The organism is Virgibacillus sp. NKC19-3 (assembly GCF_019837165.1).
In the GTDB taxonomy this organism is placed as follows: domain Bacteria; phylum Bacillota; class Bacilli; order Bacillales; family Amphibacillaceae; genus Virgibacillus_L; species Virgibacillus_L saliphilus.
In genome coordinates, this window is record NZ_JAGYHC010000001.1 from 1,383,472 (window position 1) to 1,441,142 (window position 57,671).

Annotated in this window: 41 protein-coding genes and 4 pseudogenes (2 of these 45 only partly in view); 39 read left to right on the forward strand and 6 right to left on the reverse strand. The window is 40.1% G+C overall.

Annotation, left to right across the window (positions count from 1 at the left end):
* Positions 1–119 (forward strand): annotated as a pseudogene (locus KFZ56_RS06880) (MDR family MFS transporter); it begins 1,320 nt to the left of the window's first position.
* Between the two features lie 194 nt (positions 120–313).
* Positions 314–1,243, forward strand: a complete 930-nt coding sequence (locus KFZ56_RS06885; RefSeq protein ID WP_222641113.1) for an MBL fold metallo-hydrolase — start codon at positions 314–316, stop codon at positions 1,241–1,243.
* 54 nt (positions 1,244–1,297) lie between these two features.
* Here the strand turns inward: KFZ56_RS06885 and KFZ56_RS06890 are convergent, their stop codons facing one another.
* From KFZ56_RS06890 to KFZ56_RS06900, 3 genes are all read right to left on the reverse strand, one after another.
* Positions 1,298–2,050 carry an SDR family NAD(P)-dependent oxidoreductase gene (locus tag KFZ56_RS06890; RefSeq protein WP_222641115.1) on the reverse strand — a complete coding sequence of 251 codons (753 nt, stop codon included), beginning with the start codon at positions 2,048–2,050 and terminating at the stop codon, positions 1,298–1,300.
* Positions 2,051–2,113: 63 nt separating this feature from the next.
* Positions 2,114–2,656 (reverse strand): beta-class carbonic anhydrase, encoded by a 543-nt coding sequence (locus KFZ56_RS06895; protein WP_222643920.1) that lies wholly within the window; start codon positions 2,654–2,656, stop codon positions 2,114–2,116.
* A gap of 189 nt (positions 2,657–2,845) precedes the next feature.
* Positions 2,846–3,697 carry a C40 family peptidase gene (locus KFZ56_RS06900; protein ID WP_222641116.1) on the reverse strand — a complete coding sequence of 284 codons (852 nt, stop codon included), beginning with the start codon at positions 3,695–3,697 and terminating at the stop codon, positions 2,846–2,848.
* A 307-nt stretch (positions 3,698–4,004) separates the two neighbouring features.
* On the opposite strand from KFZ56_RS06900, the gene KFZ56_RS06905 reads away from it, so the two are divergent.
* Positions 4,005–4,214 (forward strand): hypothetical protein, encoded by a 210-nt coding sequence (locus KFZ56_RS06905; RefSeq protein ID WP_222641118.1) that lies wholly within the window; start codon positions 4,005–4,007, stop codon positions 4,212–4,214.
* A 219-nt stretch (positions 4,215–4,433) separates the two neighbouring features.
* Here the strand turns inward: KFZ56_RS06905 and KFZ56_RS06910 are convergent, their stop codons facing one another.
* Positions 4,434–9,590, reverse strand: coding sequence for a 5'-nucleotidase C-terminal domain-containing protein (locus KFZ56_RS06910; RefSeq protein WP_222641119.1), 5,157 nt, complete (start codon positions 9,588–9,590; stop codon positions 4,434–4,436).
* A gap of 897 nt (positions 9,591–10,487) precedes the next feature.
* Between KFZ56_RS06910 and KFZ56_RS06915 the strand changes: the two genes are divergently transcribed.
* The 10 genes and pseudogenes from KFZ56_RS06915 (at position 10,488) to KFZ56_RS06960 (ending at position 20,004) form a co-directional block, all read left to right on the forward strand.
* Positions 10,488–11,330, forward strand: coding sequence for an ABC transporter ATP-binding protein (locus tag KFZ56_RS06915; protein WP_222641120.1), 843 nt, complete (start codon positions 10,488–10,490; stop codon positions 11,328–11,330).
* A pseudogene (locus KFZ56_RS06920) lies at positions 11,263–12,014 on the forward strand (ABC transporter permease). Before KFZ56_RS06915 ends, KFZ56_RS06920 begins: the two are co-directional and overlap by 68 nt.
* Before the next feature lie 262 nt (positions 12,015–12,276).
* Positions 12,277–13,287 (forward strand): aliphatic sulfonate ABC transporter substrate-binding protein, encoded by a 1,011-nt coding sequence (locus KFZ56_RS06925; RefSeq protein ID WP_222641122.1) that lies wholly within the window; start codon positions 12,277–12,279, stop codon positions 13,285–13,287.
* A 293-nt stretch (positions 13,288–13,580) separates the two neighbouring features.
* On the forward strand, positions 13,581–14,378 hold the full coding sequence (locus tag KFZ56_RS06930) for a SurA N-terminal domain-containing protein (protein ID WP_222641123.1): 798 nt from the start codon (positions 13,581–13,583) through the stop codon (positions 14,376–14,378).
* A gap of 202 nt (positions 14,379–14,580) precedes the next feature.
* Positions 14,581–15,012, forward strand: a complete 432-nt coding sequence (locus KFZ56_RS06935) for a universal stress protein (RefSeq protein ID WP_222641125.1) — start codon at positions 14,581–14,583, stop codon at positions 15,010–15,012.
* Between the two features lie 294 nt (positions 15,013–15,306).
* Positions 15,307–16,536 (forward strand): 3D domain-containing protein, encoded by a 1,230-nt coding sequence (locus tag KFZ56_RS19800; RefSeq protein WP_222641126.1) that lies wholly within the window; start codon positions 15,307–15,309, stop codon positions 16,534–16,536.
* Between the two features lie 392 nt (positions 16,537–16,928).
* A pseudogene (locus KFZ56_RS20020) lies at positions 16,929–17,053 on the forward strand (transposase); the annotation flags it as partial.
* A gap of 88 nt (positions 17,054–17,141) precedes the next feature.
* The gene (gene tnpB, locus KFZ56_RS06950) at positions 17,142–18,275 is read left to right on the forward strand and encodes an IS200/IS605 family element RNA-guided endonuclease TnpB (protein ID WP_222641128.1); all 1,134 of its coding nucleotides are present in this window, start codon (positions 17,142–17,144) and stop codon (positions 18,273–18,275) included.
* Positions 18,276–18,478: 203 nt separating this feature from the next.
* The gene (locus tag KFZ56_RS06955; RefSeq protein WP_222641129.1) at positions 18,479–19,132 is read left to right on the forward strand and encodes a carboxymuconolactone decarboxylase family protein; all 654 of its coding nucleotides are present in this window, start codon (positions 18,479–18,481) and stop codon (positions 19,130–19,132) included.
* Positions 19,133–19,218: 86 nt separating this feature from the next.
* A complete protein-coding gene (locus tag KFZ56_RS06960) occupies positions 19,219–20,004 on the forward strand; it encodes an HAD family hydrolase (protein ID WP_222641130.1) in 786 nt (261 codons plus the stop codon).
* A 39-nt stretch (positions 20,005–20,043) separates the two neighbouring features.
* On the opposite strand, the gene serA is transcribed toward KFZ56_RS06960, so the two are convergent.
* The gene (gene serA / locus KFZ56_RS06965) at positions 20,044–21,630 is read right to left on the reverse strand and encodes a phosphoglycerate dehydrogenase (protein WP_222641132.1); all 1,587 of its coding nucleotides are present in this window, start codon (positions 21,628–21,630) and stop codon (positions 20,044–20,046) included.
* 398 nt (positions 21,631–22,028) lie between these two features.
* Between serA and proB the strand changes: the two genes are divergently transcribed.
* Positions 22,029–23,126, forward strand: coding sequence for a glutamate 5-kinase (gene proB / locus KFZ56_RS06970; RefSeq protein WP_222641133.1), 1,098 nt, complete (start codon positions 22,029–22,031; stop codon positions 23,124–23,126).
* A gap of 1 nt (position 23,127) precedes the next feature.
* Positions 23,128–24,375 (forward strand): glutamate-5-semialdehyde dehydrogenase, encoded by a 1,248-nt coding sequence (locus KFZ56_RS06975; protein ID WP_222641134.1) that lies wholly within the window; start codon positions 23,128–23,130, stop codon positions 24,373–24,375.
* A 54-nt stretch (positions 24,376–24,429) separates the two neighbouring features.
* On the opposite strand, the gene KFZ56_RS06980 is transcribed toward KFZ56_RS06975, so the two are convergent.
* Positions 24,430–25,200, reverse strand: a complete 771-nt coding sequence (locus KFZ56_RS06980; protein WP_222641136.1) for an NRDE family protein — start codon at positions 25,198–25,200, stop codon at positions 24,430–24,432.
* A gap of 444 nt (positions 25,201–25,644) precedes the next feature.
* Between KFZ56_RS06980 and KFZ56_RS06985 the strand changes: the two genes are divergently transcribed.
* The 24 genes and pseudogenes from KFZ56_RS06985 to KFZ56_RS07100 form a co-directional block, all read left to right on the forward strand.
* The gene (locus tag KFZ56_RS06985; protein ID WP_222641137.1) at positions 25,645–26,523 is read left to right on the forward strand and encodes a fumarylacetoacetate hydrolase family protein; all 879 of its coding nucleotides are present in this window, start codon (positions 25,645–25,647) and stop codon (positions 26,521–26,523) included.
* A gap of 87 nt (positions 26,524–26,610) precedes the next feature.
* A complete protein-coding gene (locus KFZ56_RS06990; protein ID WP_222641138.1) occupies positions 26,611–27,402 on the forward strand; it encodes an SDR family oxidoreductase in 792 nt (263 codons plus the stop codon).
* 1,217 nt (positions 27,403–28,619) lie between these two features.
* Positions 28,620–29,693, forward strand: a complete 1,074-nt coding sequence (locus KFZ56_RS06995; protein WP_222641140.1) for a ThuA domain-containing protein — start codon at positions 28,620–28,622, stop codon at positions 29,691–29,693.
* Positions 29,694–29,936: 243 nt separating this feature from the next.
* The gene (locus KFZ56_RS07000; protein WP_222641141.1) at positions 29,937–32,510 is read left to right on the forward strand and encodes a PQQ-dependent sugar dehydrogenase; all 2,574 of its coding nucleotides are present in this window, start codon (positions 29,937–29,939) and stop codon (positions 32,508–32,510) included.
* A 65-nt stretch (positions 32,511–32,575) separates the two neighbouring features.
* The gene (locus KFZ56_RS07005; RefSeq protein WP_222641143.1) at positions 32,576–33,163 is read left to right on the forward strand and encodes a CalY family protein; all 588 of its coding nucleotides are present in this window, start codon (positions 32,576–32,578) and stop codon (positions 33,161–33,163) included.
* A 198-nt stretch (positions 33,164–33,361) separates the two neighbouring features.
* Positions 33,362–34,222: a sugar phosphate isomerase/epimerase family protein gene (locus KFZ56_RS07010; protein WP_222641144.1), complete on the forward strand. Its 861-nt coding sequence runs from the start codon at positions 33,362–33,364 to the stop codon at positions 34,220–34,222.
* Positions 34,219–35,037: a TatD family hydrolase gene (locus KFZ56_RS07015; RefSeq protein WP_255584898.1), complete on the forward strand. Its 819-nt coding sequence runs from the start codon at positions 34,219–34,221 to the stop codon at positions 35,035–35,037. Before KFZ56_RS07010 ends, KFZ56_RS07015 begins: the two co-directional genes overlap by 4 nt.
* Positions 35,034–35,873, forward strand: coding sequence for a sugar phosphate isomerase/epimerase family protein (locus KFZ56_RS07020; protein WP_222641145.1), 840 nt, complete (start codon positions 35,034–35,036; stop codon positions 35,871–35,873). The genes KFZ56_RS07015 and KFZ56_RS07020 overlap by 4 nt, the downstream gene beginning before the upstream one ends.
* Positions 35,870–36,754: a UbiA-like protein EboC gene (gene eboC, locus KFZ56_RS07025; protein WP_222641147.1), complete on the forward strand. Its 885-nt coding sequence runs from the start codon at positions 35,870–35,872 to the stop codon at positions 36,752–36,754. The genes KFZ56_RS07020 and eboC overlap by 4 nt, the downstream gene beginning before the upstream one ends.
* Before the next feature lie 27 nt (positions 36,755–36,781).
* Positions 36,782–38,134 (forward strand): alkaline phosphatase family protein, encoded by a 1,353-nt coding sequence (locus KFZ56_RS07030; RefSeq protein WP_255584899.1) that lies wholly within the window; start codon positions 36,782–36,784, stop codon positions 38,132–38,134.
* A gap of 27 nt (positions 38,135–38,161) precedes the next feature.
* Entirely contained in the window at positions 38,162–39,343 is a 1,182-nt protein-coding gene (locus tag KFZ56_RS07035; RefSeq protein ID WP_222641150.1) for an inositol-3-phosphate synthase, read from the forward strand.
* 511 nt (positions 39,344–39,854) lie between these two features.
* Positions 39,855–40,325 carry a thioredoxin domain-containing protein gene (locus KFZ56_RS07040; RefSeq protein ID WP_222641152.1) on the forward strand — a complete coding sequence of 157 codons (471 nt, stop codon included), beginning with the start codon at positions 39,855–39,857 and terminating at the stop codon, positions 40,323–40,325.
* 160 nt (positions 40,326–40,485) lie between these two features.
* Entirely contained in the window at positions 40,486–41,469 is a 984-nt protein-coding gene (locus tag KFZ56_RS07045; protein ID WP_222641154.1) for a LacI family DNA-binding transcriptional regulator, read from the forward strand.
* A 123-nt stretch (positions 41,470–41,592) separates the two neighbouring features.
* Positions 41,593–42,564, forward strand: a complete 972-nt coding sequence (locus KFZ56_RS07050; protein ID WP_222641156.1) for a substrate-binding domain-containing protein — start codon at positions 41,593–41,595, stop codon at positions 42,562–42,564.
* Positions 42,565–42,935: 371 nt separating this feature from the next.
* Positions 42,936–44,525, forward strand: a complete 1,590-nt coding sequence (locus KFZ56_RS07055) for a sugar ABC transporter ATP-binding protein (protein WP_222641158.1) — start codon at positions 42,936–42,938, stop codon at positions 44,523–44,525.
* Positions 44,526–44,642: 117 nt separating this feature from the next.
* Positions 44,643–45,614, forward strand: coding sequence for an ABC transporter permease (locus tag KFZ56_RS07060; protein ID WP_222641159.1), 972 nt, complete (start codon positions 44,643–44,645; stop codon positions 45,612–45,614).
* Positions 45,615–45,677: 63 nt separating this feature from the next.
* Positions 45,678–46,877 (forward strand): Gfo/Idh/MocA family protein, encoded by a 1,200-nt coding sequence (locus KFZ56_RS07065; RefSeq protein WP_255584900.1) that lies wholly within the window; start codon positions 45,678–45,680, stop codon positions 46,875–46,877.
* A 20-nt stretch (positions 46,878–46,897) separates the two neighbouring features.
* Complete coding sequence (locus tag KFZ56_RS07070; RefSeq protein ID WP_222641160.1) at positions 46,898–47,869, forward strand: sugar phosphate isomerase/epimerase family protein; 972 nt, start codon at positions 46,898–46,900, stop codon at positions 47,867–47,869.
* Between the two features lie 956 nt (positions 47,870–48,825).
* Positions 48,826–52,131: a 3-keto-alpha-glucoside-1,2-lyase-like domain-containing protein gene (locus tag KFZ56_RS07075; RefSeq protein WP_255584902.1), complete on the forward strand. Its 3,306-nt coding sequence runs from the start codon at positions 48,826–48,828 to the stop codon at positions 52,129–52,131.
* 388 nt (positions 52,132–52,519) lie between these two features.
* A pseudogene (locus KFZ56_RS07080) lies at positions 52,520–52,905 on the forward strand (ABC transporter permease subunit); the annotation flags it as partial.
* A 37-nt stretch (positions 52,906–52,942) separates the two neighbouring features.
* A complete protein-coding gene (gene xylA, locus KFZ56_RS07085) occupies positions 52,943–54,268 on the forward strand; it encodes a xylose isomerase (RefSeq protein WP_222641161.1) in 1,326 nt (441 codons plus the stop codon).
* A gap of 22 nt (positions 54,269–54,290) precedes the next feature.
* A complete protein-coding gene (xylB, locus tag KFZ56_RS07090) occupies positions 54,291–55,790 on the forward strand; it encodes a xylulokinase (protein WP_222641162.1) in 1,500 nt (499 codons plus the stop codon).
* Between the two features lie 816 nt (positions 55,791–56,606).
* A complete protein-coding gene (locus tag KFZ56_RS07095) occupies positions 56,607–57,473 on the forward strand; it encodes an MBL fold metallo-hydrolase (RefSeq protein WP_222641163.1) in 867 nt (288 codons plus the stop codon).
* A 124-nt stretch (positions 57,474–57,597) separates the two neighbouring features.
* Positions 57,598–57,671: the start of an IclR family transcriptional regulator gene (locus KFZ56_RS07100; protein WP_222641164.1), read on the forward strand. Its footprint extends 691 nt past the window's final position; 74 of the gene's 765 nt are visible here — the first part of the coding sequence; the start codon lies at positions 57,598–57,600; its stop codon lies beyond the right edge, outside the window.

A 57,671-nucleotide genomic window follows, 5' to 3' on the forward strand; every position in this document is an offset into this window, starting at 1 on the left:
ATGTTTCCTTTATTGTTGCAGGTATTACCGCTATCATCGGTCTTGTATTATCTTTGTTTATTAAAAACACTCGACCAGGGGCAGACTCCACCCAAATCAAATCAAGTTGGAGCAAGTAGTAAAAAACGTCACCAACAATGTGACCGTTTTTTACTATTATTCGACAAATGTGGGAACTTGTTCGGTTTTCCTTCGTGAACAGAAAAGTACTTTTCGCTCTCATGCTCTGCATCTCTCAAGTAATCCCTCTTGCATTTCAAACAGTGAACGGTAAAATATAACATAGCGATATGTTTAAAAAGGGGAACGTTTTGTGTTAGAAAAAATGAGAGACAACATTTATAAACTAACTATTCATTTCGCTTCCGGTATGCAGGAAGTGAACTGTTATTTTATAAAAGGAAAACAAGGTTATACAGTGATCGACACAGGTATCTATTCCAAAGAGGCATTTGCATTGTGGAGACGCGTGTTGGATGCTGGAATCAAAGTGGAAAAGGTAGTATTAACACATACCCATCAGGATCATATTGGTTTAGCCAAGTGGTTTCAGGAAAACGTTGGGGTACCTGTGTATACATCAAACCTTGGCTACAAAGAAATGCAGAAGAACAGAGAATTCAATGTCCGGAGTAAGATAAAAAGCTTGGTGATGAAGCATGGGGGATATGAGCTTCCTGCAAATAACAAGGATGATGCGTTTATTTATCATTTTGAGCCGGATGGATTTTTTGAAAACGATCAGAAAATCCAATTGGGAGACGATTTATATGAAGTGATATGGACGCCAGGGCATGCGCCGGATCACTTTTGCTTTTATAACCACTCGAATAAAGTGATGATTATAGGTGACCATCTATTAAAGAAGATTTCTCCAGTTATTGGCTTATGGACAGGGGAGGAGGCCAATCCGATTTCCGATTACTATCATTCCTTGGATCTGATGATGAAATATCCAACAGATATCGCATTGCCGGGTCATGGTGACTCGATTGATGATTTAGACAAGCGTGTTGCTGAAACAAGGAGTAGACATGATGCTCGACTTAAGCAGGTCTTGGAGTATGCAAAAAACGAACGTAAAACAGCTCATCAGGTGTGCGAGGAAATATATGGAAATTCGGAAAGTGCGTTATATGTGAGCCAACTGATGGCGACTATAACAAGATTGCTTTATTTGGAATCCGTAGGGAAAATAAGTCGGGAAGAAGCAGAAGGTGTCGTGATGTTTCGAGCAAATTGAACGAAATGGCCACCAGTGAAAGGGGATTGGAATTTTTCACTGGTGGTAGATTTTTTAAATAGCTGTTACTCCACCATCTACTGGTAAATCAACACCGGTAATGTGAGAGGCGGCATCTGAAGCTAAGAATAAAACTGCCTCCGCAACTTCTTCCGGTTGCCCTAATTTATTTAGAGGTGTTTGGGATAAGAACCAGCCTTTGTATTCATTGCTTTCCATATAGTCTTTGCTCATTGGTGTAACAATATATCCAGGGTGAACCGTATTTACCCGGATATTTTCTTTTCCATAATCTGCTGCAAGGGATTTTGTAAACATGCGAATGCCGCCTTTGGATGCTGTGTATGCACCAGCGCCGGAACTGCCTGTCAATCCGGCTATGGAAGAAATATTGACAACGGATCCACCCGCGTTGTCCCGAAAATGTGGTAATGCCAATTGGATTCCTAAAAAAGTGCCTTTTAGATTTATGTCCATTATGTTATCCCACTGTTCTTCTGTTAAATCATCCATAGACATTGGTTGCGTGATGCCTGCATTGTTTATCAATATGTCCAGCTTTTTAAAGGTGTCTATGGTTTGCTTATAAACATTTTTCCATTCGTCTTTGGAAGCAACATTGTGTTTGATAGCGATTGCCTCTCCACCATTGGACTTGATTTCATCAACAACTGTATTAATGGTATTTTCATTAATATCTGTTGCAACCACCTTTGCTCCTTCTTTTGCGAAAAGAATTGCTTCCTCTCGTCCCATTCCGCTACCAGCACCAGTAATAATGGCAACCTTATTCTCTAAGCGACTCATCGAAAACGCCTCCTTGTAGTAGTTGTGATTAAGCTTACACTTACACTATTTTTATTGCTACAATCATGCTTCGTTTTTCGTAACTACATCGACTTTTCCTGTTTCCGGATCAATAACAAATCCGTGTACGTTAATTTCTTCTGGTAATAGTGGGTGATTACGAATGATTGAAACACTTTGCATGACAGAATCTTCGACAGAATCAAACCCACGAAATTCCTCATGCAAATGGATCCCGCTATGCGTGAGTGTATGAATGGTTTCTTCTGTAATTCCGCGTTCAGTCATCCCTTTTGTTAACGCATCTGTATCAACATGTGACATGCCGCAATGATGATGTCCGATGACGAGGACTTCCTCTGCTTTTAAGGTAAAGATAGCAACAAGAATACTTTTCATAATACTATCAAATGGATTCCGGATGATTGCACCCGCATTTTTAACCATCTTCACATCCCCATTTTGGATATTTAAAGCTTTTGGTAATAATTCAACTAAACGTGAATCCATACAGGTAAATACAACCATTCGCTTATTTGGATACGTATCTGTCTCATAGGGCTTGTAGTTTTCTCCAGCGACAAATTTTTTATTGTATTCCAGCATTTCTTCTACGTGCACCTAGTTCAGCTCCTTTTAGATTATTTCATTCATAAAAACTATAACAGTTTTTAACTATTTTCGGTAGTCAGATGACTGTGATGAAAGGATAGTTTTGTTGGAGCAACGGATGAATTAGTCAATATAAAAAATAGAAGGAACAGCTTTAAAGCCGTTCCTTCTATAGATGTTTATTTAGTCAAAAGATTTTGCTCCAATGTAACGGTCTTGCCAGTAATCATAGCTCATGGTTGTTACTTCAACACCAGTACTTTCAGTACCAGCATGGATCATTTCGTTGTTACCAATATAGATCCCGCTATGAGAGACGCCACCTTGATACGTATCGGCAAAAAATACAACATCGCCAACACTTGGATTATCCACGTGTGTACCATTATTTGCCCACATAGCCGCATGCGTTCTATCTAAATCTATGCCTGCTTGTCCAAATGCATAATTGATAAAGCCGCTGCTATCAAATCCTGCAGGAGTTGTTCCTCCGAATGAGTAGGGGCTGCCAACTAAGTCTTGTGCAATTGAAACAACATCAGAACCGGAATAATCAGATTCGGAATCGTCGAAATCCCCCTGTGGAGATACATTTACTTCCTCTTCGTTAGATACTTCTTCGATTGTTAAACTATCATTGGTTGAAGTATTATTTAATGACAATGCCTCTGAAGTCTCTGATCCTACTATTCCATCAACTAAAAGTCCTCTATCTTCCTGGAAATCTTTTACTGCTCCGTCTGTGTTTGGACCAAAAATCCCATCCTCATTTAGATTATAGCCCTTGTCATTTAACGTTGATTGCACTTCACTAACAGATTCTCCACGATCTCCCGTAGAAACTAAACCAATGCTAACTTCGGTAGTTTCCTGATTATCTACTTGTTCATTTACGGGTGCATTATTTTGACTTGTTTCTTCATCCGGACCGCCGTACGCAAAAACACTTCCTGAAAGAATTGGTGTAAAAACAAGAGAAGTTACTAAAGCTGTCGAAACAATATACTTTCTTACAGAGTGATTACTCTTTACCATTATGTATCCTCCTATTAGATGTTTATTTACTTTTTCTATTGTAACAAATAAAATAGGTTGTTAGATTATAGGAAGGTTACAAATAAGTAACAAATCATTACAAAATGTGACAAAATATGATATTGCTATTTGTCGATATATTTTAATTTTTAATAGGGAGCGTTCACAATAATACTTCACAGTTAGAAATAGTCGAACTTGATAACTGTTAATAATAAGGTATTTTTTGTAAAAGCAAATTCCCATTCATGAAAAAAATTCTTTTGCGCAACATAATAACAGAAAACAAGAAGGAAGGTTTTTTTACATGAAGGAAAATAATCAAATCAATGACAAATACACGGTTGCTGGAACGGATATTGAGGCAATTAAAGAACAAAGTCGGCGTTCTGGATTGTCATATAATGAAGCAAAGGAATTTATTGCTAAAACAACAGGAGGGCACGGTACGAGCATCTATAGCGATACGGATGCAGAAGCAGTTAAAAGGAACAATCAGCAATCCGAGGATAACTAGTAAAAAAAGAGTGTTGGCTGATCGGGGAACTGCTGTGATAGGAAGTATAGGAGCAATCCATCATCACCAATTATTCAATCGTTTTGCACCGAGTATTACGAAGGTGCAAAACGATCGAACGCCGAAGCCTCAAAACTAGAAACAGGCCCATGTAAAAAGGGCCTGTTTCTAGTTTATAGCTATAAACTTACATATTTTCTGATGAATGATATACATCTACTACTTACTAGAATATCGCCGTCTGTAAAGAAGTATCATACTACCTGTTAGCAATAGTATACTACCAATCAACAGATACGTATACATGTTTGTTGCTGTATCAGGCAAGGATGCACCATCACCACTAGGATCGGTACTATCCCCACCAGAGCCTGGACTAAAGCCATCATCACTAGGATCGGTGCCGTCTCCATCAGAACCTGGCCCAAAGCCATCATCACTAGGATCGGTGCCGTCTCCATCAGAACCTGGCCCAAAGCCACCATCACTAGGATCGGTGCCGTCCCCATCAGAACCTGGCCCAAAGCCATCATCACCAGGAGTAGTGCCGTTTCCATCGCCTCCAGGTACAGTGCCATCCCCACCGGATCCTGGCCCGGAGTCATTATCTCCAGGTGTAGTACCATCATCAGGTCCTGAACCGTCATCATCTCCACCGGGTTTAGTGCCATCCCCATTTGAACCTGAATTATCATCATCTCCAGCATCGCCGTTTCCGTCACCCGGATCTTCCGGCAATCCTGTAAATTCTTCACCCAGCAAATCAACAATCCGTTCTTCTCGTTCAGGGTCGACGACTCCATCCAGATGTTCTTCTTCAACCATGTAATCCCTCAATTGCTCCCAGTCAATTTCTCCGATATCTCTTACTCGGCCATCATTATATACGTTTTCAAACGTTTCTAATCCATCACCGCCTTGTCCGGTAAATTCGTTCGTCGTAATTAAATACTCCTCATCAAGCTGTATTTCTTCCAATTCACCGTTATTCTCCACATACATCTGAACGATGCGATCTCCTGGTTGAGCTTCACTATCATAAAAGAACTTCATACCAGAGACGTGTAGGAAGCCACCATTTTCAGCAGGAGCCTGACGAACACTTTCCTCTAGAATATCTTTGATCTCTTGCCCGGTGACTGTTGCGATGACCGGATCATTACTGAAAGGGAGAACATTGATGACTTCACCCGTCGTAATTTCTCCTGCATCAATCGGTGCACGAATACCGCCGCCATTTTGGAAAGCAATAACTGTATCAGGGAATTTTTCCTGTGTTTTGGCAAGCATAGCATCTGTCACTAGGTTTCCAAGCTCTGTTTCATTGGCTCTGACACTGTCATCCCCAGGTTCATCCTGACGTGGATTGGTCAAATCTTTTTCAGCCACTGCCCCGATTTCTTCATTCATGACGTTATTAACTTGTTCTTGATACGGTTTTAGTGCCTCCGTAGCTTCAGGATCTGCTTCAAAGCTATCCACTTCGAGCAATTCACCATCATAAGCGGTGATTACACCATTCTCATCAAACGTCACATCAAGTGTGCCGAGATATTCGGCGTATTCTCCTGCCTGAACAATAATAGTTGGATCCGCATCCTCTCCGTCCGCATCCTCTGTCACTACTTCAGGGATACGTGTAGGCTCTTCCAATACAGAATGAGAGTGACCGCCTACAATCACATCAATCCCATCAACCTCTTCAGCAAGGCGTAAATCATTACCTATTTCCGGTGCACTGTCATAGCCAAGGTGAGTTAGAGCGATAATTTTATCAATTCCCTCATCTTCAAAATCCTGCACCGCTTGTTCGGCTGTTTCAATGAAGTCATCAAACGTAACCTCAGCCGGACTGGCAATACTCGCTGTATCCTCCGTATCCAAACCGAAAATCCCGACCTGTTCACCATCAATTTCTTTGATAATACTGTCGTGAATTTCACCGTCTTGTGGATCATCAACTAAGGATTGATTGGTTTCAAGCCCACTCATGAAAGGATCCTGTGAAAAATCAATATTCGTACCTAAAAACGGAAAGTTGGCATTTCCAACGAACTCCGATAGTGACGCATGACCATCTTCCTCATCACCTAAATCAAATTCGTGGTTACCGAAAACCATCGCATCGATATCCATTAAGTTCAGCAATTCTAAATCTGCTTGTCCCCTGAATTCATTGAAATACAAGGTACCGGAAAAAACATCACCGGCATGGAGAAGTAAGGAATCCGGGTTGTTCTCTCTGAATTCTTTGATTGCTGTCATCATTTTCGGTAGTGGCTCAACACGTGCATGGGTATCGTTCATATGCATCAATGACAGCTCAAAATTATCTTCCGTTTCTTCATCTTCTTCAGCAGCTTCCAGATCAATTTGCGTCAATATCGGGTCATGATCGCTCGCACGCCCATGCATATCCGTGAAGTCAGCATTGACATGCAATACATCAATCTCTGTCGCATCTATTAGATGATCTGACACGAGAACGTGATCAAGCACCTGGGAGTTTCCCTGAAAAAGATAGGAGTAGCGTTCTTCTTCAGGAACGGACATCATTGCATTGGTGAGTTCATCCCCTTCAAGAATATCCAGTGGCGCCGAAAATTCAAAATCATTCATATCCCCTAAGACGACAATATTTTCGTCCGGATTCTCCGTTTTGATATCAGTAACAAATTCATTAATGATGTTTGCCATTTCACGACGTTGCGGTTCGCTGCTCAACTCAGGTGGCTGATTTTGTCCAAACGCGCCATCATCCCCGTTTTTGGAATTAAGGTGGTTGGCTACTACAACAATACTCTCACCATTAAAATCGAACTGAGCTGCAAGTGGCTTTCGTGTGTTCTGAAATGCATCTTCATTTGGAGCTACACGCCCCGGATTCAATGTCAATTTACCTTCATCATAATCCGTTGCTTCTGTAGCTGTTCCATGTTCACCGTCTGTCAGTGATACTCGATCTGGATTGTAAAGAAAACCAACACGAATATTGCCGTTCGGCGCACCGCCATCTTGATTGTATTCGGGATCAATATTGGCATAATCGTAACTAGGGCCACCTTGTTTTCTGATTTCATCAATTAATCTTTTATAACTTTCAGAGGCATCCGCATCATCAGGACCTTGTTCTTGTCCATTATTATCCATCACTTCAACAATGCCCACAATATCCGGATTTTCCATATCACTTACAAAAGCACGGGCTATATTTTCCGCTTTTTGTTGCGAAGTTTCGCTTTCATTGGCTGAAAAGTTTTCCACGTTGTAAGTTGCCACCGTTAGTTTGTCATTATCTTTCGTGATCGTCGTTTGTTCTTGCTCTGTATCTCCTTCTTCAAAAGCAGATTCGACTTCCTCCAAGTCAGCGTAGACTTTGTAGTTTCCGAACCCGTAATTTACGACACCTTCAACAGGATCTGTGATTTGGTCACCTGTTTGGACGGCAAAATCTCTCGCTTCACCATTAGGATGTAGTTTAAATTGAATCGTTTGCGCGTTTGGTCCTTCTTCCGTTAAGCGAACACCGCCATTCGTTGTCGTATTTTCCGGTGTGAATTCTTCTGTTGCCACAACCAGATCGCCATGCTCTTGAGGTGCTACTGCCCGTGATGGTGCAACTTCTACACGCATCCCTTCCATACTTTCCCAATAATCAATTGCATCATTACTTGGTTCAAAACTGTCAAAGCCATCATCGCTAATGATATTTTCAGGAATATCACTTGATGTTAAGCGAACAGGGGATGGGAGTTCCACATTGCTTTCTGTCACTTCAACAATACCGTCCTGGTCATCACGTGCATTAATCTGCGTAACGGATAAATCTGTTTCAGTCCTATCATCATAGCCGTCAATATGATATTCATCGACTTCTCCAGTTACATGAACAAGATCACCGACATCGACATTATCCGTATTGCCTGTGTAGACAACGATACCTTCAGATGTTTTGCTATTTCCATCATAATCCGCTTCAGGTGTCTGCATATGAAAATAATGTGAACCTCTGATGTCATATTTATAGGTGACAATTCCTTCAACATTTTGTACTGTGTTGCCATTCATCGGTGATTCGTGTACTTCACCCTGAATATCGTGAATCATGACAGCTTCTTTGGGATCATAGACCGAATAACTAAATTCCGCTATGTTACTTGATGGTAAACCTTCCTTTTCAGCTACCGCTTTAATCGTTACGTCCTCATCAACTGTTATTGCTTCTCTGTAAATCTCACCATGTTCCGATGGGTCACTACCGTCTGTTGTGTAATAGATATCTGCGTCACTAGTCGCTGTTTCCAGTGTAACGTCTGAACTTGATGGAATAGAGCCCGACTCAGGACTGGCTACAGGCTGCTGGATGGCAGATGCATCACCGACAATATCCGATTGGTTGCGCGGAATAATCTGTTGTTCTGCGTCAAACTGTATTACCATTCCGGTAATTGAATCATAAGTGTTACCGGTTTCCAAACTTTGCTCTCCTGTTTCATCACGCACTATAAATGTATTCCCGTCTTCATCTTCAGCTGTATAATTCGCCCAACCATCTCCTTGCTCGACATCGGTTAGTGTGACATTATCAATGACAGCCAATTCCGATTGATGGTTTTCCAACTCATTACCAGTGAGATTCAACGGATCCGGAATGCTTGTATCTGTTGTCTCATGAACAGTTACGTCATCCAACTGTAATAATCCACGGTAGTCATTTAAACTTCCAGTCACGGTGATTTCATCGCCGACTTGCACATCAAGGCTTGTCGGTCGAAGGGCAATTGCTGCAGTTTCATCCTGGATTTGAATGGTATTTTTTAACTTTGCCGTGACAACCCCTTTTGTCTTTGCTTCTCCGGTGGCTTGCTCTCTTACATCCATAATGGACTGTAATTCGAGTGATTCATCCGATTCTGGTTCATCCGGTTCTTCAGAAGCAAGTTCCATATCACTCGGTTCCTTAAGGCCATTGTGATTGAAATATTCCTCCATAACACCAGTGGCCATAACCGCTTCACCAAGATTATCGGGATTAGAATTCAAACCGAATTCTGCCCGATAATCACTACTCACCTGAACAAACAGCATATTATCTGGATCTGTTTCGCCAGCTTCGTCTGCAAGTGCAACATTATCATCATTTGTAAATTCATTATCCGATACACTTCCGGAGCTACTTACATAGCCAACGATATGTGCCACAACTGTCTGTTCACTGCCATCATTATCCATTTCCAACGCTTCCTCGACAGTGATAGAATCGTCCGTTTCAGCAGCATGTATGGTCACAGACCCCGCTGCAGGCGTCCATATACTTATCAATAATACCAAAATCATCATCATACTATAATATTTTCTTCTAATGGGTGAGTGCATTCTCGATTCCTCCCTGTTCATTCTTTTCATCTATGAATGCTAGATCCAATTTCACACTTTGCGGATGGGCATAAGGGTGTGATCATGTTCATCTTTCTTCGAATAGTATATTCACACAGCGACCCAGGGCATACCCGACATCTTCAAACGGATAGCAAGTTGTGGCGACAAAAAGTTCCACCCCCTTTTTCCTATGATAGACATAATCCCAGAGCAGTTTTCGTATCTTTCATTTCATATGTATAAGTTTCATAAGATGTTGACATTATTATAGCCTCAGCTATTCGGGGAATGGATCTTTTACAGATATATTCTGACTTCTCACCTCCTACATCTACCATAACGAACAAATATTAAGACATGATAAATGGATTGTAAACATATCGTTAAGTTAATAGATTAATGGAATAACTTCTACTTCTATTGATCAAACCGATCTATCATTTTTCAGCTAACATTTGCTCCAAAAATCACTATCTTTTCCTATAAAATAAGTTGTTATCTCCTCCAATAAAATCATGATAAATCCACTTACTTTAACGTAAATAATGTTACGTATATTTACTAGATGCAAAAGCACTAATTTTTTATTAAATTCGACTCCAAATGGGATAAAAGTTTCATGAATTAAGGAAAATTGTCGAAGGAGCGTAGGATTGTAAACGTTTATTTGAAGTAAGAAGGAACAATAAATGAAATGAGATGGAACAGGTCTATATTCCCAAATGTGAAGCATTTTTGTACCCTAAACCGAAGAGTCGAACTGCATGGTTCTGCACAGAAATAAAAATCATAGAATATACTTAGCTTAAAATATACAAAATCGATCGGAAAAAGCATATATGGTTCAGGAAATAATAATTATAATATGACTCGAATTTGAAAAGAGGGATCAACTTGTATTTAACAATCGAAGGAGTGGAAAAGAGTTTCCAAAACAAAGATAAAAACGAATTAAAAGTTTTGGAAAACATCAATTTAGAAGTGGAAAAAGGGCAATTTTTATCTATAATCGGCCCATCTGGTTGCGGAAAATCCACCTTGCTATATTTAGTTGCCGGGCTTGAAGACATAGATGAAGGGCAAATCGCTGTTTCTGGACAAAAATTGACTAAACCAGGCCCAGATCGTGTTGTTGTTTTTCAGGAAGATGGACTCTTCCCATGGTCTTCCGTTCTGGACAATGTCACGTATGGCTTACGTTTGAAAAAAATACCAAAAAAACAAGCCGAAGAAAAAGCATTAGCCATGCTGAAGATGGTCCATTTAAGCAATTACGTTGATGCTTACCCTCACCAACTTTCCGGTGGGATGAAGCAGCGTGTTGCTATTGCTCGGGCGCTTGTCATGGAACCGGATATTTTATTAATGGATGAACCATTTGCTGCCTTAGATGAACAAACAAGAATGGTACTACACAAAGAATTACTTGATATTTGGCGTAAAACGGAAGTAACGATTCTTTTCGTTACGCATAACATTCGAGAGGCTGTTCTTTTATCAGAAAAAATAATCGTTCTGGAAACGCGCCCAGGCAAAATCAAGGCAACTTTTACAGTACGAACGATGCAAGACGGTGTCACTCCTGATAGTGTCTCCCTTTATTTAGAACAACAAATATTAGCAACATTAGAAGAAGAAATGGAAAAAGTACTAAAGGAGGAAATGGGAGATGACTACAGCTTTAAGACGGATCATCTTCATCGCGATTCTAGCAACGATATGGGAAGTCACATCTAGATTATTAGGTTTACCTGCTTTTATGTTTCCTGGTCTCTTCCAAGTGATAGAAACGTTATTCAACGGAATTGTTAGTGGTCAAATCATTGTCGCCATTGGGCAAAGTTTAGGAAGGCTGCTTATTGGCTTTACTATCGCAGTATCGCTAGGGCTCTTATTTGGTTATTTAATTTGGCGATATAAGATAGTGGAAGATACTCTTGGATTTCTTATTACAGCTTTACAGTCGATTCCTAGTATTGTTTGGTTTCCGCTTGCTATTATCTGGTTCGGGCTCAATAATTTTGCGATTCTATTCATTGTCACCATTGGTGCAACTTGGACGATGACGGTCAATGCAGTTAGTGGCTTTAAAAATGTACCACCCCTTTATCAACGTGTAGCCAAAACATTTGGTTCCAAGGGCTTACATTTTTTGCGAACGGTAATTATACCCGCATCCATTCCACAGATCATTTCCGGTTTACGCATTGCCTGGGCATTTTCCTGGCGCGCCTTAATGGCGGGAGAATTACTCGGAGCAGGAGGGGGCTCGGCGACCTGTTGGAAACGGGCCGATCTCTCGGACAAATGGACCTTGTCATATCTGTCATGATTATTATAGCTATTATCGGAACTATGATGGATAATGTGGTTTTCTTAAAACTGGAACGGCGTGTGCAAAGAAAATGGGGGTTAGCTTGATTAAATAAGAAGAATACCGAAGTTTGGACTATGCTAAAATTCGTCTCACTAAAATTATCTGGGACTGCGCTAATTCTCGTATCACCAAAAGATCTGCTAGTTGGTGAGCGCTGTGCCTAGTTATCGCAGACGTATGTTTCATGTAGCTTTGAGTTACTCCATCTTAAAATTTGAAAATGGACTAAATTGAAGTGGGAGTCTTCTAGCCTAAGTCCGATCATTTCTATAATCTTGACGAATAAGAAAAGATGGGAGAGAAAAAATGAAACGTTATTCGATCCTTCTAGCCATTATTTTTATGGTTATCGGTTTGCTTGCTGCTTGTTCACAAAGTGAAGAAATAGAAGAAAGAGATGGTAAGAAACAGATTACCATTGGATACTTTCCTAACCTGACGCATATTGCTACAATGGTTGCTTTAGAAAACGGTTATTTTGATGAAGCTTTTGGTGAGGATGTCGATTATCAGACGCAAATTGTTACGAACGGCGGACTATTTATGGAAGCAATGGCAACGAACGATATCGATGTAGGCACAGTGGGACCTGGCCCATTACTTAACTTTTATGTGAAAGATCCGCACTATCACATCCTCTCTGGTGCCGTAAACGGCGGTGCAGTACTCGCAGTTAGTGAGGAGAGTGGTATTGATGATTTAGCTGATTTGGATGGTAAAAGTGTCGCGATCCCTGTCATTGGTAGTACGCAAGACGTTATGTTGCGAAAAGCATTACAGGAAGTTAATTTAGAACCTGAGTCAAATGGTGGGACAGTCGAATTATACGCCGCTGATCCAGCAGATACAACGACCTTATTTGCACAAAATTCTGTTGATGCTGCTGCAACCCAAGAACCCTGGGGTTACGTATTAGAAACACAGGTAAATGGGGAGCTATTACTTGATTGGGAATCTTTCGCCTGGGGAAAAGATTCCACCAATACCGTTGTCGCAGCTACGGAGGCATTTTCAAATGACGAAGATCTCGCGGAATCTTATTTAACAGCTCATGAAAAGGCTGTTCAATTTGTCATAGATAATCCAGAAGAAAGTCAGGATATGGTCGTACAACATTTAAAGGATTTGACGGGGCAAGAGGTTAATAAGGATGAATTAGAAGCTGCTTTTAACAGACTGGAAGTTACAACAAATGTCAACGAGAAAGTTATTCAAGAAATGGCGGATATTAGTGAAGCGGCTGAATATATTCCGAGTAATGATATTGATGGACTGGTAGACTTATCTATTTTAGAGGAAATGCATGTCAGTGAATAAGTTTCGACTATAATGAGGATTCGTTCTGGAAGAAGTTTTATTGGTTTAATGTCTCATAACAAACTAGATAAAAGACATTGTAGCATCCTACATTTCATATGGGGTGCTTTTTCTTATTTTTTCCAAGCATCGGTATTGATTTTTTTCTTCATATCAAATTGGACGTATAAGGCGCAATAACAGTATATAGAAAAATTACTTATAAAAAGGAAATAGTTGCACACATTATAAATAGGTGTACAACGAATAAAGATATGTTACAATGTGCCAAACTGTATGAAAGAGAAAGGAGAATGAAATTGAATAAAAAATGGTTGTTAAGTTTATCATTTGCTGTACTTATAGCTGTAATGGCAGCATGTGGTGATACAGAAGAGTCAGCTGAAGATAATAATGAGGATGCAGAAACACAGGAGGAAGAATCTGCTGAGGAAGGTGAAGGTGAGGAGGCAGCTCCTGAAATGCCTGAGCCAGACTTAGAAGGCATTCCTGACGTTGTTGCAGAGGTGAATGGAGAAGAAATTTCGGGAGAAGAATTTGAAACGACGTACCAAGGACAATTCCAACAAGCGTCCATGCAATCACAGATGACGGGGGAAGAAGTTGACCAGGATCAATTAAAAGGACAAGTTGCCGAAAGTATGATTGGTACTGAGCTACTCATACAGGAGGCAGATAATAGTGATTATGATGCTTCTGAGGAAGAAGTCGATGAAACACTTGATGAATTAGTGGAAATGAATCAGCTTGAATCAAAAGAAGAGTTCATGACTGCTATGGAAGAACAAGGGATGGATGAAGAAGAAATAATGTCCCAGATTGAAACGCAAGTGAAAATAGATAAACTTATTGCTGATGAGGCTGGAGATACGGAGCCAACCGAGGAAGAATTAGAAGAACTATATGATCAGTTTGCTGAACAACAAGAACAAATGGGTGGAGAAGATGGCGAAGAGGCCGAAGTTCCATCTTTTGACGAAATGAAACCGGATCTTGAAGAACAAGTGAAGAGTCAAAAAGAAATGGAAGCATCAGAAACACTCGTTGAACAACTTCGTGAAGATGCAGACGTTACGAATCATTTAGCATAGCATAGATTATTAACGAAGTAACATTTAAATAAAAACGACCATCAGGATGTATCCCAATTTGATGGTCGTTTTTTAAATGCCTTGCAAAAATATAAAGTACGTAAAACTCGAAAATATTTCAGAAAAGTTCACTAATCTACTTTAGAATATGGTATAATATAGGTAGAGGTAATGGTAGCTAATTTGTTGAGGAGGGTTCAAAATGGGTAAAAAAATATTAGTGGCTTATGATGGTTCTTACCTTAGCAAACAAGCAATTCACGAAGCAAAATATCAAGCAAAACAGGAACCTGAAACCGAGATCCATGTCATTTCTGTCGTCAGACCAGCAGGTCCCAGCACCAACGCAATCATGCAGCGAAATATTGAAAAAGAACTAGCGGATAATTTTCGACCAGAAATGCAACAGATTAAAGAGGAATTTGAATCGGAAGGGATATCGATTGAAGCAGATGTCCTAATTAGTGAACATAAAAACCCCGGAGAAAAGGTTTGCGAGTATGCCAACGATAACGCGATCGATTTGATTATTGTAGGTAGCCGTGGTATTAGTAATGTGAGGAAAATATTTCTTGGCAGCGTAAGCAACAATATTGTGCAAAATGCAAACTGTCGGGTTTTGGTAATTAAGTAATATATCCTTGTATGCGGAATTTATACATGTGAGAGTATGACCTTGAATTTAAGGTCATGCTTTTTTGTGTCTAATACTTTGCATTGTTATCTTGCTCATGTGGATCATTTTCCTAGTCCTCCCGAATATTTTCGAATGAGTTAATAAAATTCAATTAAATAATCTGATATTAGAAAACTATTAAATTATTACTTTTATATACCGTTTGTAATATACTTTTAATATTAATGTAACCTAGTGTCTGGAAGATTGTGCTATTATGAGTTGTATCGAAAATTTAAGGGGGACTACATAGTGAAAAAAATAGTGGCTACGGTTGCTACAGGTGTCATTGTAGCTGGCTCTTGTTTAACAAATGTTTCAGCCGCGGAATATCAGGTTCAAAAAGGTGATAGCTTATGGAGCATAGCAAATGAACATAACACAACTGTTGACAATTTATTTGATGTAAATGATTTACAGTCATCGCTTATTCACCCAAATCAAACACTAGTCATTGACGAACAATACAAAGTAGAAAAAGGCGACACATTATCCGGTATCGGAAGTAAATTTGGTGTAGCGGTAACTGATTTGAAAGAATGGAATAACCTTGAATCAGATTTTCTCTTTATTGGTCAAATGTTAAATATTAAAGAAACAAATAGTGAACAGAACGATGCCCCTGTTACTCCAGTTCCTGATAACAAGTCAGCTGATGAAAGTGATCAGCCAAGTGAAGATGTAGAAGCTGAGGCAGCAGCAAAAGCACAGGAAGAGGCAGAAGCTGAAGAAGCAGCAAAGGCAGAGGAAGAAGCAAGAGCTGAAGCTGAAGCACAAGAAGCTGAAGAGGCAGCAAAAGCCGAGGAAGCAGCAAAAGCACAAGAAGCAGCAGAAGCTGAAGAGGCAGCAAAAGCCGAGGAAGAAGCTAAAGCACAAGAAGTAGCAGAAGCTGAAGAGGCAGCAAAAGCTGAGGAAGCAGCAAAAGCACAAGAAGCACAAGAAGCTGAAGAGGCAGCAAAAGCTGAGGAAGAAGCTAAAGCACAAGAAGCAGCAGAAGCCGAAGAGGCAGCAAAAGCTGAGGAAGAAGCTAAAGCACAAGAAGTAGCAGAAGCTGAAGAGGCAGCAAAAGCTGAGGAAGCAGCAAAAGCACAAGAAGCAGCAGAAGCTGAAGAGGCAGCAGAGGCCGAAGAGGTAGCTAACGAAACAACACAGTCTAATACGGAAGATAATACACAGAGTGAGGCTGCAAATGGTGAAACATTCTCTGTAGCTTCTACGGCATATACAGCTAGTTGTGAAGGATGCTCTGGTGTTACATCGACAGGTATTGATTTAAAAGCAAATCCAAATGAAAAGGTAATTGCTGTTGATCCAAGCGTTATTCCACTAGGTAGTGAAGTGTACGTTGAAGGCTATGGTCATGCAGTAGCTGGAGATATCGGCGGTGCAATTAACGGTAATAAAATTGACGTTCATGTTCCAACTCATGAAGAAGCTATTAACTGGGGCACACGTACCGTTAATGTAACTGTAGTAGATTAATAGTTAAATAAAGTTAAAATAAAAAGGAAAACATCTTTAATAATAAGGTGTTTTCCTTTTTTCTTTGAATCAATGGTTTTAAAAATGAATATAAAACTTACAAGCACATTCTTCCATTTAATAGTCAAAACTATGTTAGTATTAAATAAATAACGGGAGTACGTATAGATGTGATTTCTAGCGATACAGATCTCCCCTTGAAATTACCACATACAAAAGAAATCGTTTATCGTTTTCCGACAGAAGACTCCCTCTTCAATCGTGTGAAGGGCAAAGCTCAACGATAAGGGGGGAGATGAATGAAGGTTAGGCGATAGCCTAAAGGTTTTTTGCCGCTCCCTTAATATCTTAATGATATCATCCGTCTTAGATAAGGGAAAAGCTGACTTAGAATGAAATTAGATAGCAATAACCATTCCGTATTCTTCATGTATTACCATCTTGTTCTAGTTGAGAAATATCGTAGAAAAGTCTTGGTGACAAGGCATCTGACTATGCTAAGGATATTTGGTCAAGAAGTTTTTGCTGACGAACTACTGGTGTTTCTCCCATCCATGTAGTCATGAAATATATTGAAAATCAAGGAATGAAGGGAGGCGGAAGCAATGCGAGTCCATAAAGGATATAAGTTTCGTATCTATCCAAATAAAGAACAAGAAATCCTAATCTCTAAAACAATCGGTTGTTCTCGCTTTGTATTCAATCATTTTCTAGCACAATGGAACGATGTTTACAAAGAAACAGGTAAAGGATTGACTTATCATTCGTGTTCAGCGAAACTTACACAGCTAAAAAAGGAATTGTTTTGGTTAAAAGAAGTGGACAGCATTGCTATTCAGTCATCACTTAAAAGCCTTGCTGATTCCTATAGTCGTTTTTTCAAGAAACAAAATAAGGTACCACGATTTAAGTCTAAAAAGCATAAAGTACAATCCTATACAACCAAGCATACGAATGGGAATATTGCCATTGTAGGTAATAGAATCAAGTTGCCAAAACTTGGTCTTGTACGTTTTGCCAAAAGTCGTGACGTGCAAGGGCGTATTTTTAATGCAACGATTAGACGGAATCCCAGTGGCAACTATTTCGTATCTATTCTTGCAGAAGTAGAAGTACAACCATTGGAGAAAACGGAATCATCTATTGGCATAGACTTAGGTATTACTGATTTTGCCATTCTTTCAGATGGCCGCAAGTTTGACAATCATAATTTTACCTCAAACATGGAAATGAAACTAAAACGGGAACAGCGAAAACTGTCAAGACGTGCGTTACATGCTAAAAAGAATGGTATGAACCTTCTTGATGCAAAAAACTATCAGAAACAAAAGATAAAAGTTGCTAGATTGCACGAAAGATTGATGAACCAACGTGAAGACTTCCTTCACAAGTTAAGTACAGAAATAATCAAAAACCACGATATTATCTGTATCGAAGATTTGAATATCAAAGGAATGTTACGTAATCATAAGTTAGCAAAATCCATCTCTGATGTGTCATGGTCTGCTTTTGTAACTAAATTAGAATACAAAGCGAAGTGGTACGGTAAAACAATTGTGAAAATAAGTAGATGGTTTCCATCTAGTCAAGTATGTTCCGGTTGTGGACATCAAGACGGGAAAAAATCGCTTGAAATAAGGGATTGGACTTGCCCTGTTTGCCATGAACATCATGACAGAGATGTAAATGCTAGTAAAAACATATTGGTCGAAGGCTTACGAACATTAGCTTTGACTTAAATAAAAATATAGAACCGTAGGAATCTACGGGGGTAGCTTGGTCCATAAGAGACACCGCTGTTGACAAAGAAATACGTTAACAAGTATGCTCTGTTCCCAAGAATCTCCCACTTCAATCTACCGCAAGGTCGATAAGTGGGGGTAGTTCAAGAGAGAAATTTGGCGTTAGGAAAACTTAATTTTAAAAGAAGGGAAATTTTATCATGTCTCAAAATTTATATCAAAAAAGTCATATGGCTCATTTAAATCAATTAAAAGATCTTGCTCCTGAACAGATGCAAGCTTTCGGCGCCTTTAATGAAGCCGTTTTAAAAGAGGGAGCACTAACGAAAAAAGAGAAAGAAATCATTGCTGTAGCAGTAGCTCATGTTACTCAATGTCCGTACTGCATTGATTCGCATACACAGAACGCAAAAGCAGCGGGAGCTACACTTGAAGAACTGACGGAAGCTGTATTTGTGGTGGCAGCTCTGGAGGCAGGTGGTGCAGTAACCCATAGTACTCATATTCCAAATGCAAAAAATGAGGAAGCACAAGACGCACTATATACGCGCTCCAATCTAGAAAGACTTGGCAATTTAGGTAAGTATGCTCCTGAAGGTTTTAAGGGATATTCTGGTTTTAATACAGCAGCAATGAAAGCTGGAACATTAAGCGAGAAATTCAAAGAAATAATTGGAGTAGCGGTAGCTCATGGAACCCAGTGCCCATATTGCATCGATGTTCATACAAAAAATGCGGATCAAGCTGGAGCAACCGATGAAGAATTAGCCGAAGCGGTACTTGTGACGTCTGCTCTACTTGCAGGCGGGGCTTACGCACATATGGCTAATATGATTGAGAGTTACGGAGAATAAGTAAGAAAGAATACGTGGGCGGATTCTTCTGCTTGTTGTGAAGCAGAAGAACTGTCTTCGTACTTCTTTGGAGAGGAGATACGCTATTGATCAAAGCTATTCTATTTGATCTGGATGATACATTACTTTGGGATGAGAAAAGCATCAAAGAGGCTTTCAAAGCAACTTGTCAGCTTGCTGCGGAAAGGTATGCGATTGATCCGGCTTTATTGGAAGCAAATGTACGGAAAAATGCCGAGACGTTATATGCCTCTTATGATACATATGATTTTACTACGATGATTGGCATTAGTGCTTTCGAAGGGCTATGGGGGAATTTTGCGGATGAAGGGGAATCTTTTCGTAAAATGAGGGAGATTGCTCCTGCCTACCGAGAGGAAGCATGGACGCGAGGACTGAAAGATTCCGGCATTGATAATCCAGCGTTTGCCTATGAACTGGCTTCGACGTTTCCTGTGATTCGCAAGGAAAAGCCCTTTGTGTATAACGATACATTTCGTGTGTTGGATCAGTTAACAAGGAACTATCAATTACTGTTGCTCACCAATGGTTCCCCTGACTTGCAGCAGACAAAACTGAATATTACACCGGAACTTGCGCCGTATTTTGACCATATTGTTATCTCAGGGGATTTCGGGAAGGGGAAGCCAGCCCCGACTATTTTTGAGCATGCACTGGAGCTTCTTTCTATTCAAAAGGATGAGGCACTAATGGTTGGGGATAACTTGATGACAGATATTCTTGGGGCGTCACGTGCAGGAATAGATTCTGTTTGGGTCAATCGTAAACAAAAAGTTGCAAATGAAGTTATCCCGACTTATGAAATCACCGAATTGGAAGAGTTAGTGCCACTGGTAAAAAATAGGTGCTAAACAAGAAGCGCACAGTGTAAATCTACTGTGTGCTTCTGCTTATAAATCTATCGCTGTCACTTCATAAATCTCATCGAGTTCTTTTAATGCTTCTAGTTCTTTTTCTTCCATATGCTTGTCAACGGTCAGCACCATGATGGCATTTCCACCGATATTGGATCTGTCCACCTGCATCGTAGCGATATTGATCTCATGTTGCGCCAATAGGGATCCCATTCTGCCGATAACCCCTGGTTGGTCCAGGTGATGAATGACGACAATGTGTCCTACGGGTGTTACGTCAACACTGTAATCATCTACTTTCACAATGCGTGGTCCTAAGCCATTTAATAGGGTTCCGGAAACTTTTCTATTCCCGGATTTGGTTTTCATTTCTACAGTGAGAAGATTAGTGAAACCTTTTGTGGCAGAAGTTTTACTTTCATGTACGGTTATCCCTTTTCTTTCTGCAAAATAAAGGGCATTTACATCGTTTACATGGTCACCAAGATAGCGTTGCAATAACCCTTTTATCGTGTTCCGGCTTAATGGCGCTACTTCTACTTCAGACAAATCGCCAGAATAATAGATGTTTACTTCTTCAGCTACTTCTTCTGTTAAATCGATGAGAAATGAACCCAGCTTTTCGGCAAGATTGAAATAGGGTTCAATTTTATTCATAATTTCTCTAGGTACAGAAGGGAGATTAACAGGATTTTTGACCGATCCGCCGGTTAAAAAGGCAACAACATCACAACTGACATCGATGGCTACATTTTCCTGTGCCTCAATCGTACTGCCTCCCAGATGTGGGGTAGCAATCACTTCCGGTAAATCTAATAATTTATGGTCAAGGAATGGTTCCTTTTCAAAAACATCCATTGCCGCACCGGCTACTTTTCCCGAGAGGATTGCCTCATATAACGCTTCTTCGTCAATGATTCCTCCACGGGCGCAATTGATGATTTGTACACCGTCTTTCATAATCTGAAAGGCTTCGGTATTAAGCAAATGTTTGGTTTCTTTTAACAGTGGTGTATGTACGGTAATAAAATCTGCTGCTTTTAAGACATCTTGCAACGTTCCATAGTCAATTCCCATTTTGTCTGCCTTTTCCGCCGTCAAAAATGGATCATATGCGATGACATTCATCCGTTGTCCCTTTGCTCGGCTTGCAACTTCTGCACCAATTCTTCCTAGTCCAACTACGCCAAGTGTTTTATTTTTTAATTCGATGCCCATATATTTTTTTCGGTCCCATTGCTGATGTTTAAGTGCATGAAAGGCTTGGGGGATTTTTCTGGATAAAGACATAAGCATAGCCATCGTATGTTCAGCGGCTGAATTGGTATTTCCATTCGGTGCATTTACAACGATAATACCATGTTCTGTTGCAGCATCCAGGTCAATATTATCTACCCCGACACCAGCACGACCAATTATTTTCAAATTGGAAGCATGGCGGATTAATTCACTTGTTACTTGCGTTTGACTGCGTACTAATAAAGCATCAAAATCTTTAATCTTAACGGCTAATTCTTCGGCTGTTGCGTTTGTGTCAATAACAATATTCATGTTTTTTGTTTCGCGAAGTGGCTGAATGCCTTCTTCGCTTAAAGGATCTGCAATTAATATATGAAAAGTCATGATGCCCCCTCCTTTGGTGAAGATTTTTAATCATATAAAATTATCTTTCATCATATCAGATGTAGGTTTAATGTCAATATTTTGCGCCTTGACTTTTAGGGGAAATCTCTTATAATAGCATTATATACGAATAAACGAACGTTCACGAAGGATTAGTATGTGGAAACGGTTGTGAGAAGAGAGCAGAATTTATGAGCTGAAAGATTCTGCATACAAATAGGCCACAGAACCTGCCTTCCTAGTCCCTGGATGGGCGCGATCTTCAGCGTTATAGAAGTGAAGCGGAATGTGTTTTTAACATTCAATAATGGTGGTACCGCGGAAGCAAAGCTCTTTCGTCCTTTTTTATACGGGATGAATGGGCTTTTTTATATTTATATTTCTAGGAGTAATGCCATATGAGCAAAAAGCGAATTGTTGTCAAAATTGGTAGTAGTTCATTAACAAATGAACGAGGGGAAATCGATCAGGAACAATTATATGAACATATCCATGCGCTTGCCACACTTCGTCAGGAAAATCATGATGTTATTTTAGTAACATCGGGTGCGGTTGCGGCGGGATTTTCTGGATTAGGTTATTCCTCCAGGCCTGTTACCATCAAGGGGAAGCAAGCGGCAGCGGCTGTAGGGCAGGGGTTATTGATACAAACATATATTGAAAAATTTAAGGAATTTAATCTCTCCTCTGCGCAACTTTTATTAACAAGGAATGACTTTTCCAATCGAGAACGCTACAAAAATGCTTTTGCCACGATTACAGAATTATTGGATCGCGGGGTTTTACCTATTATTAATGAAAATGACACGGTTTCGGTGGAAGAGTTAACTTTTGGGGATAATGATATGCTTTCCGCACTTGTCAGCGGCTTTGTTCATGCAGATCAGCTGATTATTTTAACAGATATTAATGGACTTTATGATGGAAATCCTAGGAAAGACCCACTTGCCAACAGGATTGATTTTTTGGATGATATTTCGGATGACAAGTTGAATAGAACTGAAGATTCCGGTTCCAAAGTTGGAACCGGTGGGATGAAGTCCAAGCTTTTAGCTGCAAAAACGGCTATGACTCTTGGTGTTCCAGTATTTATTGGTTACGGAGAAGGCTATCAAAAATTGTTAGATATTTTACAAGGAAATGGGGACGGCACCTATATTGCAAGTCGGCACTCAGCTGTTAACACACGAAAACAATGGATCGCGTTGCACTCTGAAACTGCTGGGGCTATTTATGTAGATCAGGGGGCCGAAGAAGCTATTTTGTATAATGGAAAAAGCTTATTGCCTGCAGGTGTTTTTAATGTAAAAGGTACATTCCATAAAGGGGATGTGGTCAATGTGTACGGCATCAGTGGATTTTTAGGGAAAGGTGAAATTAATTGTTCGTCCGAGAAATTAAAAAAAACAGTCGAAAAAAACGAAGACAGAAGTGACGTAGTAAAATCTGCTGAAATTATCCATCGCGATGGATGGGTGAAAATGGGGAGTGAATAACATGACAGAAGTACAACAAAAAGGAAAGGCAGCAAAAAAGGCCAGTTTTTTATTAACAGGAGTAACGACGGAAGAAAAAAATGCTGCACTACATGTCATTGCAGATCAGCTTATTACAGATCAAGCGACTATTTTACAGGAAAACGAGAAGGATATCCATACTGGAAAAGCGAAAAGACTGACTGAAGCGGTACTTGACCGGATTATGTTGAATGAAACACGAATAAAAGATATGGCTACTGCAATTAAGCAGGTAGCTGCGCTTGAGGATCCGGTCGGGCAGTTACTTGAAACGATTGAAAAAGACAATGGACTGCAAATTGAAAAACGACGCGTTCCTATCGGTGTTATTGGAATGATCTATGAGGCAAGGCCGAATGTGACGATTGATGCGGCAGCGCTCACCTTGAAAACAGGGAATGCCGTCATGTTACGGGGCAGTTCCTCAGCTACATTCTCCAATATAGCTCTTGTACAATCGATCCACCGTGCATTGGAAAAAAGCGCACTGCCTGTGGATGGGGTTCAATTAATCGAGGATACAAATAGGGAAACGGCCAAAGCATTCTTCCAGTTAAATGATTATTTGGATGTACTGATTCCAAGGGGTGGGAAAAATTTGATTGATACCGTTGTACGTGAATCAACGGTGCCGGTCATTGAAACAGGCGCTGGTAATTGTCATATTTTCATTGAAGCAACTGCTCAGAAAGAAATGGCAGAGGAAATTGTGTTAAATGCGAAACTGCAACGACCATCGGTTTGTAATGCGATTGAATCGATTTTGATTCAATCGAAATGGTTCGAACAATATGGGTTCGAGTTCCTGACTAAACTCTATGAAAGTAACCTGGAGATTTACGGGGACGAAAGCGTTTGTGAGATGTTTCCTCAAGCAAATCCAGCAACAGAGGCGGATTGGGGACGTGAATATCTTGGACTTACTGTCAGCGTAAAAGTAGTAGAAAATAATGAGGAAGCGATAGCTCATATCAATACATTCGGGACTAGGCATTCGGAGGCCATTATCACAGAAGACGATCAACAAGCGGTGATTTTCCTACAACAAGTGGACGCAACAGCTGTTTATCATAATGCTTCTACCAGATTCACAGATGGATTCGAATTCGGCTATGGTGCAGAAATTGGGATCAGTACTCAGAAACTGCATGCAAGAGGACCTATGGGATTACCTGCATTAACGTCGAGCAAATTTTTCATCCGTGGGAACGGACAGATTCGTAATTAAATAGGAAGGGTTCGGAGCGAACAGTCAGTGGGCTGTTCGCTTTATCATGAATCGTTAGAAATTTTCTATTCGAAATGAAAAGTGATTTTCCTTTTTTAATTCTCCCTGATCAAAAGTACGCTCATGGAACAGGACGTTATCTTGTTTGTCGACAAGTAGAACAGTAGAAGAGCGTGTGCCGTAATCAGGAGTTCGGATAAACAAGGGGGACAATTTCCGTTCAAAGTCTAATCCGACGCCTGTCTTCGGTAAATCCCCAATGTGTGCTTCTTCCGTATCAGAGACGATTTCAAATAATTTATTCGGTTGGATTTCTTTTTGGTTCATAACATATTCCCGCAATTTCTTCTTTCCCTTGGTTACTTTTGGCCATGGGGTATTTAGCGTGTCGTTGCTTAGTCCATGGGTGCCAGCTGGTATTTCGGTTATTTCGTTATGGACATTATTATAATGGAATAATTGCTCAGTATTGCCGAGTATTACATTGAAACCCACATATTTAGCTTTATCTTGCTTTAAAGTGTGAAGGAATTCCTCAGGAGAAACATCTGTTGACAAGTAATTTTTAGCGATTTCTCCACGGGAAAATGTGCCTGGTTGCATGTGTTCCGGATCACGAAAATTCGTTAATGCTGCAAAACGTCCTTGCTTTGTAACACCAAGCCAAGTTCCCATCTGAATTAAATCCCGTCCTGCCAGAATTTGCGGTTCGTCTTCCCAAAGATGGGCAGGTGCAGTAGGACGCTCGTAAAACTCATCTCGGTTCGCGGCAACGATTAATTTATAATTTGGGTGGTTGTTAACGTGTAGGTTGATTAAACACATTGCTGTAAGCCTCCTTTAGAGAGTATTATACGTGAGGGGAGAGGGGACTGTCGATGGAATAGTGCTGGTATGAATGGAGTGCTGATTATCAGGCGACAGGGTTATAAATGAGAGTTCATTTTTGGAAGTGTGGTATACATAGTTATCCCGTGTTATGTTCTATGTACGTTGCATACAGTTATCTTCTAAATTATGCTAAAATATGTAATAATTCATTATAATGGCAGAATGAGATAAAGCGGTTCAAATGAAATTAAGTAAAAGCAGTAATGTGACAAAATATGGGGAGGGATATATCAGAATTTCCTTTGCCAATTCCTATGAAAACATTGAAAAGGCTATGTCAAAAATGGGATCTGTCCTTCGAGATCTTCCCTCTAAATGGAAGGAAGATCGGTAAGTAATTCATTTGTCATAATAGAGAATAAAAGGGGATGAATAGCAATGCGCTTAGCAACAATAAATCAAAATGGAAAAGAAACAGCAGTGCTTGTATTAAAAAAAGGACTTTTAAAGATTGACACAATTAACGAGAAACTTGGTATGAAATGGCCGACATCGATTTTTGAACTTATTCAAAATAATCAATTGGATGCCCTGAAAAATTGGGGAAGCGCAGAAGGACAAAATCAAATCGATAAACTATCAGAAAACCTTTTATCAATTGAAGAGGTAAAATTCCAACCACTGTATCGAAAGCCGGGAAAGATTTGGGGGATTGGTTTGAACTATGTGGATCATGCCGCTGATCTAAGTGAGAAGGCGCCAAGTACCGAACCGGCAAGTTTCATGAAGCCAGATACGACAATTATTGGTCCACATGAAACGATTAATATCCCTTTTCAGTCGGAACGAACTACAGCTGAGGCGGAATTAGGCATCATTATTGGAAAGGAATGCAAAGAGGTTCCTGAGGAGGATGTTCCTTCTGTTATTGCTGGTTTTACAACAGTCATAGATATGACTGCGGAGGATATTTTAGAAAAAAATCCTCGTTATCTGACGCGTTCGAAAAGCTTTGATACTTTTTTCAGTTTTGGTCCGGAATTGGTGACAGTTGACGAGGTTGAGGATGTTCATGATTTAAATGTATCTACAGTTATTAATGGTGGACTTCATCGTAAGAATATCGTGTCTAACATGACATTTCTTCCATGGAACCTTGTTTCATTTCATTCTAAGGTCATGAAGCTGTTACCTGGAGATATTATTTCTACAGGGACTCCCGGAGCGGTTGTTATTCGTGATGGGGATGTTGTTGAATGTCATATTGACGGATTTGCCCCATTGGTGAATGAGGTGAAAGACTTAAAATTGAAATAGAGTCATAATCTGGTATCATACATTGTAAATGGGGCTTATGGTTCTTGTATTAATACTTTGATTCAAATATGAAAGGAGAAAAATAGAATGGATTTAGATTTAAAGGGTAAATCGGTAATTGTAACAGCAGCAAGTAAAGGCTTAGGAAAGGCAACGGCAAAAAAATTTGCTGAAGAGGGTGCGCGTGTTTTAATTTCCAGTCGTAGTGAAGGGGAGTTGGAGAAGGCACAAGAAGAAATTCAGTCGGAAACGGGAAATGATAACATTGATTACACAGTTTGTGATATTACGGATTCGCAGTCAATAAAAGAGTTGGTTTCAAAAGCGGTGAAGTTGAACGGAACCGTTGATGTATTGATAAACAATGCCGGTGGCCCACCACCGGGAACATTTGACAAAGTGGATGATAATGATTGGCAATCTGCATTTGAATTGAACCTACTCAGTTTTGTACGTACGATTCGTGAAGTATTACCATATATGCGAAAACAAGGACATGGGCATATTATTAATCTTGCCTCTTCTTCTATTAAACAGCCAATTGATAATTTGATTTTATCGAACACGTTCAGGGCTGGGATTGTTGGTCTTTCCAAAAGTCTATCACAGGAACTGGCCCAAGATAATATTTTAATTAACACCATTGGTCCGGGGCGAATCGGAACTGACCGTGTAGCCCAGTTGGATAATGTACAGGCGGAAAAATTAAACAAAAGTTACGAGGAAATCAAGTCTCAATCTGAAAAGTCGATTCCGATAGGGCGTTATGGTAAGCCTGAGGAGTTTGCCAATATGGTTGTTTATCTTTGTTCCGGTGCAAATACGTATATCACGGGACAATCATTACTTGTTGATGGAGGGATGGTAAAGGCATTGTAAGAAGTATGTAATTTTCCTTTTAGTTCAGGACTTGTCTAGAGGTTTTGTAGGCAAGTTCTGATCAGGATTGTTCTCCAGGATAGAGAATAAAACAAAACACCTTATATAAAAAAAGATGTCTGACAATGGTATTTACTTCAATGATTGATAAGAAATTCCAAAACTGAGGGAGTAACTCCCTATCAGACAGTCAGTTAATTAAAGGCGAATTAAAAAATATTCTCATCATCTAAATTATCCAAGGACAGTTTGGGTATGTTTATAGAATGGTGATAAACTTGTAATAAATGATGAATAATATCTGAATAAACTGCGCTAGTGTTAGGGATTATGTTCCTTTTTATGGATTAAACTATTAAAATGCGCGAACTTGATGTCCTTTTCAAATTGATTAATTGTCGTTTGTGATTGGATGTTTTTTCGAGCCAATTCCTCGTTATTTCCCTTAAAAGTATTCAAAATGTCTGTTCAATATGAATTTTTTCCGCCACACAACCGCTATTATTGTCATGTTGATAGCTTACCCATTATCATATTACTTTCAAATCCTTATTCCTAAATTGTTACTATTAATAATGTAAGATCATTATTTTTTAGCCAACAAGATAGTAGATTTATTAATAAAAATATTCGTTAAATTTATTAAATTTTCCATTCTGAGGAAACTTTTAATAAAATTCAATAAAATATGGGAAGAAATATGTCGAAATCTGTCTAATATCAAATGATTTTCCCAATACAAAGTTCGCAATCTTTGTGTTAGTGTTTAACTATAATATCTAAATAAAATATATTTTCTTATAATAATGAAAATAAATATTAGAAATTTAATTGGTAATTATATTTATTTTGATTATATGAATTGAGAAATTCAAATCTACTACACCATTTTCTACTACATTGCATTAACAAAATTATATATTAAAAATATAAATGATTATAAAAATCGATTGTAAATAAATTTTTTGGTATCGATTACATTTTTTAATATATGGAATTTGGTAGTTGTGATATGGATTATTTACATTTAATTATAAGGAGCTTCTTTGTAGAAAAGTAATAAGTGAATGTACATTCACTTAATATAACCTTTTATATCATAATCTGAAAGGTGGTGAAAGTCTGCTTATCAAAATCCTTATAGAGAAAGGGGTGGTTAATAAAATAGTAAGAATAAAACGGTGTATTAATTTAATATGAGAGGGTGTAAAAAATTTATGAAAACTGTCAAGAAAGTTTTTTTACCCCTTACTGCTCTCATGGTCACATTAATGATATCCTTTACAACTTTTGCTGAAACTGGAGAGACCAGTAATGGGAATGCTAATGAAACAAAAAAGGTCTTAATGGTGACAGCCACAGAGGTATTTCGGCATGCGTCAATTGACGATGCTCATGAGGTTATGCCTCAATTAGCTGATGAACATGGATTTGAAATCGATATCACTGAAGATGTTGTTTTGTTAAATGCGGATAACTTAGCGAATTATGATGTCTTAGCTTTTGTAAATACAACTGGAGAACTTCCGATTTCTGATCAACAAAAAGAGGATATTCTAAACTTTATTGAATCAGGAAATGGTTTTTTTGGTGTCCATGCTGCGACTGATACATTCTATGAATGGGCAGAATATGGAGAGTTAACAGGAGCCTACTTTGAGGAGCATCCCTGGACTGAAGAAGTGACGTTCAATGTTGAACAGGGAGATCATCCTTCAACCGAACATCTAGATTCTACCTATACACAGTTAGAAGAAGTATACCTGTTTCAGGACAACCCTCGATATAACGACAAACATATTCTCATGAGCTTGAACATGGATAGCGTTGACGGGGAAGCTCATGAAGATCACCCTACAGCATGGGTTGATGAAATAGGAAAAGGAAGAATGTTTTATACGGCTCTAGGGCATCACCCTGAGACATGGTATAAGGAGGACTTTCAACAGCATCTATTAGGAGGTTTGCAATATGCTTGGGGAGATTCAGACTATGATGCTAGTGAACCGACTCCTGAGCCAAACTTAGATACAAAAGGTATGGCAAAACATGTTGGGGACTTGAAAGACGATGGTGAATTCGATTCAGATGAGGCAGTTCATAGCTTGACACTTCATTTGACAGCAGTAAGCCATTACGAAAATCAAGGTGAAGCTACAAAAGTCAATCAACACATGGAAGGATTCAAGGATCTGCTTAACCATCAATTAGATAATGATTTAATCACAGAGAAGGCATTTGATATTCTTACGGCTCAATCTGATGCAGTGATTCAAAATTGGGATGAGTAAGTAAACACCAATTTCCTCTGTGGTAGTCATTAAGCTTTCACAGAGGAGTTTTTCCCTAGGTTTATAGCAACATAAGTAATGAAGGAATTAATAATTAGCTAATAAATTCAATGAAAAGGAGGATAAAGATAAAATTCTCATATATAGCAAGGGGGAGTTAAAATTAAGTTTGAATACTTGCAACTATCCAAAAAGAAACAATGGTTAAAAGCGATTAGAACCAAAGAAAAGGAGGAAAGTGATATGAATCGTCCTATAAAGGGATCTTTACTAATGGTTATGGTTATGATTTTCATGATGATCCCGATTGTATTGTCTGCAGAACAAGAGATAACGAATAAGATTGATAACGATGAGAATGCAGAATATGTCGTACAAACCATTACGAATGACATAGCACGTCCAGTGGATTTGGATATCACCGATGATGAGATGTTATATGTTGTTAGCATTGAAGGAGAAGTATACGAGACGAGTCCAAGTGGAAATGTTACCGAATTATTGTCTCTTGAAACAACCACATCTAGCGAGCATGGATTGAAATCTATTGCTTTAGATCCTGATTTTGAAGACAACGGCTATATGTATTTATCCTATACAGAACCAGGTACATTTTTAGAGCATGTTTCAAGGTTCACATATGAGGATGGAAACATTGATCCTGATTCCGAAGAAGTACTCTTGGAAATTCAGTCTGAAGATCAATGCTGTCACCAGATGGGTGGATTGGAGTTTGGACCAGATGGAAAATTATATATTTCAGTTGGAGACAACCAGCCAGCAACACACGGACCCCAAGAACAATCAATTGAAACTGCTCAAAATCTACAAGATTTGAGAGGAAAAATTTTGCGTATCAACTCTGATGGGTCTATACCTGAAGATAACCCTTTTGTTGACAATGATGATGCAATGGATGAAATCTACGCTTATGGATTACGCAGTCCATTCAAAATGGATGTTGATCAAGTAACTGGAGATGTTTGGGTTGGAGATGTTGGACCTGATCATGAAACCGATGATTATGATGTGATGAAAGTAGTCAGAGAAGGTGGAGAAAACCTTGGTTGGCCATATTATATGGGCGATAGTTGTTATGAAGAATTTGAAGAAGAGTGTGCAGAGGAAGACATTACCGGTTCCATATTTTGGTATCCTTACCCTGAATCTGAAAGATGGGGAAGTGGAGGACGATCCATTACAACAGCTGGCATTTACCATCATGACTATGAAGAAGAAAGTGATATTGGAGGATTGCGCGCTGAAGACGATGGAAAGCTTATATCTTACGACTTTTCGCGCGAATGGGTAAAGGCTGTAGAAATTGATGAAGATTACAATGTCGTAGATGTTGAGGACATTATACCTCAAGGTGGATTAGATTTACCAACATCAAGTGTATTCGGGCCGGATGGTTCTTTGTATATCACTGAATTTGGTGATGATTGGTGGGAGATAAATGATAATGCTGGAGTTAAGAAATTATACCATGGAGAAGAGGTACAATATCCAGTAGCTCAAGGAGAGGTAAGCGAAAAGGATGGACATGCACCATTGGATGTCGAATTTGATGCTTCAGAGTCATATGATCCTGATGATCAAGAAATTACTTTTGAATGGGATTTTGGTGATGGAAATACGAGTACGGATATGAACACGTCACACACTTATACGGAAAACGGTGAGTATTATGTAACTTTAACCGTTACGAATACAGAAACTGAAAGAATGGATGTGTGGAGCGAAACAATTGTTGTGGGTAATACAGCTCCGGAAATCGAAGTTACTTCCCATTCTGATGGAATGTTTTTTGATGAAGGTGATGAAGTCACACTAATTGCAGAAGCTTGGGATGAAGAAGATGGAGAATTATCTTGTGAAGATTTCAAATGGGAAATGAGTTTACAACATGATGCTCACGGTCATCCTCAATCAGATCAAAGTGGATGTGAAGCCACCTATGACCTATCCATGGATGATGGCACGCATGAGATGAGTGATAATGTCTGGTGGGAGGCAGCAGTTACTGTAGAAGACAGTGGTGGGATAGAGGCTCCTGTTTTAACAGCTAGAGATACTGTGGAATTTAAGAATAAGCGTCAGCAAGCTCAGGCCTTCGATGAAACTGGAAATGCAGATCCAGAAAATAATGAAAGTGAAGGGGTAGAGTTAGAATCCGTAAGTGATGTAAATGGTCAGAGTAATGTTGCTCACGTTGACCCTGGGGATTGGATCATGTATGAAAATATTCATTTGGCAGATATTGAAGACATATATTTCCGGGTAGCAAGTGAGGTAGGCGTAGATATGGAAGTGCGTCTGGATAGCCCTGATGGAGAAACAGTAGCATCCATAACGCAGCCATCTACGGGAGATTGGCAAAATTGGGTTACGCTGGAATCTGAAGTGAATTTGGAGACTCCAGATGATAATGAAGAATCCCATGATTTGTACATCTATTTCAACAGCGGTGATCAGAACTTAAATTGGATACAATTTTCTAAAAATGGCGACGAAGCACCACAGGAAGAAAATGATGTTGAACCTATCGAAAACAGTGCGGAAGGCATAAAAGAACTAGTGGAACGTCTAGATGATAATGGAGCATTTGAATCAGATGAAGAAGTTCGTGCTCTTATGACACATTTGACTGCTATAAGCCATTACGAAGATCAAGAAGAAGCAGAAAAAGTTGTACAGCATATGAAAGGTTTTAAGGATTTGCTTGATCATCAGCTTGACAATGAATTGATTAGTGAAGATGCATTTAAATCTCTAGTTACACAAGCTGATTTATTAGTAGAAAAATGGCAATAGAGATCTCACCAAAATCAATAGAAAGTGGGATTTTTAAAATTAATATACTAGGAGGCATAAGCAAAATGGGAATTAAAAAACAATTAGGCATAGGGATAACAACAGCAGCACTTGGTTTAACGTTGATAGGTGGAGGAACGTTCGCGTATTTCAGTGATAGTGAGACAACGAACAACACGTTCGCGGCTGGAACGCTTGATTTGTCAGCGGAACCAACGCAGATCATTGATATAGATAATATGGCTCCAGGCGATTCAATGGTACGAGACTTTGAACTGCAAAATAATGGGTCATTGGATATTGATTCGGTAACATTGGAAACTGATTATACAGTTGTTGATGCGGAAGGAAATAACACCGAAGATTTCGGTGAACATATCGAAGTAGAGTTCCTCTATAATGCTGATAATCTCGATGAAGTTATTTATCAAACTACGTTGGCTGAATTACAAGATATGACGCCTGAAGCGATCAGTGAGCATATTTTTTACCCGGACATGGGTGAAGATGGATTGCCAGTAGGGGAATCTCATGATTTTGTGGTTCAGTTTAACTTTATCGACACGGAAGAAGACCAAAACCAATTTCAAGGGGATTCTCTAAGCCTTGATTGGACGTTCGTGGCAACTCAGGGGACAGATGAAGAAGGGTAATACTCTATTTCCCTATCCATCTATCACGTATCATAATAAACAAATTTTCGAGTTGTTTCATCTCGTGATCCATTTAGATTAACAAAAGGAAGCGTGTTTCCGTTATGAAACGCGGCGATGGCGAAAGATAAAAACAAAAAAAGAGGGCATCGGAATATGCATGTTTTGTCCTCTTTTTTACAAAAATGAGGGATAAAAATGAAATTGGCCTTCAGTACAAATGCATTTACGAATGTGACATTGCCCCAGGCGGTAGCAGAAATTGGAAAGTGTGGATATGGCGGCGTTGAAATTTTAGCTGATAAACCACATGCTTTTCCACCAACTCCGAATGCCTTATGGGTAGATGAAGTCAAACGAAACCTCCATGATTGTCAATTAGAAGTTTCTAATATTAATGGGAATACAGCTTGTGGATTTTTTCGTGATCCAACCGGTGAACCTACCTTTGAACCATCGTTATGCAATGCACAGCCTCTCATTCGACAAAAACGTATCGATTATGCCAGGCAGTGTATAGACCTTGCAGTGGCTCTTGGTAGTTCCAATATAAGTATCACTAGCGGGATATGCTTACCTGGAAATCCGCCAGCCCAAGCCTTTAAATATTTTGTTGATTCCTTACAGTATATTACGGATTATGCTGAAAAACACAATATTAATGTAGGGATAGAGTATGAGCCTGGTTTATTGATTGAAAACGGGGAAGAACTTCTTCAAATCATTAAAGAAGTAGGATCTAATAAATTAGGGGCTAACCTTGATTTAGGTCATGCGGTGGTAGGAGGAGAAAACGTCCCGCATTTAGTTGAACAAATGGGACCCTATATTTGGAACATTCATTTGGAAGATATTCTTGGAACCAAACACTATCATCTCATTCCTGGTGATGGTTCCATGAATTTCAAAGCAATCCTGCAACACTTGCAATCTATGGATTATCGGGGTTTTATTACTATTGAATTATACACTTATGTAGATCAGCCAATCTATGCTGCTGAAAGATCTATAGCTTTTCTTAGACCACTGATGGATAAAATAAAAGGAGTGAATGTATGATGAAATATTTCGATCCACATATTCATGTGTATTCTCGCACGGTTGATGATTATAAAAGTATGGCAACGGCTGGAGTTAGAGCCATTGTAGAACCTTCCTTCTGGTTAGGAAGCAAAAGAAGGTATCCGGAGTCACACTTGGATTATTTTGAACATGTCCTTTCCTTTGAACCGAAGCGGGCGAAAGAACATGGGATAGAACACTATGCCTGTTTAGGTATGAACCCGAAAGAAGCGAACGACTTGGAGTTAGCCCATGCAGTTATTGATGCGTTACCGGAATTTTTAAAACGGGATAATTGTGTGGCATTGGGTGAAACAGGCTTTGATATCATAAGCAAAGAGGAAGAAGAAATCATGAGGAGACAATTGCGGCTGGCCAAAGACCTAAACATGCCGGTCATGGTTCACACTCCTCATCAAAACAAACGGGATGGAACGATACGAACCGTGGAGATTTTAAAGGAGGAAGGTCTTGACCCTGATCAGGTGATTCTAGATCATAATACCCTTGACACTATTGACGTAGCTGTGGAATACGGTGGATGGAGCGGTATGACTATTTATCCTGGAAAAATTTCCATCGAAGGTGTTATTGAGATTTTGGATCGTTATGGGACGGATCGTATGATGATCAATACGGCAGCAGATTGGGGGCCTGCAGATCCGCTCAGTGTTCCTAAGGCGGCTACAGAGATGTTAAAACAAGGTTATGCGGAAGAGCGTATTCAAAAATTGGTGTGGAACAATCCGATTCAATATTACAAGCAATCAGGTAAACTGAAATTACAGGAAGGGAAGGGCGTTACCTCATGAAATTAGCTTTTAGCAGCAATGGGTTTAAACATTATGATATTTTGGATGCGATTACCACTCTATCTAACATTGGCTATGAGGGGATTGAGATTTTGCTTGATACACCGCATGCTTTCCCTCCCGACTTAACGTCTGCGAAGATAGAGGCGATCAAAGAAACATTACAAAAAACAAATATGGAAATCTCGAATTTAAACGCCTTTATGCTCTATGCCATCCGGGATAATTGGCGCCCTTCCTTTATTGAAGCTGAAAAAGAGGAGCGCAGAAAAAGGATAGATCATACTCATAATTGTATTGACTTAGCAACACAACTAGGTTGTAAGACGATTTCAACAGAACCTGGTGGTCAGCTCATCGGTGTTGAAAGAGATTGGGCAAATAAGGTGTTTATTGAAGCCATGGAAGAATTGGCAGATCATGCTGAGCATTCCGATATAACTATTCTGGTTGAACCGGAGCCAGAGTTACTAATAGAGACATCCGATCAATTTATTGCGTTTAAAAAGGAGGTTCCTTCCAAGAACATTGCGTTAAACTTTGATATCGGTCATTTCTACTGTGTCAATGAAGATCCTGCGTACTTAGTAGACAAACTATTGCCCTATACAGGACATTATCATTTGGAAGACATTTCTTTCAATCGAGCTCACAATCATTTAATACCGGGAGAAGGGGCTATTAATATTCCTGAAGTGTTGGATAGGATCCAAAATACAGGTTACGAGGGATATGTCACTGTTGAACTCTATCCTTATCAGGATCGGGTTATCGAGGCAGCTACTCAAGCTTATAATTATATCATTTCCGTCATGGGGCAGTTACAAACGAAATGAGGAGTAACCTTCGATCCTATTTTGAGCTGGTTCGTCTCCCCAATCTATTTACGGCCATGGCTGACATTTCAGCGGGAGGATGGATAGCGGTTGGAACCGTTTCTTATTTTTTTACATCGTTTGATTTCTTATTTTTACTATTAGCCAGCATATCATTATACGCCATGGGAATGGTTTGGAACGATTATTTCGATGTAGAAACAGATCGGGTAGAAAGGCCGGAACGTCCGATTCCTTCAGGGCGAATCCTTCCCTCCCAGGCACTTATTTTGGGTATCATCCTTGGAGTGTTGGGAATCGTCTTCGCTGCATTCGTGAATTGGATGAGTTTACTCATTGCGTTCACGATTGTATGTGCTGTCCTTTTATATGATTATGATGCGAAACATCATGCTGTATTCGGTCCGATTGTTATGGGGGGCTGCCGAGCTTTAAATCTACTATTAGGTGTAAGTATTCTATCTGATCAAGTTGGTTCCTATTGGTGGGTTTCCCTATTTGGTTTTATGTATATCATAGCCGTAACGTATATGGCACAAGGAGAAGTAGGGGATCAACTCCATCCTCTTCGGGTTCGCATCATGGCTGTTACTATTTGTTTATGTGTAGGTGGTGTTACTTTATTGGGACTCGGGGAGCACGCGACCGTCACGGTTATTGCGATTATCCTCTTTGCTGGATGGACATTTAAGGGTGTTGGTCCGGCTTTGAGAAGACCGATTCCACCCCGCATTCAAAAAGCAGTCGGGACTAGTATCGTTGGTTATCCGCTTTTAAATGCGGCGATTGCTTCGATTTTTGGTGGATGGCTCGCTTTTGTTACGGTGGCCATTTTTCTAGGATTTAGTTATCTATTTTCCCATCTTTTTGCGGTTACGTAAATCTATTTTTTAGGAAGGATGAGTTTTTTGAATTCAAAACATGTTGTTGTACTGGATATTATTAGCTTAACGCCTCAGTTGCTGGAAGACCCTGAATTAACCCCTAATATACAGAAATTGCTGCATAAGGGGCAACATGCTAAGGTGAAACCTGTGTTTCCCGCGGTAACAGGTTCGATGCAGGCGACGTATATCACAGGGGAAGACCCCTCTGAACACGGCATTATTGCCAACGGGATTCCCGATCTTGATTATAAGGAAATTACAATGTGGAATCAAACGATGATACCAATGCAAGGGAAAAAAATATGGGAAAAGCTGAAAGAGCAAGATCCGGAGGCAACCACTTCTATCTTGTTTTGGCAGTTTAGCAAGCTATCTACGGCTGATTATGTGGTGACTCCAGCACCCATACATCTTGAGGATCATACGATTTTATGGTGTGATTCCAAACCACGGGATTTATACGGTAAGTTAAGAGAGAAATTGGGCGAATTTGAATTGTCGTCTTTCTGGGGGCCACTTGCATCTGTGAAATCCAGTGAATGGATTGCCAAAGCAGCTGTCGATGTGTTGGAAGAATACAAACCAAGGTTGTCCCTTGTTTATTTACCGAATATGGACTATCATTCCCAGCGATATGGCCCGGATAGTGAACAGGCACGCCAAGCTGTACGTGAATTAGATAGGGTAGTCGGAGAATTCGTGGAAGACCTTGAGGAGCGAAATCTAATCTACGACACAGAACTGGTTATTTTATCCGAATATGCGTTTCGACCTGTACATCGTCCCATTCATATTAACCAAATCTTAAATGAAAATGGTTATGTGGCTGTAAAAGAGGTACAAGATATGGATTTCATTGATCTGGAAATGTGCTGTGCTTTTGCGATGTCAGATCATCAGTTAGCGCATGTCTATATCTCCCATGAAGAAGATATACCTTCTGTTAAAGCATTATTAGAGGAAACGCCGGGTGTTGCGGAAGTATGGGGAGAAGAGGAAAAAAAAGCACATCATATCGACCATGAACGCGCTGGAGAGTTAATCGCAATTGCGGAACCGGATAGTTGGTTTGTGTATTACTGGTGGTTAAACAATAAACGAGCACCGGAATATGCTTATACGGTAGATATTCACCGAAAGCCCGGTTATGATCCTGTTGAATTATTTGTTAATCCAGAAACCAAAACGATTCCGCTAGATACGGATAAAATCGGTGGGTCACATGGATTGCCACCTCGTAGTGAGAAGGATTTGGTTTCATTAATCGTTACGAACAAAGATATTGACTTACCATCACAGCTGGAAGCTAAGGAGGTTCATGATCTTTTACTAAGACTATCCCTACAAGCGTCGGGTAAATCAATGCAGTCATGATTTTAGTGAGGAAGGAGAAGTGGCGTCATGGAAAAGACAGGCGTTCTTATTGTTGGAGCTTTGGGTACGATTTCCGTAAGTGTAATAACAGGTATAACTGCAATCAATCGGGGTTTACTCCCGGAAAGAGGGATGATAGCAAATGAAGCTGATTTTGATCCTTTGAATATGGTTCCGATGGATCGTTTGGTATTTGGAGGCTGGGATATTCGGGAAGACACGCTCATAGAAGCAGCCCGTAAGCAAGAGGTTGTCCCGCCCTCTATCCTGGAGGAGATTAGCGAGGAGTTAGAAAATATCCCTGTTTGGCCCGGGGCTTTATCCAACGTAGATGATCACATTCAAGATGTATATGCGTTGCAGGATTCGCCCGCTTCACTACTTGAAGAAGTTCGAAATATTTCAGAAAGTATCGACCAATTTAAACAAGAACACAACGTTCATAGAGTGGTAGTCGTCAATGCAACGGCAACAGAGAAATATGTAGAACCCTTATCATTGTATGACTGCTTAGACAATTTTGAAGATGGACTGGAGTCTGATTCGAAGGACATTCGTTCCGGTATGTTATACGCATATGCGGCATTGAAAAATGGGTGTGCCTATGTAAATTTTACCCCTAGCATAACAGCTGAAATTCCTGCATTACAGGAGCTAGCCGAGAAGGAACAGGTGCCCATAGCCGGAAAAGATGGCAGAACGGGTCAAACATTATACAAACACGTGTTAGGTAAAATGTTTAAAGCGAGAGGGTTAAAAATAAAAGGCTGGTATAGTACCAATATCCTTGGTAATGCGGATGGGAAGGTACTAAATGACCCTGAACATTCCGCTACGAAAATTGCTTCGAAGGAAAATGGGCTTGAACATATTCTTGGTTATCATGATTTTGACCATCTGGTTCGCATTGATTACTTTCCCATCCGCGGTGATCACAAAGAGGCTTGGGATACGATTGAATTTGAAGGTTGGTTGGGAGAACAAATGAGTATGAAAGTAAATTGGCTAGGTTCAGATGCGACATTGGCCGCCCCACTCATTATTGATTTGGTACGCTTTATGGATCATGCCTTACGATTGAACCTTTCAGGCTTCCAGAAGCACTTAGCCTTGTTCTTTAAATCACCATATCAAGATGAAGAATATGCCATGGATGAACAATATCAACGGTTGTTGCAGTTTACAAATACCGTCAACACCATTAGATAGAATTTGTGATTACAAGATATGGGAACCTCCGAAACATAACCAGTTTGTCCCTTCCTTTATTCCTGTTACGGCAAGGAAGTTAAGGGATCAAAAGATAAGGTTTGATCCTTATGGATTGAACCTTGTTATTGGTTCATTTTTAACGATTACTGATATATCACGCGTGTCACCCTTGTAGTCTAGAAAATTATAAATTTTTGAGTCTGTGAATAATTCAGTGGCCAAATAAGCTACATTCGGCTCCAGCGCCCAGCAACTAGCAGTTTTTTTGATGGGACGAGCATGAGCGCAGTCCCAAACTTCACACTTATTCACAAGTCAACATTGGTTCGCTTGACAAAGGAAGGTCGACTAAGAACGGCCTTGCCGGCTAACGTCGGCATACCCCTAATGCAGGGGCATGTTTCCTTATCTCACCTGAGGAATGCTCAGCTTGTACGTTGCTAACCGGACGCTTGCGCCTTTGTTCTTATATTTTCAAAGATATTTTCGGATGTGAGGGAGTGAATGGATGGATAGGAAATGGTATCGCAAACATTTATCAAAATTTTTGGTTAGTTTAATTACGCTGGGTTTTGGGGTGGTACTTATCGGATGGGTTATAAGTCAACAAGGAGAGTCCCTCCAATACCCGGATCATGAATTAACAGGATCTGTACAAGAAGTGGAAGAAGCGTTTATGCAACTAACGGAAGATACGGATGGGTCTTTTATTTATATGTTTGAACCCGGGTGTGAGCAATGTCATAGCATGAGCGAGGTTTTCCTTCCGTTAGCCCAACAAATGGATGTGTCTATTAAAGCCTTGAATGTTGATAAATATCCAATAGGAAAAGAAGTTGCTGATGTACATGAATTTCCTTATATTACGTATTTCAATGATGGATGGGAAATCGCGTATATGGAAGGAGAGAATCCTGAAGAATACTATATGGAATTTTTTGATCATTTTCGATTCGGCGGAGGGCATGATCATCATTAGAGAAGCCGAGATCTAAAAATCCATTAACAAAAAAAGGAATATCCTAAACCACTATTGCAGTAAATTATGAATTTTCTTATTGACAGATAATTCTTTATACATTATGATAGATGTAATCGATTACAAGATTGATGCTGCCAATGAGGAGTAGAGGAATAAAATGGTGAACATCCAACAAGTTGCAAAAGAAGCGGGTGTATCTGTAGCTACAGTCTCACGCGTGTTACATGAACCAAATGTGGTTACGGTGAAAACAAAACTGAAAGTAGAAGAAGCGATTCAAAAATTGAATTATAATCCGAGTATGCTCGGCAGGAATTTAAGAAAATCCGAAAGTCGATTGCTTTTGATCCTTATCCCTGATATTTCGAATCCGTTTTACTTCGATATCATTAAAGGGATTGAAAGTGTTTTTATTCGCAACCATTATAATATTCTGTTATGTGAAACGAACTCGAACCCGGAGCGGGAAAATATATATTTTGATCTTATTAGGGCGAAAATGGCTGATGGGATTATTTCGATGGATCCTGCTGTCAACATGGAAGCGCTTATGGACCTGGCTGAAAATTACCCGGTTATACAATGCAGTGAATACACCGATGAAGGTGACATTCCGTATGTGACTATTGATAATGAAGCAGCATCTCATAGGGCCGTCAAGCATTTAATTAAGATTGGAAACGAGAAAGTAGCATTAATAAATTCAAATAAGAAGTATCTTTATACTCGCCAACGGAAAAAAGGATATCAAAGGGCTTTAGAAGAGCAGGGGATTTCTGTCAGAAGTGAGTACATCTATCATACGGACGATTTAGGGTTTGACTATGGACAGCAAACGATGAAAAGGATTTTAAAGTTAACCGATCCGCCAACGGCTATATTTACTGTATCTGATTTATTAGCGATTGGGGCATTAAAAGAAATTCATGCACAAGGTTTACATGTGCCGGATGATATCGCTGTGATAGGTTTTGATAAAATTGATTTCTCCAATATGACAAATCCTGCGCTTACAACCATTGCCCAACCAATGTATAAAATGGGCACAATTGCCGCAGATATGTTGATCCAAAAAATCAAAGGAGAACATGTTGAAAGTATTATTCTGGATCATGAGTTAGTGATACGAGAATCAACATAAGATAGAAAACGACATAGGCTAGCATTTTATGATAACCCTGAATGTTGTAATAGATTGCCAGGCTGAGTCGTAGACTATAAAAATGGAAATAGGAAGCATATTAAAAAGAGGAGGGTAACATGTATGAAGTACGTATGGTTTGTAGGTATGGTTTTGGGCGCACTCATGATTTTATCTGCGTGTGGAGGTAGTGAAGAAAGCAGTGGAGATGGAGGGGAAGGCGCTAGTCTTACCATTGGGATCTCTTTACCATCTGCTACACATGGTTGGATGGGCGCACTCATTGATCATGCAGAGACGGAGGCGAATGAGATTTCGGAAAGTGAGGGTATTGATTATGTGATGACGAACGCCGAGAACCCGAATGAGCAAGCGAACGATGTTGATGATTTAATAGCTCAGGATGTGGATGCGATGGTGATTCTTCCCATCGAGTCTGCGGCTTTAACACCATCTGGTCAAAATGTTGCAGATGCTGACATACCGCTTGTTGTTGTTGACCGCGAATTAGAAAACGATGCGGCGGATGTTGTTGTTACAGGGGATAATGAAGGAATTGGCCGCAATGCTGGTAACTATCTCGTTAATCAATTAGACGGTGAGGGAAAGATTGTAGAAATCACAGGTCCTCCCAATTCGGTAACGGAGCAGCGTGGTGCCGGCTTTCAAGAAGCGATTGAAGGAGAGGATGGTATTGACGTAGTCGCTTCCCAAGATGGAGATTTCTCCACAGAGACGTCATTGGGTGTCATGCAAAACATTTTACAAGCACAGGAAGAAATTGATGCTGTCTATACCCAAGACGATGGCATGGCATTAGGAGTATTGCAAGCCATCGAAGAGGCAGGGCGAGAGGATATTCAATTTATTACTGGTGCAGGTGGAGGCACCGAAGTTTATGAACATATTCAGGATGATGATAGCTTGATAACAGCTACCTTCTTGTATCCTCCTACCATGAGTGTAGAAGGGATTCGGATTGCTGCAGATCTAGCCCAAGGAGAAGAACAAGCGGAAGAAGAAGTTCTTCTGGATGCAACTGAAGTGACGAATGACAATGTGGATGAACATTACGATCCAGATTCTTTATTCTAAAGGAGCATTCGTCAACGGTAAGTGAATACAATGAACAAAGGCGTAAGCGCCCGGTTCAACGTACAAATAGAGCACTTAGCAATGAGATGAAGGAAACATGCCCCTGCATCAGGGGTATGCCGACGTTGGCCGGCAAGGCCGTTCTTAGTCGGCCTTCCTTTGTCAAGCGAACCAATGTTGACTTGTGAATAAGTGTGAAGTTTGGGACTGCGCTCATGCTCGTCCCATCAAAAAACTGCTAGTTGCTGGGCGCTAGAGCCGGAGTGGCTATCGCCTAGAGTGCTATTAATAACGCCAAAATTTAATAGATTCTTATCTTCCATTGAAAAAGGGGTGTATGCCCTTTTTGACGAATCGAAAGGGTGAATGAAATGTCGACTATTTTGTCTATGGAGCATATCCATAAATCCTTCCATGATGTACCAGTGCTAAATGATGTCTCCCTCGAAGTGGAACAGGGAGAAATTCATGCATTGTTAGGAGAGAACGGGGCAGGTAAATCCACGTTGATGAATATCTTGGGTGGTGTTCACCAACCTGAGGAAGGATCCATTGTTTTTAATGGGGAGACGGTTGAAATGGCAAATCCAAGAGTTTCCCAATCCCATGGGATCAGTTTTATTCATCAGGAACTCAATGTTATTCCCGACCTGCGTGTATATGAAAATATGTTTTTAGGTACGGAACTTAGAAATAAGTTTGGATTTGTAAGAGTTGAAGAGATGTGTGATGAAACAAGTAAAATCTTAAGTGAATTAGGTTTTGATGTTGATCCAAAGACCTATGTACGTCATTTGGATGCTTCCTATAAACAGATGATTGAGATCGCAAGGGCCCTTTTACATAAGTCCAAGCTGATTATTATGGACGAACCGACCACCTCATTAGCTGAGCATGAGATTCATCGGTTATTTGCCGTAATGAAAAACCTGAAACATGCAGGTGTATCCTTCATTTATATCTCCCATAAGTTAAAGGAGATTCAGGAAGTGTGTGACCGCTATACGGTGTTACGTGATGGAAAAGTAGTAGGGTCCAATAGTTTGGAACATGAAAATCTTGATGAAATCACGAAGCTGATGGTGGGGAAATCGGTTTCTGAAGATCGTCTAACAGATTTTCATCCATTTGGACAAGTAGCATTAGAAGTTAAAAACCTAACAAGCCAAGGCCTTTTTAAGGATATCAATTTCACTGTAAGGAAAGGGGAAATTGCTGGATTTACCGGTTTAGCCGGCGACGGACGAACAGAACTGTTTGAAAGTTTGTTTGGTTATCGACAAAAATACAAAGGCAAAATTAACATTCATGAACGGGTCGTACACATTAAACATCCCAAACAGGCATTAGAAGCAGGCATCGGACTTGTTCCTAAAAATCGGAAGGAAAATGCGATCATTAAAGATCTTAACGTTATTCAAAATATGAGTCTATCATCGATCAAGCACTTTGAAAAAGCAGGATTTATTCAACGTAACATTGAAAGAAGGAAGTTCGATTTTTACCAGAAAAAACTCAATATAAAATTACACAATCCAAATATAGCCATTGACAAATTAAGCGGTGGCAACCAACAAAAAGTGGTGATTGCCAAATGGCTTGAAGTCAATACCGATATTATTATTTTTGATAATCCAACACAAGGTATTGATGTCGGGGCGAAACGTGAAATTTTGCAGCATATTGTTTCATTGGCTAAACAAGGGAAAGCTGTGATTATTCTATCATCGGAAGCACCAGAAATACGAAAGGTATCCCATCGCATTTATGTTATGTACAAAGGGGAAATAACCGCCCGATTTCAAGGAGAAGAAACTACGGATAATGTGATTATGAGTTATGCAACCGGATCCAAAGGGGGGATGATTTACCGCAAGATACATTGTCGGAACCCCTACACCATTGAAGGAGATACTACACCACACCCATTGTCTAGCCGGATTATACAATGGGTTCAATAAATAGGTAGAATGTATCCGGCGGAAAGATGTTTTTCAGCAGATCCAAGATCACGCACAAATAGTGAGATTTTAAAGACGTTACCAAGTAGATCTAACCATACTACACAGGGGGGTAAAATGGCAAATCCAGAAATAGAACCCACGAAAAAGTATTCAAATTGGAATAGTCGCATTTCATGGATTTGGACAGAATACAGTGTTGTTATTGCATTTTTGATTCTCTTTATTCTTTCATCTATTATGAGTCCACGGTTTTTAGAGCTTAGTAATTTGATGAATATCTTAATGCAAGTCTCCATTATTGGGGTTGTAGCTTTAGGGATGACGATGGTGATGCTATCAGGAGGCATTGACTTGTCCGTCGGATCTGTGCTGGCCTTGGTGGGTGTTTTTACAGTAATCACTTTAAATGCTTCAGGGAACGTGTTTATTGCGATTTTAACAGCTTTAGCCGTTGGGGCGTTTGTCGGTTTTCTTAATGGATTTATGGTCGCAAAATTAAAGATTGCTTCATTTATTGCCACATTGGGGATGATGGCTGCTGCCCGCTCGATTGCATTATATACATCAGATGGTGGCAGCATTTCCGGTGAAGTAGGCGGATTTAGTTCCATTTCAAACAGTAGTATAGCGGGGATTAAATCTCCCATTATTATTTTCGCAGTCATGGCGGTAATCGTTTTTGTCTTATTGCAGCAAACGCGTTTTGGTCGTTATGTGTATGCCATTGGCAGTAATGAAAAAGGTGCACTTTTATCAGGAATTCGGGTGGATCGCATAAAGATGACCGTGTACACCCTTGCAGGAATGCTCGTAAGTGTTGCGGCGATTATTGAAACATCGCGTCTGAATTCGATTTCCTCTTCAAGCTCCGGGATGCTTTATGAATTGGATGCCATTGCTGCCGTCATCATTGGTGGTACGCGGATGACGGGGGGCCGCGGGAAAGTGGTCGGTACGATTTTTGGTGTGCTAATACTGGGTATTTTAAATAACATGATGAATTTAATCAATGTATCTCCATACCTTCAGGGATTTGTAACAGGGTTAGTTATTATTATTGCTGTTGTATTTCAAAAGCGAGAATAAGGATGTAATCGAAATAAATAGAACAAAATAAATACTATTTTTAATGATATGAGGAATATATGGATGAATAGTAAAAAGCGAGGTGTTTTTTTGAGTTATTTACGAGTAGGACTTATCGGGTACAAATTCATGGGAAAAGCCCATACGCAAGCATATAAAAATACAAATTTTTATTTCAACCCGAAAGAACCTTTTCAATTAAGAGCAATCTGTGGTAGAAACGAAGAAAATGTAAAATTTGCTGCACATACGTATGGTTGGGAGTCATATGAAACGGATTGGGAAGCAGTGATCGAACGTGATGATATTGATATTATTGATATCGGTACGCCTAGTGACACCCATAAGGATATTGCTATTTCCGCAGCCAATGCGGGGAAACATGTTTTAACAGAAAAACCGATGGCACTAAATGTACGTGATGCAAAAAAAATGTTGAAATCAGTTACAGACGCTGGTGTTCAACATATGGTCAGTTTCACCTATCGCCGTGTACCCGCTATTCGTTTGGCAAAACGTATTATTGCTGAGGGAAGAATAGGCAAGGTTTACCATGTACGTGCAAACTATTTACAAGATTGGCTTGCTGATCCCCAAGCCCCGTTTGCTTGGCGATTGGATAAAAATGTAGCCGGTTCCGGGGCGCATGGAGATTTAAATGCCCATATTATCGATCTTACCCGCTATCTTGTTAGTGAATTTGATGAAGTGGTTGGAATGTCGGAAACATTTATAAAAAAACGTTCTATCGAAGCCGGTAGCACGAACGAAGAGAAAACGAATGATAGCGCATCTAGGGATGTGACGGTAGATGATGCTACGCTTTTCCTTGCCCGGTTAGATAATGGTGCATTAGGTAGTTTCGAGGCAACGCGTTATGCTACTGGTCGTAAGAATAATGAATATATAGAGATTAACGGTTCGTTGGGATCAATTGTCTTCAATTTTGAGAGAATGAATGAATTGCAATTTTTGTCAAAAGAAGATGAACCTCATCTGCAAGGATATAGAAACATTCTTGTGACAGAACCAGAATATCATGAATACATGGATGCTTGGTGGCCACCTGGTCATTTAATTGGATATGAACATGCTTTTACACACCAAGCCAGTGATCTTGCGCAGGCCATCACGCAACAACAACCTATTTATCCAAATTTTGAGGATGGCTTACGTTGCCAGCAAGTTTTAGAAGCGGTAGATAATTCTATTAAATCACGGACATGGGAAAAGGTAGAGAAAACCAATTATCTAAATTTGTAATTGAAATGGAGGAATAAACGATGAACTTAGGTGTGTTTGCTGTTTTATTTGCTGATCGACCTATTGACAAGGCACTTGACCACATTTTAGAAAATGGTATTAGTCATGTAGAAATTGGCTGTGGAGGATACCCTGGTAATGATCACTGTAAACCCAAAAAGTTATTAGAGGACCCCGACCAAGCGAAAAAAATTAAAAATATGATCCGAGAACGCTCTATGCATATTGATGCATTAAGTGTCCATGGAAACGCCTTACATCCTAACAAAGACATTGGTCAATCTCATCATCAAGATCTACTTAATACGATTAAGGCTGCCAATGAGCTGGAAGTGGATACGGTTGTAACATTCGCAGGTTGCCCTGGTGATTCAGATAATGCTCATTATCCAAACTGGGTAACATCCACATGGCCACCTGATTATCGCGACCTTTTAGAGTGGCAATGGACAGAAAAAGTCATCCCCTATTGGCAACAAATTGCTGAACAAGCTCAAAAATATGGGGTGAAAATTGCTATTGAGCCTCATCCAGGATTTGTGGTGTATAACACTGAAAACATGTCACGTCTCAGAGAGAGCGTTGGTGAAACGATTGGGCTAAATTTTGACCCAAGCCATCTGTTTTGGCAACAATCAGATCCTATTGATATGATTAAAAAGTTTGGAAAAGAGCAAGCAATTTATCATGTACATGCTAAGGATATCTATTTAGATTATCAGAATATCAGTGTTAACGGTGTTCTAGATACAAAACCCTTTAGTGAAATTCTTGATCGTTCTTGGTATTTTCGAACGATCGGTTATGGACATGGAGAAGAGGAATGGAAAAAGATCATAAGTGCACTGCAAGCTGTGGATTATGACGGAGTTATTAGCATTGAACATGAAGACGCACTTATGTTACCCGATGAAGGCTTTCGAAAGGCAGTGAACTTCTTGAAAAATACTTTGATCCGTGAGAAGAATACAGCAGCTATTTGGTGGGATTAATCCGGTTGATGAACATCGTAGATAATGAAGAAAGAGAGGCTGGGACAACACCAGTAAAATCAAGCGTGGTATCCCGTTGTTGATGGGGGTACCACGCTTTTTTAGTGAATAATAAGAGCAGACCTAATGAATTGGTATGTTTTTACGGCATTCTCTTCTCATGAAATGAATGTAAAGGGAGAAGAAAAATTTCGTACATGGCTTTGTCGATGTGATGTGTGAATTTTAATAGAATATTTCTCATCGGTGGGGATCAGCATCAAGCCCCCTATACTTGACTCGGGATAAAAAGAATACTTTCTTTTCCTGAATTTTTGAACATAATATTCCGAATAGATTTATTATAATGAATTGAAATAAAATGGGGAAGCGGTCTCCTATCTCGTGAAGGAGGTGATTTATGGAGTTCGAGTAGAAGGGTTTTTATCATAATTAAACAAACATCATGACTATACACCAAGCGATGAAATGAGAACGGGAGGTGTGAGGAAAAATGTCCATTAGAGATGGCTAATAGTAATGACGATATGGTTGTAGGGTCTTTTTCGATCCACCGTTTGAATGATCTATTTGTAATGCTGATAAAAAGAATGACACAAGTAGCATATACAAAGTGTTGCATAGATGCGAAGACTGGTTTCGTGAGGTTGCGTTCTCGACTAGAGCAAATGGTTGAGCGAGTAAAGAAATGAAAAAGGTATTATGACGATTTTATACAGTAATTCCACGATAAACCAAATAACGGTACGGGGAGGTGTTAACAACTTTATTCCTACGGCTGCTTCTCTTTTTGCTTATAATGATCCAACTATTTTAAAGGCTATGTATTTCTCACATCTGATCGAGTAGCCTTTTCCGGTTGTCATAGATTTTATGTGGACATTATTATATCTGGATTTGTGTCATTTCATTGTATTTAGCGAAGGTCCATTAATTTTAATAAAGGATGAGATAGGATGAAAAATGTTCTAAAGAAAATGAGTTCTATTTTTGCAGCTGGTCTGGTTACAATATCACTGAGTCAATTTGTGGCATCAGCAGACACATTGGATGACGATCTTCCGCCCCAAGAGTCGGGTGTCACCCTTCAAGTGTATGACATGGCGCGCGATCTGTCTCAACTTTGTACGCTGAGGCCGGGTCAGACGCCGAACGTCGACCGGTTGGTTCCCACCATCGACTTCTCGACTGAAGATGACTTTGGCCTAAGCGATCGGTTCATCGCGCATGCCTTGGCCAACCTAACTGTTCCAGAAGAAGGCAACTACGAGTTTCGACTCACGAGTGATGATGGATCTCGTCTGGCAATCGACGAATCAACGATAATTGATCATGATGGCCTGCACGAAGCCACCCCGAAGACGGGGAAAGTTGATTTGACGGAAGGTGTGCATGATCTGAAAGTCGAGTATTTCGACAACACTAATGACAATATCCTGCTTCTCGAGTGGCGTCCACCGGGTTCCGATGACTTCACCGTCGTCCCCACCGAGGTTTTGAGCACCGAGGCGGATGTGGTTCGTGTGACCGCACCGGGCACGAAGTACTGTGAGGAACAAGACGACGAAGCGGGTGACGGGATGCCCCTAGACTCAGTGTATCCGGGATACACGCTCACCGACCTGCGGCCAGATGGGTTTGAGCCGATGGTGTCGGGGATGGACTGGACGGATGATGGTGACTTAGTGGTAGTAACGTCTGGATCGGTTAGTCCAGGTGGCTGGGTAGATCCTTTCGAGTACGGCGAGGTGTTCGTACTGGAGGGGGTCACCAATGCGACAGGCCCCGATGATGTTACGGTCAACCGTGTGGCCACGGAACTATTTAACCCAATGGGTGTCGCGGTAATTGATGATTCGATCTACGTCTCGGAGCGTGATAAGCTGACTAAGCTCACGGACCCGGACGAGGACGGATCCTATGACACTCACGAGGAGGTCGCCACCTGGCCATTCGGCGAGAACTTTCACGAGTTCGCTTTTGGGTTGGAGTATGACAGCAACTACTTTTATGTGAACCTATCGGTAGCAATCAACAACGGAGGCGCTACCACCGACCCGCAACCTGCGGAGAACCGGGGAACTACGATCAAGATCGATCGGGATACAGGTGAAGTTTCATATGTTGCAGGCGGTCTACGCACACCGAATGGAATAACACAATTACCAGGCGGAGAACTGTTCGCCATGGACAATCAGGGTTCCTGGTTGCCTGCATCTAAGCTGGTGCACGTGAAGCAAGATCGGTTCTTCAACCACTTCACCAACCCAGCGGGGCCATTCGACGACCAGCCAGTCACTGACCCGGCCCTGTGGATACCGCAGAACGAGATAGGCAATTCCCCTTCAACCCCAGTGTTGTTGGAGGAGGGCCCATATGCTGGGCAGCTGATTTTTGGCGATGTGACGTATGGCGGCCTGCAACGCGGATTTCTTGAGGAAGTGGAAGAGGAGTATCAGGGTGCAGTTTTCCGACATTCAGCAGGACTAGAGGCAGGTGTGAACCGCACAACAGTAGGACCAGATGGGGCGCTATACGTTGGCGGGATTGGTGAGGCTGGCAACTGGGCGGAGCCAGACAAGCTACGGTATGGCCTGCAAAAACTGACCCCGAACAGTAAGGACGTGTTCGACATGGTTGAGATGCGGGCTACAAAGGACGGGTTCGAGATCACCTACACCCAGCCTCTCTCAGAGGAGACAGTCAATAAGATCACTGAGGAACCGAACGAAGCATTCGCCATGGATCACTGGAAGTACGTGCCACGTCCGACGTATGGGGGTCCGAAGGTGGATGAACGCACCCTGTTTGTCTCAGACGCCGAGGTCTCCGATGATGCCACCAGTGTCACTTTGGACGTTGATGGTCTGGAGGAAGGTCGCGTGGTACATCTTCGAAGCCCACGTTCTTTCACTGACACCGAGGGACAAGAGTTGTGGAACACCGAGGCCTGGTACACGCTCAATGCAATTCCGGGATACGAGTCTCTAGCTGATCAAGGATTCTACGAGGCTGAGGATGCAACACTAAGTGGCAGTGCAAATGTCAACTCGGAACACAATGGTTACTCGGGTTCGGGTTTTGTGGATGGATTCGGATCGGTAGGGGCGTCGGTGACGTTCGCGGTGAATGTGGACCAATCCGGGACACATCCGGTGCATCTGCGGTACGCGAACGGTCCTGACCCCTTCGATGGTACCAAGGCGGTCTCCGTGTCGGTCAATGGTACCGAACTGGAGCCATGGTCTCTAGCATCGACGGGTGACTGGCAGACCTGGGAGACGGTGATGAGAGAAATGGAGCTGGAGGAAGGGACGAACACGATCACACTAAGCTACGATGAGGAAGACGACGGGAATATCAACCTTGACGCACTGCAGGTTGGCGACAATCCGGACGCGTGCGATCACCAAGGGTATGAAGAGGGCTACACCGCCCTGTTTGATGGTACCCTTGAGTCATTTTCGGAGTGGCGGATGGCAGGGGACGGGTCATTTGGCCGTCAGTCTGACTGCACTCTGCGCACCACTGGTGGCATGGGTCTCCTGTGGCACCCAGGGCACGAGCTGGATAACTATAGCCTCAAGCTTGACTGGAAGCTTATCAAGGATGACAACGGTGGTGTGTTCGTCGGATTCCCTGACCCAGGTGATGATCCATGGGTCGCAGTGGATCAAGGATACGAGATCCAGATAGACGAATCCGACCTTCCCGACCGTACTACAGGCTCGATCTATACCTTCCAGGGTGCTGACCCGGAGGCTATGGAGCGAGCATTGGAACCATTCGGGTCCTGGAACTCCTATGAGATTCGGGTGCAGGGGCAAAACATTCAGGTTTACCTTAACGACGTGCTGGTTAACGACTTCACTAGCACAGAACCTGAGCGTGACCTTAGCCAGGGTTTTGTTGGCTTGCAGAACCACGGTGACGGAGAGACAGTTTTCTACCGCGATGTGAGGGTCAAGGAGCTACCTGATTTAGGACACGAATATGAAGATGCGAATGCATTAAATGACATCGTTAACCAATTCAAAGAATCTGGTGACATTACGAATGACGAAACGGCTCGTTTATTAAATACTCATTTGATATCTGTAAGTCAATATGAAGAAACTGATCAAGCTGATAAAGTGGTTAAACACTTCAATGGTTTCCTTAACTTGATCGAATACCAAAACGAAGAAGGAACAATAACTGATCAAGCCTATCAAGAATTAGTAGCAGGAACTGAATATTTAATAGAAAGGTGGGAATTATGAGTTAGGTATTACCCTTCTGTGGTAGGTGAAAATCTGGCGCAGGAGGAGAACATATCGTATCCTTTTATGAACTAAAATATAATCTAATAGAGAAGGTGTAACCTTGAGACAGGGTACCCTTCTCTATTTCCTTCGAAGATCAGGCTGAATATTATCTTGAATATATAGTTATGAAAAGCATAGACTCTTCGTGATTCGGAATTTAGTAAATATTTTGAAATATTCAATTCATCAAATACGAATTTTAATGCTTTTGGCTGTTTATTGTTTTTATCATTATTCGTATATAGTTGTACTTTGTTTTTGCGCGATTAAAATTTAAATTATGAAACAGTTAAGATTTAATTTAAATAAATTATATATGGGATAAGATGAATCAATATAACGTCTTGGTTCTGATTTCAGGAGTTGGGGGTTATCCGGTATTAATATTAAGAGGAATACGTTAGTAGCTTTTATACTAAAGGGGTACTTGCTGCAATAGCTGGGATTATCCTAACCAGTAGACTCAATGCAGGGACGGTTAGTGCAGGTGAAATGTATGAGTTAGACGCAATTGCTGCCTGTGTTATTGGAGGAACAAGCTTAATGGGTGGTAGAGGTAATATTATAGGTGCGATTATAGGTGCTTTATTAATGGCTAGTATTGATAATGGAATGAGTATGTTAAACATTGAAACGTTTTGGCAATCTATCGTTAAAGGGTTAATTTTAATAATAGCTGTATGGATAGATGTTTCAAGTAGAAAGCAAACTTTAGCTTCTACTACTTAATTAAAAAGTAATATATTTAGGAGAGGAGATATAATTCATGACTTATTTCAACAATATTAACAAAATCAAATACGAAGGTGCCAGTTCAACAAACCCATATGCATTCAAATTTTATAACCCGGAGGAAAAAGTCGATGGAAAAACGATGGAGGAATATCTCCGTTTCAGTGTAGCGTATTGGCATACATTTACAGAAGATTTATCGGATCCATTCGGTACTGGTACTGCGATTCGTCCATGGGATAAATATCAAGGAATGGATTTGGCAAAAGCTCGGGTAGAAGCTGCATTTGAGTTATTTGAAAAACTCGATGTTCCATTTTTCTGTTTCCATGACGTTGATATTGCACCAGAAGGAAGTAATTTAAAAGAAACGAACCAAAATTTAGATACGATTGTAAGTATGATGAAAGATTATATGAAAGACAGTAAAACGAAACTGCTTTGGAATACAGCAAATAATTTCACACATCCTCGCTTCGTTCACGGTGCAGCTTCTTCTAACAATGCGGATGTATTTGCATATGCTGCAGCAAAAGTGAAAAAAGGACTGGAAATTAACAAGGAACTTGGGGGAGAAAATTATGTGTTCTGGGGAGGCCGTGAAGGTTATGAAACCTTGTTAAATACTGACATGAAGTTAGAAATGGATAACTTAGGCCGTTTCTTCCATATGGCGGTAGATTATGCTAAGGAGATTGGCAATGATGTGCAATTTCTCATTGAACCTAAACCAAAAGAGCCGATGAAACATCTATATGACTTTGATGTAGCAACTGGTTTTGCTTTCTTACAAAATTACAAACTAAACGATCATTTTAAATTTAATATTGAAGCAAATCACGCAACCTTAGCTGGGCACACATTTGAACATGAATTAAACTATGCTCGTGTGAATAACATGCTTGGTTCTGTTGATGCTAACCAAGGTGACACACTACTAGGTTGGGATACAGATGAATTCCCAACAGACTTATATTCTACAACGTTAGCAATGTATGAAATCATTAAAAATGGTGGACTGGGCCGTGGAGGTCTGAATTTTGATGCAAAGGTCCGTCGCGGTTCCTTTGAGCAGTATGATTTATTTCACGCGCATATAGCTGGAATGGACAGCTTTGCAGTTGGGCTAAGAGTGGCTCAAAAATTAGTCGATGATAACGTACTAGATGACGTCGTTGATGGTCGCTATAAGAGTTACACCGAAGGAATTGGATTAGATATCGTGGAAGGGAAATCGGATTTTCATAAATTGGAGCAACATGCATTGGGATTAAATGAAATCACTAATCAATCCGGCCGTTTGGAAAAAATTAAAGCTACGATTAATCAGTACTTGTTAAGAGAGTACACAGGGGAATAAGTATTTACATGGGGGTATTGCTATGAAATACGTGATTGGTGTCGATTTAGGGACAAGTGCGGTTAAAATTTTGCTCGTTAATCAACACGGAGACGTGGTCTATGTTGTATCAAAATCCCTTTCATTAATTCAAGAAAAAACAGGATGCAGTGAACAGAATCCGCAGGACTGGGTGGATCAGACGATTTTGGGGCTGTCTGATCTCTTGAAAACCTTTAATGGCGATCCAATTGATATTGAAGGGATTAGTTTTTCCGGACAAATGCATGGTTTAGTCTTGCTGGATGAAAATAATGGTGCTTTGCGTAATGCCATTCTCTGGAATGATACACGCACAACGGCGCAATGTCAGGAAATCTATGATGCTGTTGGAAAAGAGCGTTTATTGGAAATAACGAATAACCCTGCATTAGAAGGCTTCACATTACCAAAATTATTATGGATAAGGGAGCATGAACCAAAGGTATACGCAAAAGCAGATAAATTCGTTTTACCTAAAGATTACTTACGCTACAAATTAACAGGCGAGTTACAAATGGAATATTCGGATGCAGCTGGTACGTTGTTATTCAATGTGACAGAGAAAAAATGGAGCAAAGAAATATGCGATGTTCTCGGAATTGATTTGGCTGTTTGTCCACCATTAGTAGAATCACATGCGGAAGTAGGGAATTTGACACCTGAAGTTGCTGAGAAAACAGGACTTACGAATACGACTCGTGTTTTTGCTGGTGGAGCGGATAATGCTTGTGGAGCGATTGGTTCTGGTATTTTAGAAGATGGGAAGACATTAGTTAGTACTGGAACTTCTGGTGTTGTTTTGTCCTATGAATCTAGTAATGAAAAGGAATTTCAAGGGAAAGTGCATTATTTTAATCATGGAGCTCCGGATGCATTTTACACGATGGGCGTAACGCTCGCAGCCGGTTATAGTCTTAGATGGTTTAAAGATGTTTTTGCGGATAATGAATCCTTTGAAGAGTTTGTAGCTGACGTGGACACCGTTCCTATCGGTTCGAATGGTTTATTATTTACGCCATATTTGACAGGAGAAAGAACTCCTCATGCGGATGCATCTATTCGTGCTAGTTTTATTGGGATCGATGGATCGCATGTTAGACGGGATTTTGTCCGGGCAGTGATGGAAGGAATTACGTTTTCATTGCATGAATCGATTAACATTTTCAGGAAAAATGGAAAGATTATTGATACAATTATTTCAACTGGTGGAGGCGCGAAAAGTGAAGACTGGCTACAGATACAGGCAGACATCTTTGATGCGAAAGTCGTAAAATTGTCCAGTGAGCAAGGTCCAGGAATGGGAGCGGCTATGTTAGCAGCCTATGGTTGTGGATGGTTTGATTCTCTGCAGGAGTGTGCGAATGAATTTCTGGCGGAAGATAAAGTATTTCGGCCAAATAGAGCTAATGTGGAACAGTATAAAAAATTATTCACTTTATATCAGGAAGTCTATAGGCAGACGAAAGAGTTGAATGAGAAATTGGTAGAATACCGAAAATAATGAAGCACCAGCTTTTTTAGCTGGTGTTTTATTTATGTTTTTTCAGTGGGAGATGAAACAAGAGAAGTACAACAAGGTAGGGAGAACAGACTTGGATATTAGTGATGATTCTTTTCTACGACAATCACATGTTAGGCAACCTTTTATAAAGAAAATAGCTACATTGGTTAAAAAAGATATAATATTAAATTGCAATGCGCTACTATTTAATTTTATGTCGTGGCCCATCAGGCGTTTACATACGAAAGTATAAAATGCCTGTTTACAATATCTCTGGAGAAAGAGCTGAATTATTCTATACTACTGGGGACGTAAAAATTGAGATAGAAAAGAAGTTGAGTATTCAATAGTCCCCATCCCATCTATTTGAATAGATGGGAGCTAAGTTTAGTGTTTAGAAGGACTATCAGTATACCCTGAATTGTGAAGTACGCTCCCTCACTTACACATTTCAGTTTACACTCCCTAATTTCATTTGTATTCAGTTATTCCAATGAAATGATTTCCAAATATCTTCTCTCTTTTTTCTCGTTTTCTTCGATAGATAAATTCCTAGTTTCACTAGTTGGCTTTTTAAATAGTATCTACTTCATCATACCATCTTGATCCTCCAATATTTCAAAAAAAGTTACACCTATTTTCTTCGTAGGAATAGATTACAAATAGTAGTAAGGAGAATGTGTAAGAAAAATAATAAAATTAAAATTTCCTTGTTGACGAAATTAAAAGAATAATTTATAATTCATAATACAGAATTAAGTTCCACACACAGAATAATGTATAGTAATGTGTATGCTTACTTGAGGAGGGGTAAAGGTGTCACACAATCGAATTTATCGCTCTGGAAAATCTCTTATTAACCAATTGGAAAAAACTCAGGCACCAGTAAATGGAATTGTTTTATGGCACTTAGGGCAATCAGGTGTTGTTTTAAAATCAGAACATGGTATGTGTTATTTTGATCCCTATTTATCTAACTACATAGAAGATAACAACCTTGTTGAGCCTGGTTTATTGGAGCGCAGTTATGATCCTCCAATCCAACCGGATGATATTAGTAACGCTGACATTGTTTTCATTACACATGATCACTTGGACCATCTTGATCCCGAAACTTTAGCAGGAATAGCAAAACACTCTCCACAGGTGAAATTCATCTGTCCTGCACCATCGATTTTAAAGTTAAAAGAAGTGGGCATTAAAGAAGAAAGTATTTATGCTGCTAAAGCTATAGAAAAGCTGGTTGTAAATGGGATAGAGGTGACACCTATACCAGCTAAACATGAAGATTATCTTATTGATAAGAATGGGGATCACTATTATCTTGGTTATATTCTTAATATAAATGGTGTAACATTTTACCATGCTGGGGATACAATTGTTTTTAATGAGCTTATTGAATATCTATACCCGTTTTCTATTGCGATTGCGTACTTACCAATTAACGGAAGAGATTGGCGACGATCTGAACAAGGAGTGTTAGGTAATATGGATTTTCGGGATGCTGTTGAATTGTCACAAGCTGTGGGGATCGATTTAATAGTGCCTGCGCATTATGATTTATTTGAATCTAATACGGAAAATCCGGCCTATTTTGTAGATTATATTTATCAAAACTATCCGGGGCAAAAATTTAAACTAATGGTCCCAGGTGAACGAATGGTTTATCTATCTGAAGTCTAGAAAGTAAAAGTATTTTAGAATAAAATGAAAGCGTTTTATTAATTTTTTACAAAATTTTAATAGGTATTTTACAGCTAATAAATATAAGTAGCGTATTATTCAAGTATGAAGGATGGCGAAATCAATGACCGCAAAATACAATGTTCCAGCTCTTGAAAAATCAATTGCTATATTGAATTTAATTGCTGAATCGCAAGG

Bases quoted from the DNA above. Each gene is read 5' to 3' on its own strand.
- KFZ56_RS07000 (WP_222641141.1), top strand. From the start codon at position 29,937: ATGAATCGTCCTATAAAGGGATCTTTACTAATGGTTATGGTTATGATT.
- xylA (WP_222641161.1), top strand. From the start codon at position 52,943: ATGACTTATTTCAACAATATTAACAAAATCAAATACGAAGGTGCCAGT.
- tnpB (WP_222641128.1), top strand. From the start codon at position 17,142: ATGCGAGTCCATAAAGGATATAAGTTTCGTATCTATCCAAATAAAGAA.
- KFZ56_RS07060 (WP_222641159.1), top strand. From the start codon at position 44,643: ATGGCAAATCCAGAAATAGAACCCACGAAAAAGTATTCAAATTGGAAT.
- serA (WP_222641132.1), bottom strand. From the start codon at position 21,630: ATGACTTTTCATATATTAATTGCAGATCCTTTAAGCGAAGAAGGCATT.
- xylB (WP_222641162.1), top strand. From the start codon at position 54,291: ATGAAATACGTGATTGGTGTCGATTTAGGGACAAGTGCGGTTAAAATT.
- KFZ56_RS06975 (WP_222641134.1), top strand. From the start codon at position 23,128: ATGACAGAAGTACAACAAAAAGGAAAGGCAGCAAAAAAGGCCAGTTTT.
- KFZ56_RS06910 (WP_222641119.1), bottom strand. From the start codon at position 9,590: ATGCACTCACCCATTAGAAGAAAATATTATAGTATGATGATGATTTTG.
- KFZ56_RS06985 (WP_222641137.1), top strand. From the start codon at position 25,645: ATGCGCTTAGCAACAATAAATCAAAATGGAAAAGAAACAGCAGTGCTT.
- KFZ56_RS07050 (WP_222641156.1), top strand. From the start codon at position 41,593: ATGAAGTACGTATGGTTTGTAGGTATGGTTTTGGGCGCACTCATGATT.
- KFZ56_RS07010 (WP_222641144.1), top strand. From the start codon at position 33,362: ATGAAATTGGCCTTCAGTACAAATGCATTTACGAATGTGACATTGCCC.
- KFZ56_RS06930 (WP_222641123.1), top strand. From the start codon at position 13,581: ATGAAATTGAATAAAAAATGGTTGTTAAGTTTATCATTTGCTGTACTT.
- KFZ56_RS07065 (WP_255584900.1), top strand. From the start codon at position 45,678: ATGAATAGTAAAAAGCGAGGTGTTTTTTTGAGTTATTTACGAGTAGGA.
- KFZ56_RS06925 (WP_222641122.1), top strand. From the start codon at position 12,277: ATGAAACGTTATTCGATCCTTCTAGCCATTATTTTTATGGTTATCGGT.
- KFZ56_RS07045 (WP_222641154.1), top strand. From the start codon at position 40,486: ATGGTGAACATCCAACAAGTTGCAAAAGAAGCGGGTGTATCTGTAGCT.
- KFZ56_RS06895 (WP_222643920.1), bottom strand. From the start codon at position 2,656: ATGCTGGAATACAATAAAAAATTTGTCGCTGGAGAAAACTACAAGCCC.
- KFZ56_RS06935 (WP_222641125.1), top strand. From the start codon at position 14,581: ATGGGTAAAAAAATATTAGTGGCTTATGATGGTTCTTACCTTAGCAAA.
- KFZ56_RS07075 (WP_255584902.1), top strand. From the start codon at position 48,826: ATGAAAAATGTTCTAAAGAAAATGAGTTCTATTTTTGCAGCTGGTCTG.
- KFZ56_RS06890 (WP_222641115.1), bottom strand. From the start codon at position 2,050: ATGAGTCGCTTAGAGAATAAGGTTGCCATTATTACTGGTGCTGGTAGC.
- proB (WP_222641133.1), top strand. From the start codon at position 22,029: ATGAGCAAAAAGCGAATTGTTGTCAAAATTGGTAGTAGTTCATTAACA.
- KFZ56_RS06980 (WP_222641136.1), bottom strand. From the start codon at position 25,200: ATGTGTTTAATCAACCTACACGTTAACAACCACCCAAATTATAAATTA.
- KFZ56_RS07040 (WP_222641152.1), top strand. From the start codon at position 39,855: ATGGATAGGAAATGGTATCGCAAACATTTATCAAAATTTTTGGTTAGT.
- KFZ56_RS07005 (WP_222641143.1), top strand. From the start codon at position 32,576: ATGGGAATTAAAAAACAATTAGGCATAGGGATAACAACAGCAGCACTT.
- KFZ56_RS06955 (WP_222641129.1), top strand. From the start codon at position 18,479: ATGTCTCAAAATTTATATCAAAAAAGTCATATGGCTCATTTAAATCAA.
- KFZ56_RS06995 (WP_222641140.1), top strand. From the start codon at position 28,620: ATGAAAACTGTCAAGAAAGTTTTTTTACCCCTTACTGCTCTCATGGTC.
- KFZ56_RS06990 (WP_222641138.1), top strand. From the start codon at position 26,611: ATGGATTTAGATTTAAAGGGTAAATCGGTAATTGTAACAGCAGCAAGT.
- KFZ56_RS06900 (WP_222641116.1), bottom strand. From the start codon at position 3,697: ATGGTAAAGAGTAATCACTCTGTAAGAAAGTATATTGTTTCGACAGCT.
- KFZ56_RS07070 (WP_222641160.1), top strand. From the start codon at position 46,898: ATGAACTTAGGTGTGTTTGCTGTTTTATTTGCTGATCGACCTATTGAC.
- KFZ56_RS07035 (WP_222641150.1), top strand. From the start codon at position 38,162: ATGGAAAAGACAGGCGTTCTTATTGTTGGAGCTTTGGGTACGATTTCC.
- KFZ56_RS06905 (WP_222641118.1), top strand. From the start codon at position 4,005: ATGAAGGAAAATAATCAAATCAATGACAAATACACGGTTGCTGGAACG.
- KFZ56_RS07015 (WP_255584898.1), top strand. From the start codon at position 34,219: ATGATGAAATATTTCGATCCACATATTCATGTGTATTCTCGCACGGTT.
- eboC (WP_222641147.1), top strand. From the start codon at position 35,870: ATGAGGAGTAACCTTCGATCCTATTTTGAGCTGGTTCGTCTCCCCAAT.
- KFZ56_RS07055 (WP_222641158.1), top strand. From the start codon at position 42,936: ATGTCGACTATTTTGTCTATGGAGCATATCCATAAATCCTTCCATGAT.
- KFZ56_RS07020 (WP_222641145.1), top strand. From the start codon at position 35,034: ATGAAATTAGCTTTTAGCAGCAATGGGTTTAAACATTATGATATTTTG.